At 72.2% G+C, this 50248-nt stretch carries 45 protein-coding genes and 2 pseudogenes; 27 read left to right on the top strand and 20 right to left on the bottom strand.

Annotated elements, in window-relative coordinates; all coding sequences use genetic code 11:
• The first annotated feature begins 133 nt into the window (after nt 1-133).
• Entirely contained in the window at nt 134-1387 is a 1254-nt protein-coding gene (locus tag ACIF9R_RS16260; protein WP_399979884.1) for an extracellular solute-binding protein, read from the top strand.
• A gap of 67 nt (nt 1388-1454) precedes the next feature.
• On the opposite strand, the gene egtD is transcribed toward ACIF9R_RS16260, so the two are convergent.
• Genes egtD through egtA form a run of 4 tightly spaced genes read right to left on the bottom strand, consistent with a single transcriptional unit; the run spans nt 1455 to nt 5855 of the window.
• Nucleotides 1455-2417: an L-histidine N(alpha)-methyltransferase gene (egtD, locus tag ACIF9R_RS16265; protein ID WP_399979887.1), complete on the bottom strand. Its 963-nt coding sequence runs from the start codon at nt 2415-2417 to the stop codon at nt 1455-1457.
• Nucleotides 2414-3217 carry an ergothioneine biosynthesis protein EgtC gene (egtC, locus tag ACIF9R_RS16270; RefSeq protein ID WP_399979889.1) on the bottom strand — a complete coding sequence of 268 codons (804 nt, stop codon included), beginning with the start codon at nt 3215-3217 and terminating at the stop codon, nt 2414-2416. The genes egtD and egtC overlap by 4 nt, the downstream gene beginning before the upstream one ends.
• Nucleotides 3217-4533, bottom strand: a complete 1317-nt coding sequence (gene egtB / locus ACIF9R_RS16275) for an ergothioneine biosynthesis protein EgtB (protein WP_399979892.1) — start codon at nt 4531-4533, stop codon at nt 3217-3219. The genes egtC and egtB overlap by 1 nt, the downstream gene beginning before the upstream one ends.
• A complete protein-coding gene (gene egtA / locus ACIF9R_RS16280) occupies nt 4530-5855 on the bottom strand; it encodes an ergothioneine biosynthesis glutamate--cysteine ligase EgtA (RefSeq protein ID WP_399979894.1) in 1326 nt (441 codons plus the stop codon). The genes egtB and egtA overlap by 4 nt, the downstream gene beginning before the upstream one ends.
• 299 nt (nt 5856-6154) lie before the next feature.
• Here egtA and ACIF9R_RS16285 point away from each other — a divergent pair, with 299 nt between their 5' ends.
• A complete protein-coding gene (locus ACIF9R_RS16285) occupies nt 6155-7084 on the top strand; it encodes a TIGR02452 family protein (protein ID WP_399979897.1) in 930 nt (309 codons plus the stop codon).
• Here ACIF9R_RS16285 and ACIF9R_RS16290 read toward each other — a convergent pair.
• Both ACIF9R_RS16290 and ACIF9R_RS16295 read right to left on the bottom strand, forming a co-directional pair.
• Complete coding sequence (locus ACIF9R_RS16290) at nt 7038-7493, bottom strand: type II toxin-antitoxin system PemK/MazF family toxin (protein WP_399979899.1); 456 nt, start codon at nt 7491-7493, stop codon at nt 7038-7040. The genes ACIF9R_RS16285 and ACIF9R_RS16290 overlap by 47 nt on opposite strands.
• Nucleotides 7494-7993: 500 nt before the next feature.
• A complete protein-coding gene (locus ACIF9R_RS16295) occupies nt 7994-8410 on the bottom strand; it encodes a pyridoxamine 5'-phosphate oxidase family protein (RefSeq protein ID WP_399979901.1) in 417 nt (138 codons plus the stop codon).
• 210 nt (nt 8411-8620) lie between these two features.
• Between ACIF9R_RS16295 and ACIF9R_RS16300 the strand changes: the two genes are divergently transcribed.
• The 3 genes from ACIF9R_RS16300 (at nt 8621) to ACIF9R_RS16310 (ending at nt 10584) form a co-directional block, all read left to right on the top strand.
• A complete protein-coding gene (locus ACIF9R_RS16300) occupies nt 8621-9157 on the top strand; it encodes an isochorismatase family cysteine hydrolase (protein WP_399980000.1) in 537 nt (178 codons plus the stop codon).
• A 46-nt stretch (nt 9158-9203) separates the two neighbouring features.
• On the top strand, nt 9204-10001 hold the full coding sequence (locus tag ACIF9R_RS16305; protein WP_399979904.1) for an aminoglycoside adenylyltransferase domain-containing protein: 798 nt from the start codon (nt 9204-9206) through the stop codon (nt 9999-10001).
• Between the two features lie 154 nt (nt 10002-10155).
• Nucleotides 10156-10584, top strand: a complete 429-nt coding sequence (locus ACIF9R_RS16310) for a VOC family protein (protein ID WP_399979907.1) — start codon at nt 10156-10158, stop codon at nt 10582-10584.
• A gap of 210 nt (nt 10585-10794) precedes the next feature.
• On the opposite strand, the gene ACIF9R_RS16315 is transcribed toward ACIF9R_RS16310, so the two are convergent.
• Nucleotides 10795-11250, bottom strand: coding sequence for an archease (locus ACIF9R_RS16315; protein ID WP_399979910.1), 456 nt, complete (start codon nt 11248-11250; stop codon nt 10795-10797).
• A 79-nt stretch (nt 11251-11329) separates the two neighbouring features.
• On the opposite strand from ACIF9R_RS16315, the gene ACIF9R_RS16320 reads away from it, so the two are divergent.
• Nucleotides 11330-11977, top strand: coding sequence for a phosphoribosyltransferase (locus ACIF9R_RS16320; RefSeq protein ID WP_399979913.1), 648 nt, complete (start codon nt 11330-11332; stop codon nt 11975-11977).
• A 16-nt stretch (nt 11978-11993) separates the two neighbouring features.
• On the opposite strand, the gene ACIF9R_RS16325 is transcribed toward ACIF9R_RS16320, so the two are convergent.
• Together ACIF9R_RS16325 and ACIF9R_RS16330 are read right to left on the bottom strand one after the other, a co-directional pair.
• On the bottom strand, nt 11994-13184 hold the full coding sequence (locus ACIF9R_RS16325; protein WP_399979915.1) for a CaiB/BaiF CoA transferase family protein: 1191 nt from the start codon (nt 13182-13184) through the stop codon (nt 11994-11996).
• 208 nt (nt 13185-13392) lie between these two features.
• Entirely contained in the window at nt 13393-13989 is a 597-nt protein-coding gene (locus ACIF9R_RS16330; protein ID WP_399979917.1) for a TetR/AcrR family transcriptional regulator, read from the bottom strand.
• Nucleotides 13990-14254: 265 nt separating this feature from the next.
• On the opposite strand from ACIF9R_RS16330, the gene ACIF9R_RS16335 reads away from it, so the two are divergent.
• From ACIF9R_RS16335 to ACIF9R_RS16350, 4 genes are read left to right on the top strand one after another with little or no spacing between them, the layout of a single operon-like run.
• Entirely contained in the window at nt 14255-14812 is a 558-nt protein-coding gene (locus ACIF9R_RS16335; RefSeq protein ID WP_399979919.1) for a (2Fe-2S)-binding protein, read from the top strand.
• Entirely contained in the window at nt 14809-15804 is a 996-nt protein-coding gene (locus ACIF9R_RS16340; protein ID WP_399979921.1) for an FAD binding domain-containing protein, read from the top strand. Before ACIF9R_RS16335 ends, ACIF9R_RS16340 begins: the two co-directional genes overlap by 4 nt.
• Nucleotides 15801-17930, top strand: coding sequence for a xanthine dehydrogenase family protein molybdopterin-binding subunit (locus tag ACIF9R_RS16345; RefSeq protein WP_399979924.1), 2130 nt, complete (start codon nt 15801-15803; stop codon nt 17928-17930). Before ACIF9R_RS16340 ends, ACIF9R_RS16345 begins: the two co-directional genes overlap by 4 nt.
• Nucleotides 17923-19098 carry an XdhC family protein gene (locus ACIF9R_RS16350; RefSeq protein WP_399979927.1) on the top strand — a complete coding sequence of 392 codons (1176 nt, stop codon included), beginning with the start codon at nt 17923-17925 and terminating at the stop codon, nt 19096-19098. Before ACIF9R_RS16345 ends, ACIF9R_RS16350 begins: the two co-directional genes overlap by 8 nt.
• Before the next feature lie 604 nt (nt 19099-19702).
• Here ACIF9R_RS16350 and ACIF9R_RS16355 read toward each other — a convergent pair.
• Nucleotides 19703-20266 carry an NAD(P)H-dependent oxidoreductase gene (locus tag ACIF9R_RS16355; protein ID WP_399979930.1) on the bottom strand — a complete coding sequence of 188 codons (564 nt, stop codon included), beginning with the start codon at nt 20264-20266 and terminating at the stop codon, nt 19703-19705.
• A gap of 122 nt (nt 20267-20388) precedes the next feature.
• Between ACIF9R_RS16355 and ACIF9R_RS16360 the strand changes: the two genes are divergently transcribed.
• From ACIF9R_RS16360 to ACIF9R_RS16370, 3 genes are all read left to right on the top strand, one after another.
• Nucleotides 20389-21051, top strand: a complete 663-nt coding sequence (locus ACIF9R_RS16360; protein WP_399979932.1) for a TetR/AcrR family transcriptional regulator — start codon at nt 20389-20391, stop codon at nt 21049-21051.
• Nucleotides 21052-21168: 117 nt separating this feature from the next.
• The gene (locus tag ACIF9R_RS16365; protein ID WP_399979935.1) at nt 21169-22206 is read left to right on the top strand and encodes a LacI family DNA-binding transcriptional regulator; all 1038 of its coding nucleotides are present in this window, start codon (nt 21169-21171) and stop codon (nt 22204-22206) included.
• Nucleotides 22207-22332: 126 nt separating this feature from the next.
• Nucleotides 22333-23766, top strand: coding sequence for an aldehyde dehydrogenase family protein (locus ACIF9R_RS16370; protein WP_399979937.1), 1434 nt, complete (start codon nt 22333-22335; stop codon nt 23764-23766).
• Nucleotides 23767-23796: 30 nt separating this feature from the next.
• On the opposite strand, the gene trxA is transcribed toward ACIF9R_RS16370, so the two are convergent.
• Nucleotides 23797-24192 carry a thioredoxin gene (gene trxA / locus ACIF9R_RS16375; protein WP_399979940.1) on the bottom strand — a complete coding sequence of 132 codons (396 nt, stop codon included), beginning with the start codon at nt 24190-24192 and terminating at the stop codon, nt 23797-23799.
• A 117-nt stretch (nt 24193-24309) separates the two neighbouring features.
• Here trxA and ACIF9R_RS16380 point away from each other — a divergent pair, with 117 nt between their 5' ends.
• The gene (locus ACIF9R_RS16380; protein ID WP_399979942.1) at nt 24310-25755 is read left to right on the top strand and encodes a dihydrolipoyl dehydrogenase family protein; all 1446 of its coding nucleotides are present in this window, start codon (nt 24310-24312) and stop codon (nt 25753-25755) included.
• 432 nt (nt 25756-26187) lie between these two features.
• Here ACIF9R_RS16380 and ACIF9R_RS16385 read toward each other — a convergent pair whose 3' ends face one another.
• Nucleotides 26188-26841, bottom strand: a complete 654-nt coding sequence (locus ACIF9R_RS16385) for a peptide deformylase (protein WP_399979945.1) — start codon at nt 26839-26841, stop codon at nt 26188-26190.
• 124 nt (nt 26842-26965) lie between these two features.
• Here ACIF9R_RS16385 and ACIF9R_RS16390 point away from each other — a divergent pair, with 124 nt between their 5' ends.
• Nucleotides 26966-28375: a PepSY-associated TM helix domain-containing protein gene (locus tag ACIF9R_RS16390; RefSeq protein ID WP_399979947.1), complete on the top strand. Its 1410-nt coding sequence runs from the start codon at nt 26966-26968 to the stop codon at nt 28373-28375.
• A gap of 60 nt (nt 28376-28435) precedes the next feature.
• Here ACIF9R_RS16390 and ACIF9R_RS16395 read toward each other — a convergent pair whose 3' ends face one another.
• Nucleotides 28436-28786 carry a tetratricopeptide repeat protein gene (locus ACIF9R_RS16395; protein WP_399980002.1) on the bottom strand — a complete coding sequence of 117 codons (351 nt, stop codon included), beginning with the start codon at nt 28784-28786 and terminating at the stop codon, nt 28436-28438.
• 424 nt (nt 28787-29210) lie between these two features.
• Between ACIF9R_RS16395 and ACIF9R_RS16400 the strand changes: the two genes are divergently transcribed.
• On the top strand, nt 29211-29570 hold the full coding sequence (locus tag ACIF9R_RS16400; RefSeq protein ID WP_399979950.1) for a cupin domain-containing protein: 360 nt from the start codon (nt 29211-29213) through the stop codon (nt 29568-29570).
• A gap of 48 nt (nt 29571-29618) precedes the next feature.
• On the opposite strand, the gene ACIF9R_RS16405 is transcribed toward ACIF9R_RS16400, so the two are convergent.
• The 6 genes and pseudogenes from ACIF9R_RS16405 to rhaI form a co-directional block, all read right to left on the bottom strand.
• Nucleotides 29619-30260: a lactate utilization protein C gene (locus tag ACIF9R_RS16405; RefSeq protein WP_399979952.1), complete on the bottom strand. Its 642-nt coding sequence runs from the start codon at nt 30258-30260 to the stop codon at nt 29619-29621.
• Complete coding sequence (locus ACIF9R_RS16410; RefSeq protein ID WP_399979954.1) at nt 30257-31768, bottom strand: LutB/LldF family L-lactate oxidation iron-sulfur protein; 1512 nt, start codon at nt 31766-31768, stop codon at nt 30257-30259. The genes ACIF9R_RS16405 and ACIF9R_RS16410 overlap by 4 nt, the downstream gene beginning before the upstream one ends.
• Nucleotides 31765-32520, bottom strand: a pseudogene (locus tag ACIF9R_RS16415) ((Fe-S)-binding protein). The gene ACIF9R_RS16410 and the pseudogene ACIF9R_RS16415 overlap by 4 nt, the downstream one beginning before the upstream one ends.
• 73 nt (nt 32521-32593) lie before the next feature.
• Nucleotides 32594-34042, bottom strand: coding sequence for a rhamnulokinase family protein (locus ACIF9R_RS16420; protein WP_399979956.1), 1449 nt, complete (start codon nt 34040-34042; stop codon nt 32594-32596).
• A complete protein-coding gene (locus tag ACIF9R_RS16425) occupies nt 34039-36078 on the bottom strand; it encodes a bifunctional aldolase/short-chain dehydrogenase (RefSeq protein WP_399979958.1) in 2040 nt (679 codons plus the stop codon). The genes ACIF9R_RS16420 and ACIF9R_RS16425 overlap by 4 nt, the downstream gene beginning before the upstream one ends.
• Before the next feature lie 143 nt (nt 36079-36221).
• Nucleotides 36222-37382: an L-rhamnose isomerase gene (gene rhaI / locus ACIF9R_RS16430; RefSeq protein ID WP_399979960.1), complete on the bottom strand. Its 1161-nt coding sequence runs from the start codon at nt 37380-37382 to the stop codon at nt 36222-36224.
• A 406-nt stretch (nt 37383-37788) separates the two neighbouring features.
• Between rhaI and ACIF9R_RS16435 the strand changes: the two genes are divergently transcribed.
• From ACIF9R_RS16435 to sigJ, 11 genes are all read left to right on the top strand, one after another.
• A complete protein-coding gene (locus tag ACIF9R_RS16435; protein WP_399979963.1) occupies nt 37789-39318 on the top strand; it encodes a sugar ABC transporter ATP-binding protein in 1530 nt (509 codons plus the stop codon).
• Nucleotides 39315-40370 (top strand): ABC transporter permease, encoded by a 1056-nt coding sequence (locus ACIF9R_RS16440; RefSeq protein ID WP_399979967.1) that lies wholly within the window; start codon nt 39315-39317, stop codon nt 40368-40370. Before ACIF9R_RS16435 ends, ACIF9R_RS16440 begins: the two co-directional genes overlap by 4 nt.
• Nucleotides 40363-41391 (top strand): ABC transporter permease, encoded by a 1029-nt coding sequence (locus tag ACIF9R_RS16445; RefSeq protein WP_399979970.1) that lies wholly within the window; start codon nt 40363-40365, stop codon nt 41389-41391. Before ACIF9R_RS16440 ends, ACIF9R_RS16445 begins: the two co-directional genes overlap by 8 nt.
• 74 nt (nt 41392-41465) lie before the next feature.
• Entirely contained in the window at nt 41466-42560 is a 1095-nt protein-coding gene (gene rhaS, locus ACIF9R_RS16450; RefSeq protein ID WP_399979972.1) for a rhamnose ABC transporter substrate-binding protein, read from the top strand.
• A 28-nt stretch (nt 42561-42588) separates the two neighbouring features.
• Nucleotides 42589-42909: an L-rhamnose mutarotase gene (locus ACIF9R_RS16455; RefSeq protein ID WP_399979975.1), complete on the top strand. Its 321-nt coding sequence runs from the start codon at nt 42589-42591 to the stop codon at nt 42907-42909.
• A gap of 395 nt (nt 42910-43304) precedes the next feature.
• A complete protein-coding gene (rhaS, locus tag ACIF9R_RS16460) occupies nt 43305-44393 on the top strand; it encodes a rhamnose ABC transporter substrate-binding protein (RefSeq protein WP_399979977.1) in 1089 nt (362 codons plus the stop codon).
• A gap of 85 nt (nt 44394-44478) precedes the next feature.
• Nucleotides 44479-45822 carry a BNR repeat-containing protein gene (locus ACIF9R_RS16465; protein ID WP_399979979.1) on the top strand — a complete coding sequence of 448 codons (1344 nt, stop codon included), beginning with the start codon at nt 44479-44481 and terminating at the stop codon, nt 45820-45822.
• Nucleotides 45823-45904: 82 nt separating this feature from the next.
• Entirely contained in the window at nt 45905-46930 is a 1026-nt protein-coding gene (locus ACIF9R_RS16470; protein ID WP_399979982.1) for a LacI family DNA-binding transcriptional regulator, read from the top strand.
• A 103-nt stretch (nt 46931-47033) separates the two neighbouring features.
• Nucleotides 47034-48335 carry an alpha/beta fold hydrolase gene (locus ACIF9R_RS16475; RefSeq protein ID WP_399979985.1) on the top strand — a complete coding sequence of 434 codons (1302 nt, stop codon included), beginning with the start codon at nt 47034-47036 and terminating at the stop codon, nt 48333-48335.
• A gap of 60 nt (nt 48336-48395) precedes the next feature.
• Entirely contained in the window at nt 48396-49139 is a 744-nt protein-coding gene (locus ACIF9R_RS16480) for a PIG-L deacetylase family protein (protein WP_399979987.1), read from the top strand.
• A complete protein-coding gene (gene sigJ / locus ACIF9R_RS16485) occupies nt 49136-50041 on the top strand; it encodes an RNA polymerase sigma factor SigJ (RefSeq protein WP_399979990.1) in 906 nt (301 codons plus the stop codon). The genes ACIF9R_RS16480 and sigJ overlap by 4 nt, the downstream gene beginning before the upstream one ends.
• Before the next feature lie 9 nt (nt 50042-50050).
• Here sigJ and ACIF9R_RS16490 read toward each other — a convergent pair.
• Nucleotides 50051-50248: pseudogene (locus tag ACIF9R_RS16490) on the bottom strand (hypothetical protein); the annotation flags it as partial.

The following is a 50248-nucleotide window of genomic DNA, read 5'->3' on the forward strand; positions in this document are numbered from 1 at the left end:
ACGGCGCCCGCGTTCGGCCGACGGCCTTGACCTACTCATTGGTCCATACCAAGATGCTGGACACCCGCCCGAGCTCACGCTCGCCCCCCACGTCGGGACCCGCCCTGTCCGTCAGACAGAAACAGGACCCCTCGTGAGACGCCGTCTGCTCGCCCTCGTCTGTGTGTCCGCAGCCCTGTTCAGCGGCTGCGGGCTGATGCCCGACAGCGAACCGGATCGGCGCACGGTCACCGTGTGGTTGATGCAGCACAGTGCCTCGCAGGAGTACCTGGACCGCTTCACGGCGGAGTTCGAACGCGAGCACGCGGGGCTCGAACTCGACATCCGCGTCCAGGAATGGACCGGCATCGGCGAGAAGGTGCAGGAGGCGCTGCGCTCGGACCGGGCGGACGGACCCGACGTCATCGAGGTCGGCAACACCCAGGTCGCCACGTACGCGGAGGGCGACCGGCTGGTCGACCTCACCCTGGAGTCCATGCGGGACTGGGGTCGCGACGACTGGCTGCCCGGCCTCGCCGAACCCGGCCAGTGGGGCTCCCAGCAGTACGGCATTCCCTGGTACGCCGCCAACCGCGTCGTCATCTACCGCAAGGACCTCTTCCGGCAGGCCGGTATCACCGGCCTGCCGAAGAACCGCGAGGAGTGGCTCACCGTCACCGAAAAGCTCAACACCGGTGGCGACCAGGGCATTTACCTCGCCGGACAGGACTGGTACACCCTCGCCGGCTTCATCTGGGAGGAGGGCGGCGAACTCGCCACGGAGCGGGACGGCGTCTGGCACGGCACGCTCGACAGCCCGGCGGCGCTGCGCGGCATGGACTTCTACCGCCGGCTCCAGGCGCTCGGCGAAGGACCGGTCGACTCCGACGAGGAACACCCGCCGCAGGCAGGAGTGTTCGCCGACGGCCGAGTCGCACAGATCGTCGCCGTACCGGGACTGGCCGGCGCCATTCTGCAGCAGAATCCGGAACTGGAGGGCGAACTGGGATACTTCCCGGTCCCCGGCAAGGAGACCGGCACGCCCGGTGCCGTCTTCACCGGCGGCTCCGATCTCGTCGTCCCCGCGAAGACCGATGTCAGGGACGCCGCCGTCGAGGTCGTCGCCGCGCTCACCGGCGCCCGCTGGAACACCGAACTGGCCCGCACCATGAACTACGTCCCCAACAAGGCCGGCCTCGCCGGCTCGGTGGCGGACGAGGCGGGGGTCGCGGCCATGGCGGCCGGAGCCGCGCAGGGCCGGGCGACCCCCGGCACACCCCGGTGGAGCGCCGTGGAGGCGGACAACCCCATCAAGGAGTACATGACGAAGGTGCTCACCGGCGCCGACCCCGCCACGGAGGCCGAACGCGCCGCCAAGCGCATCACCGAGGCCCTGGCCTTCGACTAGGGCCTGTGGCGAAAGCGGTGACGCGCCCGGCGCCGCTCCGGTCAGCGGGCCGCGCTCACCACGTCACTCACCGGACCACACTCAGTGACAGCGCGAACCGCTGTTCCGCGTCGGTCCACCACCGGATCAACTCCAGGCCCGCCACCGACAGTTCCCCATGGACTCCCTCCTGCCGGAACTTCGCCGACACCTCGGTGCGCAGCTCCTCGCCCGCCGCGAAGTCCACGGCGAGTCCCAGGGCGGGGATCTTCACCGTCTGCGCCGTACGGGAGCGCAGCCGCATCTCGATCCACTCGTGCCGGGCGTCCCACACCGCCACATGGCCGAAGGCCCCCGGATCGAAGTCGGCGCCCAGCTCGCGGTTGATGACGGTCAGGACGTTCTTGTTGAACGCGGCCGTCACGCCCGCCGCGTCGTCGTACGCCCGGACCAGCACCCCCTCGTCCTTCACCAGGTCGGTGCCGAGCAGCAGGGCGTCGCCCGGGGCGAGCAGGGCGTGGAGGGAGGCGAGGAACGCGGCACGCTCGGCGGGCAGCAGATTGCCGATGGTGCCGCCGAGGAACGCCACCAGCCGGGGCCCCGGCGTGCCGGGCAGGGGCAGCCGCGCGGTGAAGTCGGCGATCAGCGCGTGCACGTCGAGCCCCGGCCGCTCGGCGGCCAGCGCCCGCCCCGCCCGGGTGAGGGCGCTCTCGCTGACGTCGACGGGGACGTACGTCCGCAGCCCGGTGAGCGCGTCGAGCAGGTACCGCGTCTTCTCCGAGGACCCGGAGCCCAGTTCGACCAGGGTGCGGGCCCCGGACGCCTCGGCGATCTCACCGGCGCGGGTGCGCAGGATCTCGCGCTCGGCACGGGTCGGGTAGTACTCGGGCAGCTGGGTGATCTCCTCGAAGAGCTCGCTGCCCCGGGCGTCGTAGAACCACTTCGGCGGCAGCGTCTTGGGGCTGCCCGTCAGGCCCTCGCGGACGTCGGCGCGCAGGGCGGCGCCGGTGGTGTCCTCGGGCAGCGTGCGGGTGAGATGGAACGGACTCACGTGAGGGGCTCCCTCGAAGGTGCGGGTGCGCCGGCGGACGACAGGGCGTCACCGGGCTCCTTGAGCGGGGTCAGCAGGACGTCCGTGGGGCTCGCGGCGAGCAGGGTGCGGTCGGGGACCTCGCGCCAGTGCGGGTCGTCGTCGTAGGGCTCGGAGGCCACGACGGTGCCGCCGCCGGTCCGCGTCAGGTACCACAGGGTGTCGCCCCAGGCGGTCGCGGTGACGGTGTCCCCGTTGGTGAGCAGCAGGTTGAGCCGGGCCCCGGGCGCCGACGCGGCGACCTCCAGGACGGTGTCGGCCAGTGCCTGCCCCTCCTCGTCGCCGGCCCGCAGCCGGGCCAGCACCAGTGCCCACACGAACGCGGAGTCGTTGCGGGCCTCCAGCGACAGCACGTCCTCGGCCGGCAGGGACCGGACCAGCGGCGCGAGCGAGCCCGGCCAGCCGGGCACCGCCCCGTTGTGGCTGAACAGCCAGGTCCCGGCCGTGAACGGGGCCGCCGCGGCTTCCCCGTCGGCGCCCGAGAGGGTGGCGTCCCGCACGGCGGCCAGCAGCGTCCGGCTGCGGACGACGCGGGCGAGATCCGCGAAGGACCCGTCCGCCCAGACGGGCCCGGAGCGGCGGTACCGGGCGGGCACCGGGTCGTCCTGCGCGTACCAGCCGACTCCGAAGCCGTCGGCGTTGACCGTGCCGTACCGCTGCCGTCTGGGCGCCCAGGACTGCCGGTACAGGCCGTGCGGGGGCGTCACCAGCAGTTCGCCCAGCGGCTCCTCGGGCCCCAGGTAAGCGAGGTGACGGCACATCAGACGCTCTCCGAGCGGGCCGTGCGGAACCCGGAGAAGATCTGCCGCCGGATCGGCAGGTCCCAGTTGCGGAACGTGCCCCGGCAGGCGACCGGGTCCACGGCGAACGAACCGCCCCGCAGCACCTTGTGGTCCGGACCGAAGAACACCTCCGAGTACTCCCGGTACGGGAACGCCCTGAAGCCCGGGTACGGCAGGAAGTCGCTCGCCGTCCACTCCCACACGTCACCGATCAGCTGCCGGACCCCGAGCGGCGACTCACCGGCCGGATAGCTCCCGGCGGGTGCCGGACGCAGGTGCCGCTGACCGAGGTTGGCGTGCTCGGGCCCAGGGTCGGCGTCCCCCCAGGGGTAGCGCAGCGAGCGATCGCCGGCCGGGTCGTGGCGGGCCGCCTTCTCCCACTCCGTCTCGGTGGGCAGCCGGCGCCCGGCCCACCGGGCGTAGGCATCGGCCTCGTACCAGCACACGTGCAGCACCGGCTCGTCCGCGGGCACCACCTCGGTGACACCGAACCGGCGGCGCAGCCACTGCCCGCCGTCCCGGCGCCAGAACAGCGGCGCGGTGATGGAGTTGCGGCGGATGTGGGCCCAGCCCTCGGCGGCCCACCAGCGGGGCTCGTGGTAGCCGCCGTCCTCGATGAACGCCTGGTACGCGGCGTTGGTCACCGGCGTGGTGTCGATCCGGAAGGGGGCCACCTCGCGCCGGTGCGCGGGGCGTTCGTTGTCCAGGGCCCACGGCTCGTCCGAGGTGCCCATGGTGAACGGCCCGCCCGGAACCAGGACATCGGGCGGACCCGTGAACAGGGGCACCGGCCGCGGGTCCGGGGCGGTCAGGACCCGTGGACCACGGCGCAGCTGATGGGTGATCAGCATCGTCTCGTCGTGCTGCTGTTCGTGCTGAGCGATCATCCCGAAGGCGAAGCCCGCCTCCGTCAGCCGCGTCCCGTGGAACGCGGCGCCCTCCAGCACGTCCAGCGCGCGGCCGCGTACCTCGGCGGCGTACCGGCGCGCTTCCTCCGGCGGCAGCAGCGGCAGGCTCGGGCGTTCGGCACGCGGGTGCTCGAAGGCGTCGTACAGGCCGTCGATCTCGGGCCGTATCGCCGCACGGCCGGCGACGGCCCGCAGCAGCCACTGCTCCTCCTGGTTGCCGATGTGTGCCAGGTCCCACACCAGCGGCGACATCAACGGCGAGTGCTGCGCGGTCAGATCGGGCTCCTCGACGCAGGAGGTGAGGAGCGTCGTACGGTCCCGTGCGGTGACGAGCGAGGCGACCGCGCGCTCGCGCAGGGCTTCGGCGTCGAGGGCGGGGTCGGTCATGAGGGGGTGTCCTTCCCGTGCGAGGGCGCGTCGTGCCGGTCGGGGCCGGCGCCGGCCGTCGTGCGCAGTCCGTCGAGCAGGTCGTCGGCCGGGCAGCGGCCCCGGGCGACATAGCGGTCCCGGAACGCCTCCACCGCGTCGACGACCTCGGTGTCCGAGCCGATCCGGGGCAGGGCACGCAGCGCGGCCGAGAAACAGGCGGCGGCCACCTCGCGCAGCTCCGGGTCGGCCAGGCCGACCCGGGCGGCGTCCCGCCAGAGCGGATTGTGCGGTGCGGGCATGCCGTGCGTCCGCTCGGCCAGCGGCTTCACCGTCCGGTAGGCGGTCTCGGCCGCCTCCGGGTCGTCGAACAGCGCCGCCGTCACGGCCAGCGGCACGATCCAGCCGTGGTCGCCGGGCTGCGCGTCGATCATGCGCAGCTCCAGATGCCCCCGTGGCCTGACCGGAGGGAACAGCGTCGTGGAGTGGTAGTCGAGGTCGTCCCGGGTGGGCGGTCGGGGCGCCCGGGACCTGGTCCAGTCGCGGAAGGTCATCCCCTCGGGCACCTGCCACGGTCCGCCGTCGTCCCGTACGCACATGACCGGCGCGTCCAGTACGTGCCGGGCCCAGGCGCCGCGCGGGGCCGCGTCCAGTACGGGGCCGCCCGCCCGGCCGGCGCCGATCTGCGTCCAGCGCAGCTGCCGCGTGGACAGCCAGCCGGTCGGCCGGCCGCCGGAGAGGGGGGAGTTGGCGAACACGGCGACCAGCACCGCGCCCAGCTGGTGCGCCAGCCACCAGCGCCGCACATGGCCGAGGGGGCCGGGCTCCTCGTGCCCGGCGTCCACGCACACCTGCACGGAGGCGGAGGCACACATCATGAACCGCCCGGCGGGTCCTTCGCGGTCGAGGGAGGCCTCCATGGCGTCGTAGCGAGGCTGCCGCAGAAAGCGGCGGGGCATGTGCCAGGGGTCGTGACCCAGGCCGACCAGGACGAGGCCGCCGGGGCGCAGTACCGCGCGGACGGCGTCGAGGTCGGCGGAGACGGTGGCGACGCACTCCGTCAGGGAGGCGGCGGGCGGCGAGCTGAGCTCCAGCTGCCCGCCGGGCTCGACGGTGAGCGCCGACCTCAGGGGCACGGTTCGCAGGGCGGCGTAGGCCGCTTCGAGTCGTTCGGGTGACACGGGGAGCCGCGGATCCCGCAGCTCGCGGACGAGCCATTCCACCTCGACGCCGAGGAGGCGCGGCGGTCCCGTCTTGAAGCAGATGCCCCGCACCAGGGCTTCCACCTCGGCTTCCGTGACAGTGGTGGGTGGCTGTGACCAGCCGTCTGCCGCATCGGACATGCAGGGATCCTCCTGAGATTCCACCATGTCGCCGACCGGATGTTCGATGGTCCCGGCCGGCCTCAACCCGTCCACCCAAAACCTTCGCGTCGCGGGGCACAAGAGCGCCTGGCGGGGCGTTCCGGATCGGTCATGCTCCCGTCCGGCCTGATCCCGGGCGGTTCTCCGCGCGGTCCCGGGCCTTCCGGGGAGGTGGTAACTCCGTTGCGCGGCATCACCAGCATCGCTCACGATGCCTGCATGAGCACGACGAGCGGGCCCGCGCGGCGCGCGGCCACGGCGGCTACGGGGGTGGCGCCGTGAGCGCGCGCCTGCGTGGTATCGCCCGGGAGACCGAGCGGAGCGTAGCCGGAGCGAATGGGGGCGCCCCCGTGCCCGGAGGGCTACGGGGGAAGATCGTGGCGGCGGGAACCTACCGGGCACCCGCGGGACGCCGGGTGTCCGTCGCCGAGGCGGTCGGGGCGGCGGCCCGCGGAACGCGGATGTACGGCCCCGAAGCCCTCCCTGCCCCGGCGTTCCGGCCGGCGGGAACCCGGTTCGAGGTCACCGGTGAGAGCAGCCTCGCGGCCGCCCGGCGGCTCGGGGACGGGGCAGCCGTACTGAACTTCGCGTCCGCCCGGAATCCCGGCGGGGGCTACCTCAACGGAGCCCAGGCCCAGGAGGAAGCCCTGTGCCGCGCCTCCGCGCTGTACACCTGCCTGCTGCGGGCCCCCGGTTTCTACGAGCACCACCGCACCCACCGCGACCCGTTCTACACGGACCGGGTGATCCACTCACCGGCCGTGCCCGTCTTCCGCGACGACCGCGGCAGCCTCCTGGACGAGCCCTTCACCGCCGGTTTCCTCACCTCGCCGGCGCCCAACGCCGGAGTGATCCTGCGGACGGCACCGGAGCGGGCGGGCGAGCTGCCGCGCGCCCTGCTGGTGCGGGCCGGGCGGGTGCTGGAGACCGCGGTGGTCCACGGCTACCGCCGGCTGGTGCTCGGGGCCTGGGGCTGCGGGGTGTTCCGCAACGATCCGGGACAGGTGGCGGGGGCGTTCCGGACCCATCTCGCGCCGGGCGGAGGGTTCGCAGGGGCCTTCGACCACGTGGTCTTCGGCATTCTGGACCGCGGCCGTGACAGCGCGGTCCGCGCCGCGTTCGAGCAGACGTTCGCGGACCTGCTGCCAGGTCCGGCGGCGGTCAGCTCCAGCCGTAACGCTCCCGCAGCCGCTGACGTACGAGGTTGAACCGCATCCGGTCCAGGGCGCAGGCCTCGCGGCGCATGCCGTCCTCGTGCAGCCGCAGCACCCGGTCCACGGCGACCCACGAATCGCGGCCCGACCGGTCCCACGGCCCGCTGCCGATCGGCACCCACTCCCGCTGCCCGTCGCGCCGCCGACTGGACAACTGCACGGCGAGGACCGTCCCGCCCGCCTCACGGGCGACGACGAGCACCGGACGGTCCTTGCCCCGTCCGTCGTTCTCCTCATAGGGCACCCAGGTCCAGACGATCTCCCCGGGATCGGGGTCACCGTCGTGCGCGGGGGAGTACTCGGTGCGCACGGGGCCCACCTCACGGGGCTCGGCCTCGACGGTGGCGGAGGGGCCGTAACGACCCGGGGTGCTCTCGGTGTTCTCAGGGCTGAAGGCGGTCACAACCGTACCGTACGGCACGGGGAATCCGGCGATCCCCACAGGGGAGACAGCCCACGAGGCTGCGCTCTGCCGAGGCGGTCCGAACAGGCCCCTCCGCCGGTCCGGCGGAACCACCCACCCCGGACTGCGGGGACGCACTGCCGTGATCGGCCGCACCACCCGGCGGTACGCCGTCCCGGCCCCGGGCAGGACCTCTCGCCGCTTGCCGGCCGGCGCGCCCGCCTCACCCGCACGGCGCCGGGGAGCCGGGCAGGCCGCAGGGACTGCCGCGTGGCTCGGGCGCGCCGTCGCCTGCCGCGGAGGTGGCGTCCGTGGGAGGCCGCGGTCACCGACCCTGCCGAGGACGAGCGCCGGCCGCGGGTGGCCCACCGCCTTCCGCCCTGGAGACCCTGCCCGTGCGGGATTCCCGGCACGGGCACAGGCACGGGCACGCTCGGCACCACCGCCTGCCGTAAGGGCCGTACGGTGGTGCCGGCGCGCCGGTGACGCGGTACGCGACGTCAGCCGGGGATGCCCGTGAGCTCCCGGCCCGTCACCATCTCGGCCTCGATCCGGACGTATACGCCGTCGTCCATCGGCATCCAGGTCCGGGGGCCGGCCCGCAGCAGGCGCTCGTGCTCGGCCGGGTCGGTGACCACGGCCGCCCGGCCCGTGACCACCACGCTCCAGCCGGCCCGGCGCTCGGGGTGGAAGTCGTCGGCCTCGAAGGCCACCACGACGCCGTCGATCGCCTTCACGAGATCGGAGGCGGCGGAGGTGCACAGCACCACCGAGGAGTCCGTGTCCAGCGAGAAGTTGACGGGCAGGACCGCGGGCAGCGCGTGCCGGGTGTAGACGACGCGACCGACCGGTGCCTTCGCCAGCAGGCGCAGGCACTCCTCCCGGTCGAGCAGTCGGAAGCCATCCTTGTGGATCATCCGTCCATCGTCTGCCACGGCATCCGGCGGGACTAGGGCCCAACGGCCCTGATGTGCGCCGCTGAGGCCCAGCGGGTGGGAGCTGGAGCGGCGGAGGAACGTCATCCGCACCCAGCGGCCCTCCACCGGTCGGGCCGGGACGCGAGATGCCCGCTGTCAAGGGTGGAATGCGACATGCCTGACCGTTCCCGCGGGTGGAACCCTGAGGGCATGGGCACCACCGCGCTGATCGTCATCGACATGATCAACACCTATGACCACCCGGACGCCGAGCAGCTGATCCCGTCCGCAGAATCGGTCGTACCGGCCGTGTCCGCCCTGCTGGAGCGGGCGCGACAGCGAGACGTACCGGTGATCTACGTCAACGACAACTTCGGCGAATGGCGCTCCCACCACGGCGAACTGCTCGACAAGGCGCTGTCGGGACCACACGAGCACCTGGTGGAACCCCTGCGGCCGGACGACTCCTCCCTCTTCGTCGTCAAGGCCCGGCACTCGGTCTTCTTCGAGACCCCGCTGGGCTATCTGCTCAACCAGCAGGGCATCGACCGGCTCGTGCTCTGCGGCCAGGTGACGGAGCAGTGCGTTCTGTACTCCGCGCTCGACGCGCACATCAGGCATCTGGACGTGATCGTCCCGCGTGACGCCGTCGCCCATATCCACGCCGACCTGGCGGACGCCGCCCTGCGGATGATGGAACGCAACATGGGAGCGCGGGTGTGCGACAGCGATGAGCTGTGGACCTGAGGGAACCGGCCTCCGGGGTGCCCGAGGCGCGGCGGGCACCGGTCCCATGAGCCGTTCGCCCGCCCCGCCGCGCGAGGTCCGTCCCTACCTGGACGAACTGGTCCACCGCACCCGCGCCGTCTGCGGCCCCCGCCTGGTGAGCGTCCTCGCCGTCGGGTCCCTCGCGCTCGGCGACTACCGGCACGGCCGCAGCGACATCGACGTGACGGTGGTGGTGGACGGCTCGCTGCCGCGGCAGGCCCTGCCCGAACTGGCCGCCGCGCTGGCCCACCCCGCCCTGGAGTGTCCCGCGGCCGGACTGGAACTGGTCGTGTACCCGGCCGGTTTCACCGCCCGCCCGTCCGGCGGAGCGGGGTACCTCATGGACCTCAACACCGGACCGTCCCTGCCCGAGCGGGTCAGCTACGACCCCGGCAAGGCGCCCGCGTTCTGGTACGTCCTCGACCGCTCCGTCGCCCACCAGTCCGGCCTCCGGCTGACCGGCAGGCCGGCACGGGAGGTGATCGCCGCGCCGGACCGGGCCGGCGTGCTCGACGCGCTCCGCGCCTCGGTGCGGGAGCACGCCGAGGGCGGGGGACACACGGCCGACAACCGGATCCTCAACGGCTGCCGCTCGGTGGTGTACTGCCGCTGTGGCCACTGGCTCGCCAAGCGCGGGGCGGCCCGGATCGTCGCCGCCTCCGAGGCGGAGTTCCGGCCACTGATCACGGACGCGCTGCGCAGCTTCGAACGCCCTCGGGGGTCGGCGCTCGCGCTGCCCGGGCCGGCGGTACGGGGCTTTCTGGAGTGGGTGGCGGGCCGGGTGGAGGCGGCGGCCGGGGCCGAAGGGAGGCAATACACGTAGGCGACGGCCCGGGACCGGCTGTGGAGTGGTGCCCGGATACCCGCTCGACAGCCGCCCGCCGGGCTGTCTAGGCTCTGCCGCGCGGCATCGCGTGTCGGTCACCGGCTGGGTGAGGCATGGAGGCGCCGCGGATGCCCGTGGAGGCATTGCCATCGTGTCCGTCGAGTTCAACCACACCATCGTTCTCACCCCTGACCGGGAGAAGTCCGCCCATTTCCTCGCCGGGATCCTCGGACTGGAGGTCGGGGAACCCGCCGGGATGTTCCTTCCGGTGACGACCGCCAACGGCGTCACCCTGGACTTCGCGACCGTCGACATCGACATCCCGATGCAGCACTACGCGTTCCTCGTCTCGGAGGACGAGTTCGACGCGATTCTCGCCCGGCTGGTAGGGGCGGCGGTTCCCCTCCAGGCGGACCCGCACGGCAAGCAGCCCCGCCGCATCAACCGTCACGACGGGGGGCGGGGGGTGTACTTCCGGGATCCGGCGGGTCATGGCATCGAGGCGATCACCCGTCCCTACGGCACCGACCCGGAGTCGCCGCTGAACGGTGTCACCGAGGAGGTCCCCGGGGCGGTCTAGCCGGCGTGCCGGCCGGGGCGGGGAGGGGAGGCGTTTCCGCCCCGGCCGGTGGGCTCGACGGGGGCGAGGGACCGGTGGTGGGCCCGCGGCATCGTCGGGTCCTCGCCCCGCCGAACCTTCCCGCTCCCGAGCGCCCTGCTCCCGGACCCTGCTCCCGAACCCTGCTCCCCAGGCGCCGAAAGGGCCGCGTGCCCGGGTCGTATCGACAGGTCAGCCGTCCACCGTGATCGCGCACGACCAGCCGTAGGGGCCCGGGCCGATGCGCAGCTCCTCCCAGGCCACGGCTGTCGGCGCCGCCCCGGTGAGGCGTACGTCGGACAGGGGCGCGAGGACCAGGCGTACGTCGAGGCCGTCCTCGGCCTCGACCGCCTCCACATCGACCGGTACCTGCCCGTACGCGTCCAGCCGGTAGAGGATCTCGTCGAGCAGCGCGGCCAGCAGATCGTCGTCACTGGCCTCGTCGAGCCGGACGCGGCCCACGCCGGTCGGTCTCACCCCGGAGACGTCCGCGAAGCACTCCACCATCGCCGCCACCGCCTCCGCCAGGCAGTTCTCCCGGCTCGTGGCCCACGCCTCGATCCGGACGTCGTCCTCCTGCGCCACCGCCCGGTGGCCGCTCGCGTCCGGCCGTCGCTCCTGCCCGTATGCGCCCGTGTCACCGGCCATGCACCACGACTGCCCGAGGCACGCCCGCCCATGCCGGGTGGCGGTGCTTCGTCATCCGGGGAGTGGGTACGCGGGTGTCATGCGGTTCCGTGATCGCCGGCAAGCCGGCCGTGAACTGGCCGCACGGCTGCGGGAGAGGCAGGTCGGGGGAGCCCTGCCCGACCCGGTCGTGCTGGCCCTGCCCCGGGGCGGCGCGACCGTGGCGGCGGAGGTCGCCACGGCGCTGGACGCGCCGCTCGACGTCCTGGTCGTACGGAAGGTCGGCGCCCCCTTCCACGAGGAGTTCGGCGTCGGCGCGATGGCCGGCGACGGGGTCGCGGTGTTCGACGACGACGCCCTGCGCCATCTGGGCCTGAGCGAGTCCGACCTCGCGCCCGTCGTCGAGCGTGAGCGTGCCGAAGTGCGCCGCCGCGAACGGCTCTACCGAGGGGGCCGGCCTCCTCCCGAGGTGCGCGGGCGGACCGTGATCGTCGTGGACGACGGACTGGCCACCGGCTCCACCGCCCGCGCCGCGCTGCGCGCCCTGCGCGCGCGGGAGCCCGGGTATCTCGTGCTGGCCGTCCCGGTCGGGGCGCCGCAGGGCGTGGCGCTGATGCGCGGCGAGGCCGACGAGGTGGTGTGTCTGTACGAGCCGGCCGCGTTCATGGCCGTCGGCCAGTGGTACGAGACGTTCGACCAGCTGACGGACGAGGACGTGCTGGGGGCGTTGCGGGAGCGGCAGACGTAGGCGCGGGGTCACCTGCTCAGATCACGGAGTCCGCGCGCAGGACCTCGATCTCCTCGGGACCGTGGCCCAGTTCCGTCAGGATCGCCTCCGTGTGCTCGCCCACGGCCGGCACCGGGTCCATACGGGCCGGCACGCCCGCCAGGTCGGCGGGCGGAAGCAGCGCCTCCACCGTCGCGCCCGGTACCGCCACCTCACGCCAGCGGTCGCGTGCCGCGAGCACCGGATGGCCGAGGAACGCGTCGACGTCGTTGACCCCGGCGCAGGCGATGCCGATCGCCTCCAGATCCTTCAGCAGCTGCCCGGCGTCGTCGCGGGCGAAACGCTCCGCGACGATCGCGTTCAGCTCGTCGCGGTGTGCCACGCGGTCGGAGCCGGTCGCGAACCGCGGATCGTCGGTGAGCTCCGGCCGGCCGAGGAACCGGGCGCACAGGGCCGCCCACTCCCGTTCGTTCTGGATGGAGAACAGCACTTCACGGCCGTCGGCGGCCCGGTAGGTCCCGTAGGGGGCGATCGTGGCGTGCTGGGTGCCCAGACGCGGCGGCTGGGCGCCGCCGTAGCGGGTGTAGTAGGCGGGCTGGCCCATCCACTCGGCCAGCGCCTCGAACAGGGACACCTCCACCGGATGGACCGTGCCGGTCGTGGCGCGGGTGTACAGCGCGGTGAGCACGCCGCTGTACGCGTACATCCCGGCGGCGATGTCGGCGACGGAGATCCCCGTACGGGCGGTCCCCTCCGGCGTCCCGGTCAGGGACACCAGGCCCGTCTGGCACTGCATCAGCAGGTCGTACGCCTTGCGGTCGGCCCACGGGCCGCTGGTGCCGTAGCCGGAGACGGTGCAGGGGATCAGCCGGGGGTGGCGGCGGGTGAGTTCCGCGGTCCCCAGACCGAGCCGGTCGGCGGCGCCCGGTGCGAGGTTCTGCACGAACACATCGGCGTCCTCCAGCAGCCGGCGCAGGATGGCCAGGCCCCGGGGATCCTTCAGGTCCAGGGTGAGGGATTCCTTGGAGCGGTTGAGCCACACGAAGTAGCTGGAGTGGCCGTGGACGGTCGTGTCGTACCGCCGGGCGAAGTCGCCCTCGCCCGGCCGCTCCACCTTGATCACGCGTGCGCCGAGATCGGCCAGCTGCCGGGTGGCGTAGGGCGCCGCCACCGCCTGCTCCACGCTGACCACCGTCACCCCGGACAAGGGGAGTCCGTGCACGTCCACGCCTCCTCGCCTGCTCCGGCTCCGATCACCGGCTTCGATTAGTACGGCCCGGGCGAGCCGCCTGTCAACGGCTGCCCCGTCCGGGTCACCCACTGCCCGTCCGGGTCACCCACCGGCCCGGCCGTGCGCGGGCGCCGGCCGGGTGTCCGCGCCCGCCCGCTCGCGCGGAAACTTGGCCCGGCCCCGTGCGCGCGGCGTCCGCCGGGCCCTACCGTCCGGGTGCCCCCACGCGCAGGCCGTCCATGATGAGGTCCAACAGCCGGGTGGCGCGCGGCTGCCAGTCGTCGGCGGGGTCGAGTTGCCAGAGGCCGCCCATGGCCAGGACGAGGTCGTCCGCGGTCATCCCCGGGCGGATGGCCCCGGCTTCCTCGCAGCGGCGCAGCAGGAGTCCGGTCGCCTCGACCAGCGAGTTGTGGGGCGGCTTCTCGGGGCTCCCCGGCCCGCTGGTGGCCTGGCGCAGGGCGTCGGCCAGTCCGGCCTTGGTCATCGCGAACCGGGTCAGCCGGTCCATCCACTCGCGCAGCGCGCGGTCCGGCTCCCGGCTGGTCAGCAACTCCTCCACGCTGTCGGCGACCTGTCGCATCTCGTGCCGGTAGATCTCCAGGACGAGTGCCTCGCGGCTGGGGAAGTTCCGGTAGAACGTGCCCTGCCCGACGCAGGCCTTCTTGGCGATCACGCTCAGTGGCGTGTCCGCCGAGCGCGTCAGTTCGGTCAGCGCCACTTCCAGGATGCGCTCCCGGTTGCGCTGGGCGTCCGCACGCTGAGGTGCCTCCGCGCGCCGGGATACGTCCTTCTGATGCCCCACTCGTCCTCCTCACGGGCCGTGGCCGAAACCCGTCCTTGTTAACCGGACGACTGTCCACTACGTTTTCGGTAACGGACAGCTGTCCGCTTCGAGTCCATCGTATCGGTGGACCCCGGGCGGCCGTGGCATGCGTCGACGACCGGCGTTCCCGGCCCCCCACATGCTCCCGAACGCCGCCTGCCGCGTACAGCTCACCCCCCGAGGCCCCACGTCATCGACCCGTCCGTCTTCCAGATCCCGCAGAGCCCCTGAAAGAAGGCTGCTCATGGCTCCCTCGACGTCCAGCACCGTCACCCTGAACATCAACGGCGAGAAGTACACGCTGTCCGTCGACCACCGCACCACCCTGCTCGACGCTCTGCGTGAGCGGCTCGACCTGACCGGCACCAAGAAGGGCTGTGACCAGGGGCAGTGCGGCGCCTGTACCGTCCTGGTCGACGGCCGCCGCAGCGTGTCCTGTCTGCAACTGGCCGTCGCCTCCGACCAGCGCGAGATCACCACCGTGGAGGGCCTGGCCGAGGGGGACCGGCTGCACCCCGTGCAGCAGGCGTTTCTCGAGCTGGACGGGTTCCAGTGCGGTTACTGCACACCCGGCCAGATCTGCTCGGCGATCGCCCTCATCGAGGAGCACGCCGCCGGCTGGCCCAGCGCCGTCACCGAGGACGTACGGCCACCGGCGGGGCCGCCACCCCTGACGCCCGAGGAGATCAGGGAGCGCATGAGCGGCAACCTGTGCCGCTGCGGCGCCTACGGGCAGATCGTCCAGGCCGTCGCCCGCGCCGCCGCCGGGACCCGTACCGAGGCCGTGGAGGCCGCCGCATGAGGGAGTTCGACTACCGGCGCGCCGACGACGTCTCCGGAGCGGTGGCGCTGCTCGGCGCCGGCCCCGAGGCCCGCTACCTCGGCGGCGGCACCAACCTCGTCGACCTGATGAAGACGGGCGTGGAACGCCCGGCCCGGCTCGTCGACGTCCGCTCTCTCCCGCTCGACCGGATCGAACCGGCCGACGACGGCGGACTGCGCATCGGTGCCACCGTCACCAACAGCGACCTCGCCGTACACCCTGGGATCCGCGAGTGCTACCCGGCCCTCACCCAGGCCGTACTGGCCGGCGCCTCCGGACAGTTGCGCAACATGGCCACCGTCGGCGGCAATCTGCTCCAGCGCACCCGCTGCGGCTACTTCACCGATGTGACCAGGCCCTGCAACAAGCGTGTGCCCGGCAGCGGTTGTCCCGCCGCCGAGGGCGGTGAGCACCACAACCACGCGGTCCTCGGCGCCTCCGACCACTGCGTGGCCGTCCACCCCTCCGACATGGGCGTGGCGCTCACCGCCTTCGACGCGGTCGTCTCGTACGAAGCCGCCGACGGGCCGGGGGAGTCGCCCCTGACCGACTTCTACCTGCCGGTCGGTGACACCCCGCACCGGGAGACCGTCCTGCCGCCCGGCGCGCTCATCACCCACGTCACCCTGCCGCCCGCCCGGGTCGCCGCCCGCTCCCGCTACCGCAAGGTCCGTGAACGGGCCTCGTACGCCTTCGCGATCGGCTCGGTCGCCGCCGCCCTCGACATCGCGGACGGCGTCGTGTGCGACGCGCGTCTCGCCCTCGGCGCGGTCGCCTCCCGGCCCTGGCGGGCCCGTACCGCCGAACGCGTCCTGACCGGTGCCCCGGCGACCGCCGAGTACTTCGCCGCGGCCGCGGACGCCGAACTCGCGGCCGCCAGGCCGCTGCCCGACAACGCCTACAAGGTGACCCTCATGCGCAACCTCGTGGTGACCGTACTGTCCGAACTCGCCGAGGAGGTGGCTCGATGACCACGCTGACGACCGGTGCGCCGACCACGGGCGCGGTCGGCACCGCGCACACCCGCGTCGAAGGCCGGGACAAGGTCACCGGCGCCGCCCGCTACGCCGGCGACATCCCCTTCACCGGTCTCGCCCACGGCTGGCTGGTGCTGTCCACCGTCGCCCGCGGACGGATCGTGTCCGTCGAAACCGGACCGGTCCTGGACATGGCGGGCGTGCTCACCGTCCTGCACCACGGGAACGCCCCGCGGCTGGAGACCGACTACGTCGGCATGCTGGGCGCGCTCCCGGACCCGACGGCCGCGGTCTTCCAGAACGACCGTGTCCCGCACGCCGGCTGGCCCGTCGCCCTGGTCGTCGCCGAGACGTCGGAGCAGGCCCGGGAGGCCGCCGAGGCCCTGGTCGTCACCTATGAACAGGAGCCGCACGACATCGCGTTCGCCGTCGGCCGCCCCGACGCCGAACCCGTCGACGGACATCTGCCCGCCCTGGCGGAGAAGGGCGACCTGGAGGCCGAACTCGCCGCCTGTGCCCATCTGGTGGACGTCGAGTACACCACGCCCGAAGAGCACCACGCCATGATGGAGCCGCACGCGGCGACCGCCCTGTGGGACGGTGGCCGGCTCGAGGTCGTCGACTCCAACCAGGGCACCACCTGGGTCGCCGACGAACTCGCGCGGATGTTCTCGCTGGACGCGTCCGCCGTGCGGGTGCGCTCCGAGCACATCGGCGGCGGCTTCGGCAGCAAGGGCGTACGCGCCCACCAGGTGTCCGCCGTGATGGCCGCCACCGCTCTGCGGCGCCCGGTCCGCGTCGTGCTGACCCGCCGTCAGATGTTCTCGCTCACCGGCCACCGCAGCCCCACCATCCAGCGGATCCGGCTCGGTGCGGAACCCGATGGCCGGCTGCGCGCCCTGGACCACCGCTCGCTCAGCCGGACATCGACGGTCTGGCAGTTCGTCGAACCGGGCGCGGCCGTGGCGCGGACCCTGTACGACGCCGACGCCCACCACACGGAGAACCGGGCCGTACGGCTGGACGTGCCCTCCCCGACCTGGATGCGCGCCCCGGGTGAGGCGCCGGGCTCGTTCGCCCTGGAGTGCGCGCTCGACGAGCTGGCCGAGCGGTGCGGGATCGACCCGATCGAGCTGCGGCTGCGCAACGAGCCGGAGCTGGGCCCGATATCCGGGCTGCCGTTCGCCGGCCGCGACCTCGCCGGCTGCTTCCGCGAAGGCGCCCGCCGCTTCGGCTGGGCCGGCCGCGACCCACGCCCCGGCGTGCGCCGCGAGGGACGCCTGCTGCTCGGCACGGGCACGGCCGCGGCCTCCTTCCCCGCGATGGCCATGCCCTCGACCGCGGCGGTGACGGCCGAGCCGGACGGCACCTTCACCGTGCGCATCTCGGCGGCCGACATCGGCACCGGGGCCCGCACGGCGCTCACCCTGGTCGCCGCCGACGCGCTGCGGGTGCCGGTGGAGCGGGTGCGGGTGCACATCGGTGACAGCGACTTCGGCCCGGCGATGATCGCCGGCGGCTCGGCGGGCACCCGCTCGTGGGCCTGGGCGGTCACGGCCGCCGCCGGGGAACTGCGGGAGCGGCTCGTTCCGGGCGGCACCGTGCCGCCGGAGGGCATCACGGCGCGTTCCGACACCACCGCCGCCGTCGGGGCCCTGCCCCAGAAGGAACGGCACTCCTACGGGGCACAGTTCGCCGAGGTCGCCGTGGACGTCACCACGGGCGAGGTACGGGTGCGCCGGATGCTCGGCATCTTCGCCGCGGGCCGGATCGTCAACCCGCTCACCGCCCGTAACCAGCTCGTCGGCGGCATGATCTGGGGCATCTCCATGGCCCTGCACGAGGAGGCGGTGCGCGACAGCGTCTCGGGCGGTCTCCACAGCGCCGACCTGGCCGGCTACCACGTGGCGAGCCACGCCGACGTACCGGCGGTCGAGGCGGACTGGCTGGACGACCCGGACCCCGACGACCCGGTCGGGATCAAGGGCATCGGCGAGGTCGGCATCGTGGGCGCGGCGGCGGCCGTCGCGAACGCGGTCCGGCACGCGACCGGCGTACGCCACCGGAGGCTGCCCATCCGTCCGGACCGGGTGCTGTCGGCGGGCGGTCCTCGTGTTTGACATCGCCGGTGAGCTGCGCAGCCGGCTGACCGAGGGCCGGGAGTTCGCCGTGGCCACGGTGGTGTCCGCGAGCGGCAGCGCACCGCGCGGCCCTGGTGCCGCGCTCGCCGTCGACAGAGACGGCACGGTGGTCGGATCGGTCTCCGGCGGTTGTGTGGAGGGTGCGGTGTACGAGCTGTGTGTCCGGGCGCTCCAGGACGGCGTGACCCGTGTCGAACGGTTCGGCTACAGCGACGAGGACGCCTTCGCGGTGGGTCTGACCTGCGGTGGGGTGATCGACATCATGGTCACCCCGGTTCTCGCGCGGGCCTCCGCCCGGCCCGTGCTGCGGGCGGCGCTGTCGGCCGCGGAACGGGGTGAGCCGGCGGCGCTGGTCCGGGTCGTCGAGGGCCCGGCGGAATTCCTCGGCGGGGCTCTCCTCATACGCCCGGACGGATCGTACGAAGGCGGCCTCGGCGGGAGCGCGGAGCTGGACCGGTCGGCGGCCGACGCGGCGGGTGCCCTGCTGGACGCGGGCCGTACCGGAACGGTGGTCGTCCCGGCGAGCGGCGCGAGAAGGGGGTCCCCCCGGACTCCGCAGGGGGGAGATTCCTCCCGGCTCACCGGGGTGACCCTCTTCGTCGAGGCCTCGCAGCCGCCGCCCCGCATGATCGTCTTCGGGGCGATCGACTTCGCGGCGGCACTGGTGCGGGCGGGCAAGTTCCTCGGCTACCACGTCACCGTCTGCGACGCCCGGCCGCTCTTCGCCACCCGTGCCCGGTTTCCGCAGGCCGACGAGATCGTGGTCGACTGGCCGCACCGCTACCTGTCGAACACTCCGACCGACGCGCGTACGGTGCTGTGCGTTCTCACCCACGACGCGAAGTTCGACATACCGCTGCTGAAGGTGGCCCTGGATCTGCCGGTGGCGTTCGTCGGGGCGCTCGGCTCCCGCCGCACCCACACCGACCGCGCACGCCGCCTGCGCGAGGAGGGCGTGGGGGAGCGGGAACTGTCCCGCCTCCGCTCGCCGATCGGTCTCGATCTCGGCGCCCGCACCCCGGAGGAAACGGCCCTGTCCATCGCGGCGGAGATCGTCGCGTCCCGCCGCGGGGGTACGGGGGCACCCTTGACGGAGTCGGGCACGCCCATCCACCGCGACGGGCGGAACGTGCTGGCGACCGTGTGAGCGAAGACCGGATGCGGATGCGGCCGCGCCGCGGGACCGGCTGGGCGGGGGCGCGGAGGCTTCCCGGCGGGCTCGGCGGCGGAGGCGGTGGCGGTTCGCGACCGGTTCGCGGGGTTTGGAGTGGATGGCGGTGCCGGGCGGGGGCGCGGGGTCTTTCCCGGTGGGCTCGGAGGCGGGGCCGGGCCGGGGCGATCGTGCCCCGATGGGGCCATGCCCCCGCCCCCGGCCCGCAGGCCGCCGGTCGGCGTGTGATGTCCGGTTTCACCGCAGGACCGGGAGCGGCTGTGGCCCTTATGCCGAGGCGTACCCGCCGAGGGGGTGGGAAGCCGCCGGGCTCACGCCCTCCGGCGGCTTCCGATTCCCGCTCTGCTCGGTCCGGGAGGCCGCCGGGCCACGCACCGGCGGCCTCCCGGACCAAGGCGATCGGGCCCTCGCGCTCCGGCGCGGGCCCGGTCCGGCGTGACGGAGCCGGGAGCGGCGTGCGGGACCGGAGGCCCGCGCCGGGGTGGGGGACCGCGGTCAGGGCGGCCCCCGGTGCGTGGTGTCCTCCGGGGTCCGGTTTCACCCGGGGCCGGTGTGAGTGCCCCGGCTGCCGCGGGACGCGTCAGGCGGCCGACGGCTGGTCGGCGAGACCGTGCAGGCGGGTGAGGACCTCGGTCAGTTGCTCGGTGACCTCGGTGTCGTCGGCCGGGTGGGTCGCGGCGAAGCGGGTCACCGAACCGGGGATGGACAGCTTGATGTCCTCGATCACCCGGCCGCCGGCGATCCCCACGGCCTTGCGCGCCTCGTCCTGGGCCCAGACGCCGCCGTACTGGCCGAAGGCGGTGCCGACGACGACGACCGGCTTGCCGCCGATGGCCCCGGCGCCGAACGGACGGGACAGCCAGTCGATGGCGTTCTTCAGGACGGCCGGGATCGTGCCGTTGTACTCGGGCGTGAAGAGCAGCAGCGCGTCGGCGTCGGCGGCGGCGGCACGCAGCTTGGCGGCGGCGTCCGGGACACCGCCCTCGACATCGATGTCCTCGTTGTAGAAGGGGATCTCCGCCAGTCCCTCGTAGAGCGCCACGTCGGCACCCGCAGGAGCGAGCTTGACCGCGGTCTCGGCGAGCTGGCGGTTGTGCGAACCGGCGCGGAGGCTGCCGACGAGGGCGAGGATGCGAACAGACATGGAGAACTCCTGAGGGGGGCTGGAACACGGGAATCAAGAATCCGGACCTGGGTCCGTTTTTCCTTTCTAGCAGCCCAACCGGACCAGGGTCCAGTTTCTTCCCGATGCTTTACGCTGGCTTCATGTCCGCCGCGACACCGCATGTCCCGACACCCCAGGAGCCCGGTCCGTCGCAGGAGTTGCTTCAGCTCGGCGCCGATGCCGACGAGCCCTGCCTGCGCGCCGACGCCGCACGCAACCGCGCCCGGCTTCTGGAGGCGGCCGCCCTGCTCGTCGCCGAGCGCGGCGCCGACTGCATCACCATGGAGGAGGTGGCGGCGGCCGCCCGCGTGGGCAAGGGGACGGTCTTCCGTCGCTTCGGCGACCGCACGGGACTGCTCACGGCGCTCCTCGACCACTCGGAGAAGAAGTTCCAGGCCGCCTTTCTCGGCGGTCCCCCGCCGCTCGGTCCTGGCGCGCCCCCGGTCGAGCGGCTGCGGGCGTTCGGCCTCGCCATGCTGCGCCGCACCGCCGACGAACTGGAACTGCAGCTGGCCGCCGAGGCGGACCCCGGACGCCGCTTCACCGTCGCCCCCCGTCGCGTCCTGCGTCATCACGTCACGCTGCTGCTGCGCGAGGCGGTCCCCGACACGGACTGCGAGGTCCTGGCCTACACGCTGATGGCCCAGCTCGACCCCGCTCTGTTCCACCATCTGATCCGCCAGTGCGGCATGCCCGTGGAGCGGCTGGAAACCGCGTGGACGGACCTGGTCGACCGGATCACCGGCGCCGCGAACACCGGCTGACGGGCTCGGCGCCGAACTCCGGCCGACGGTCCCGGCCGACCCTGCGGAACTCCGGAGGCATTCCCAACTCCCCCGGCGGCAAGGCCCGTTACCGCTTCTGCGAGGATGCCGTACGTCATGGTGCAGATAACGAACCCACCCGCGCCCGCGTCCCCCTCGTCCTCGCGCTCCGTTCCCACGAGCGCCGATGTGGCCCGCCTGGCCGGCGTCTCGCGCGCGACCGTCTCCTACGTCCTGAACAACGCCGGCGCCGTCCGGATCAGCGAACCCACCCGGCACCGGGTCCGCGAGGCCGCCAGGGAACTCGGGTACGTGCCGCACGCCGCGGCCCGCACCCTGCGGGCGGGCCACAGCCGTATGGTCCTGATGCCCGCGCCCGCCTTCCCCGTCGGCCCGCTCTACAGCCAGTTCATCACCGAGCTCCAGGGCGCCCTCGCCCGCCTGGACTACACGGTCGTGCAGTACGGCACCGTCGGCCTGCACGACGACGAGGCCGCCCGCGCCTGGGCGGAACTGCGGCCGGTGGCGGTGCTGGTCCCCGGCTCGGGACTCGGCCCGCGCGGTGTGGAGGTGCTCAAACGCTCCGGGGCCCGGGCCGTCGTCACCCTCGGCCCCGAGCGCGTCGAGGGCGCACACGCCCTGCTCATCGACCACGACGTGGTCGGCCACAGCGCGGGCGCCCACCTCGTCGGCCGCGGCCGACGCCGGATCGGCGTGGTCGTCCCGCGTGAGCCCGGCCTGGAGGCGTTCTCCGCGCCCCGGCTGGCCGGGGTGCGCGCCGCCCTGCTCGGCACCGACGCCACGGTCACCGAGCTGCCCCTCGCGTACGACGAGGGGGCCGCCGCCCGGCTCGCCGCCCGCTGGCGCGGTCTCGGCCTCGACGCCGTGTTCACGTACAACGACGAGTACGCGATGCTGCTGATGCGCGCGCTGCAGGACGAGGGCGTCCGCATTCCCGAGGAGGCCGCCGTGGTCGGCGCCGACAACCTCATGCTCGGCCGGCTCCTGCGGCCCCGGCTGAGCACCGTCCACCTCGAACTGCCGACCGGCCGGGAACTGGCCGGACTGATCGACCGCGCGGTGCGCGACCCGGCCGCGGCACCCGAGGCGCACAAGATGCTCGGCGCATCGGTGGTGCGGCGCGAGTCCAGCTGACACCGTGGGAGACGGCGGGCCGGCGAAGAGGTCGCGATCTCTTCGCCGGGGCCGGCACCAAGGATGCTGCGCTCCACCAACCTGGGTACGCGGACGGATGTCCGCGCCCGCGATCGGAGAGCCCTCATGACGCTGCTCGACCGTACGACCCGGCAGTCCCGACCGCTCACGGGACCCGAACACACCGTCACCGAACCCGCCACCGGTGACGCCCTCGGCACCGTCACCCTCGCCACCGCCGAGGACGTCGAGGCCGCCGCGGAGGCCGCCCGCGCCGCACAGACCGCGTGGGCGAAGGCCCCGCACTTCGTCCGCGCCGGAGTGCTCCGCAAGGCCGGTGACCTGTTCACCGCCCACGCCGAGCTGCGGGAGTGGCTCGTCCGTGAGGCCGGCAGCATCCCCGGCAAGGCCGACTTCGAACTCCATGTGGCCGCCCAGGAGTGCTACGAGGCCGCCGCCCTCGCCTCCCGCCCGCCCGGCCAGGTACTGCCGACCGAGGAGCCCCGGCTGTCGTACACCCGACGGGTGCCGGTGGGCGTGGTGGGAGTGATCGCCCCGTTCAACGCGCCCCTGATCCTGTCCATCCGCTCCGTCGCGCCCGCTCTGGCGCTCGGCAACGCGGTGGTTCTCAAGCCGGACCCCCGCACCGCGGTCTGCGGCGGGCTGGCGCTCGCCGCGGTGTTCGCCGAGGCGGGGCTGCCCGAGGACCTGCTGCACGTCCTGCCGGGGGGAGCGGACGTCGGTCAGGCCCTGGTCGCCGACCCGCACATCCCCGTCATCTCCTTCACCGGCTCCACCGGCGCCGGCCGCGCCGTCGGGGAGGCCGCCGGCCGCCATCTGAAGCGGGCACACCTGGAACTGGGCGGCAACTCCGCGCTCATCGTGCTGGAGGACGCCGATCTCGACGCGGTGATCTCGACGGCCGCCTGGGGCTCCTTCTTCCACCAGGGCCAGATCTGCATGACGGCCGGACGGCACCTGGTCCACGCCTCGCTGTACGACGAGTACGTCGACCGGCTGGCCGCCAAGGCGGACTCCCTCGCCGTCGGCGACCCGCACCGGGAGCAGGTCCATCTGGGCCCGCTCATCGACCGCGGCCAGCTGCGCAAGGTCCACGGCCTGGTGGAGGCCAGCACGGCCTCGGGCGCCAAGCTCGCCGCCGGCGGCAGCCACGACCGGCTCTTCTACCGGCCCACGGTCCTCGCCGACACGAACGACCTCACCCCCGCCTACACGGAGGAGGTCTTCGGTCCCGTGGCTCCGGTACGGTCCTTCGCCACCACCGACGAGGCCGTCGCGCTGGCCACCGCCAGCCCCTACGGACTCTCCCTCGGCATCGTCACGGGGGATCCGGCCCGCGGCCTGGACCTCGCCGACCGCATCCCGACGGGCATCGCCCACATCAACGACCAGACCGTGAACGACGAGGCCGTCGCCCCGTTCGGCGGGATCGCCGCATCCGGCACCGGCTCCCGCTTCGGCGGCGACGCCAACCTGGAGGCCTTCACCGACCTGCGGTGGATCACGGTGCGCTCGGACGTGGCACGGTACCCGTTCTAGGGCTGCTCCCGGCGGCCGCGGGCCGCGGGGTCAGGCGCCGGCGTCCGGCGCCCCGCCCTGCCGCGCCTGCTGCTCGGCGACCTGCTTGCGGACATCGTCCATGTCCAGCTTGCGGGCTTGTCCGATGACGTCCGTCAGCGCGGCCTCGGGCAGGGCCCCCGGCTGGGCGAACACGGCCACCTGGTCACGCACGATCATCAGCGTGGGGATCGACTGGATCCCGAAGGCCGCGGCCAGCTCCGGCTGCGCCTCCGTGTCCACCTTGCCGAACACCAGGTCCGGGTTCTCCTCCGCCGCCTTCTCGTACACGGGTGCGAACTGACGGCAGGGACCGCACCAGGCCGCCCAGAAGTCGATCAGCACGAACTCGTTGTCCGTGACCATCTGGTCGAAGTTCTCCTTGGTGAGCTCCACGGTGCTGCTCATGGCGTGTTTCCCTCTTCCTGGTGGGGGCGGGCCGTCGGCACAACGCGTCCTGCCGGGCACGTATTCCGCGCCCCTACCCATGTGGCCACCGAGCACACCACCCACCAGACTGACGCCATGACGGAATCGCGATCGACGCAACCGGAAGCACTCGCCTACGACGTCGTGGTGCTCGGAGCCGGGCCCGTGGGCGAGAACGTCGCGGACCGCACCCGCGCCGCGGGGCTCGCCACCGCGGTCGTGGAGAGCGAGCTGGTCGGCGGCGAGTGCTCGTACTGGGCGTGTTCACCCAGCAAGGCCCTGCTGCGCCCGGTCATCACCCGGGCCGACGCCCGCCGCACCCCGGGCCTGAAACAGGCGGTCCAGGGGCCCCTCGACACCGCCGCCGTACTCGCCCACCGCGACGAGTACGCCTCCCACTGGAAGGACGACGGCCAGGTCCAGTGGCTGGCGGGCACGGGGGCCGACCTGTACCGCGGACACGGACGGCTCGCCGGTCCGCGCGCCGTCACCGTCACCGGCTCCGACGGGGAGGAGCGCCTCCTCACCGCCCGGCACGCCATCGCCGTCTGCACCGGCAGCCGCACCCGGCTGCCCGACCTGCCCGGCCTCGCCGAGGTCCGACCGTGGACCAGCCGGGAGGCCACCAGCGCCCGGTCGGCGCCCGGCCGGCTGGTAGTGGTCGGCGGCGGAGTCGTCGCCACCGAGATGGCCTGCGCCTGGCAGGCGCTCGGCTCGCGGGTCACCCTCCTCGTCCGCGGCAGGAGCCTGCTCGCACGCATGGAGCCCTTCGCCGGGGAACTGGTCGCCGAAGCCCTCACCGAGGCCGGCGCGCAGATCCGCACCGGTACCTCGGTGCAGTCGGTGACCAGGGAGAACGGCACGGTCCACGTCGTCACCGACGGCGGTGACCGGATCGAGGCCGACGAGATCCTCTTCGCCACCGGACGCGCGCCGCGCACCGACGACATCGGCCTGGAGACGATCGGCCTGGAGCCCGGTTCCTGGCTCGCGGTCGACGACAGTCTGCGGGTCAGCGGGCACGACTGGCTGTACGCCGTCGGCGACGCCAACCACCGGGCCCTGCTGACCCACCAGGGCAAGTACCAGGCCCGGATCGCGGGCGCCGCCATCGCCGCCCGGGCGGCAGGAGGGCCCGTGCACACCGAGGACTGGGGTGCGCACGCCGCCACCGCCGACCACGCCGCAGTGCCCCAGGTCGTCTTCACCGACCCGGAGGCGGCTGCCGTCGGCCTCTCCCTGGCCGAGGCGGAACGGGCGGGCCACCGCGTCCGCGCCGTCGACGTCGACCTGTCCACCGTCGCCGGTGCCGGCCTCTACGTCGACGGTTACCGGGGCCGCGCCCGCATGGTCGTCGACCTCGACGACGAGACCCTTCGCGGCCTCACCCTCGTCGGCCCCGGCGTCGGGGAACTCATCCACTCGGCGACCATCGCGGTGGCCGCCCGGGTCCCGATCGGCCGGCTCTGGCACGCGGTCCCGTCGTACCCGACGATCAGCGAGGTGTGGCTGCGCCTGCTGGAGGCGTACCGGGACGCCTGAACCGGCCGGCTGTGGGGCGACCGGCGCCGAGCCGGTCCGGCGGATCAAGCCGGAGAAAACCAACGGCTCCTGCCGGCGCGGGGCGGGCGTGCCGGACCCGTGTCTTTGGCACGACCGAGCCGGACAGGCCCTGTTGGCGCGCGCCGGCCCGCGGCGAACCCCCCGCTCGCCGACGGCGGCCTGCCTGACGGTGTGCGCTGCCCGCGTGGGTGACGCGCGCTGCCTCACGCTGTGCGCCGCCCGCCCGACGCCGCCCGACGCCGACTGGATGATGTCCGCCGGGCGACGGCCGGTGCCCGCTGTCTGCTGCCCGCCTGACGCCTGCCGTCCGATGCCCGCCGGACATTGACGGCCCGCGGTACGGGGCAGGGGCGCCTCCTGGGCCGCCGTGCCGCCCGGGTCCGGGCCACCGTGCCGGGCGGAGCTCACGGGTCAATGCGCCCGGGGCAGTTCGAAGCCCAGCGCCCGCGCCGCCCGCTCCGGCGTCGGCTGCGCCCAGTACTCCGCCGCGGCCTGATGGGTGGACAGCGAGCGCGGCTCGGCCCGGTCGAGGTACAGCGTGCCGTCGAGGTGGTCCGTCTCGTGCTGGACGATCCGGGCGGGCCAGCCGGTGAACACCTCGTCCAGCGGGCGCCCGTGCTCGTCCTGCCCGGTCAGCCGCACCTGTGCGGCTCGCGCCACCACCGCCTGGTACCCCGGTACGCTCAGGCACCCCTCGAAGAAGGCGGCACGCCCGGAGCCGACCGGCTCGTACGCGGGATTCACCAGCACCCGGAACGGCTGCGGGACCCGCCCGCGCACGAGGCGCACCTCCTCGGGAACGGGCGCCGGATCCTCGATCACCGCGATCCGCAGTCCCACCCCGACCTGCGGCGCCGCCAGCCCGACCCCCGGCGCCTCGTGCATGGTGAGACGCAGCGCCTCGACGAACCGGGTCAGCACAGCGGGCTCCAGTTGACCGTCGTAGGGCTCACTGCCGCCGCGCAGCACCGGGTCACCGGCCGAGACGATGGGCAACGGCCCCTCCACGGCGAGCAGTTGCTCGACCCGCTCGGCCAAGGGTGCGCGATTGTCCGGAATTTCCATCCGGTCAGGATCGCACGCCTCGTGCGTGTGTCACAGGTCACACACCCTCCCGGGAACCCGACGGTCCGCCGCCCCGACTACTGCACCACATGCCCGCCCAGACGTCCCCGGGAGAACCCCACCGATGACCACCGCTCCCTCGACCATCAAGGACGAGGCACCCCAACCCCCCGCTCCCGCACATGCGAAGAGCGCATGGGCCGCCTTACGCCCCCTCGTCCTACGCCTGCACTTCTACGCGGGCGTGGTGGTGGCGCCCTTCCTCCTCGTCGCAGCCCTCACCGGCCTGCTGTACGCCGCCTCCTTCCAGGCGGAGAAGATCGTCTACGGCCATGAGCTGACCGTCCCCGTGGGCGAGCGCGAACTCCCCGTCTCCGACCAGGTCGCCGCCGCCCGCGAGGCCCATCCCGACGGCACGATCGCCGCCGTACGTCCCTCGCCCGAGGCGGGCGCCACCACCAGGGTGATGCTGTCCGGCATACCGGGCGTGGACCCCGCCCACACCCTCGCCGTGTTCGTCGACCCGTACACCGGGGAGGTGCGCGGCGAGCTCGAACAGTACGGCTCCACGGGCGCGTTGCCCCTGCGGACCTGGATCGACGAGTTCCACCGCGATCTCCACCTCGGTGAAACGGGCCGTCTCTACAGTGAGTTCGCGGCCAGCTGGCTGTGGGTGATCGCGGGAGGCGGACTGGTGCTCTGGTTCTCCCGGCGCCGCGCCCTGCGCCGGGTGCGCGGCACCAGTGGACGGCGCCGCACGCTGGGCCTGCACGGCGGTGTGGGTGCCTGGGCCGCGATCGGCTTCGTGTTCCTCTCGGCGACCGGCCTGACCTGGTCCACCTACGCGGGCGCGAACATCGGTGAACTGCGTACGTCGCTCGGCCAGGAAACCCCCTCGGTGTCGGCCGAGGCGGCCGGTGAACACACGGGTCACGGTGCGGCCGGCGGCGCCTCGGGCGACGCGGCACACGGAGTCGGCCTGGACCGGGTTCTCGCGGCGGCACGGGCCGAGGGCCTGGGCAACCCGGTGGAGATCGTGCCGCCCGCCGACGAGAAGTCCGCGTACGTGGTGCGGCAGGTGCAGCGCAGCTGGCCCGAGAAGCAGGACTCGGCCGCCATCGACCCCACCACCGGCGAGGTCACCGACGTCCTGCGCTTCGCCGACTACCCGGTCCTCGCGAAACTCACCCGCTGGGGTATCGACCTGCACACCGGCAGCCTGTTCGGACTGCCCAACCAGATCGTGCTGATGATTCTCGCCCTCTCGCTGATCCTGCTGATCCTCTGGGGCTACCGCATGTGGTGGCAACGGGGCCGCGGCTCAGCATTCGGCCGGCCGGTCCCACGAGGAGCCTGGCAGCACGTGCCGCCGTACGTCCTCGTCCCGTTGCTGGCGCCGGTCGCGGTACTGGGGTACTTCGTCCCGCTCTTCGGCATCCCGCTGGCGGCGTTCCTCGCCGTCGACATCGTCCTCGGGGAGATCGCCCACCGGCGGGGGCGGCGGACGTACGGAGGCGGCACGGCGGTGCGCTGACGCGGGCCCGTGGTGCGGGTGCCCGGCTCCCGGAGGGGGAGCCGGGCACCCGCGGACGGTCTACTCCTCGCCGAACTCGCCGCCCAGCGCGGCGGCGATGCGCAGATGCGGCCGGGCCTCGTCCTCACGTCCCTGCCGCTGGAGCGTGCGCCCGAGCATCAGCCGGGCGTAGTGCTCCACCGGGTCGCGCTCGATGATGACCTTCAACTCGGTCTCGGCGCGGCGAAGTTGGGCCGAGTGGTAGTAGGCGCGCGCCAGCAGCAGCCGCGGTCCGGTCTGCTCCGGCACCTCCTCGACCAGCGTGCCCAGGACGCGCGCGGCGGCGGTGTAGTCCCTGGCGTCGAAGAACATCCCGGCACGCTCCCAGCGCTCGGCCGGTGTTCCGTGGTCGTAGTAGTACGTGGTGTCCACTCGTGACCTCCTCCGAGGCGGACAACGGACTCGGACGGCGCGGTATTCCGCCACCCCGCGCCGCCACCCCGCGCCGCCGGCCGCGGCCGCCGGTTCCGCGCCGGCCCGCTCGACGACCAGGTCGAGCACGCGCCCGGCCGCGGCGAGGTCCGCCGCGGGGACGTCCGCGTGGACCCTCGCGGACATCGCTCCCGTCGCGGCGGAGATCCTCTCCCGTGCCGTGCGCCCGACGTCCGTAACGGACCGTGCACGGACCGAGCACGGTGCGTGCGCGGTCGGCATCCCCGTCGAGCGCGTCTGACGCACGGCGGCCGGGCGTCTCGCCCGGATGGCGGCTCCGAGTGGACAGGCGGACGATGAAGTGGTGGGGCCCGGCCCTGCCGGGGCCGTGCGGGGCAGACGGAGACCGGAAGGGAGAAGGGGCATGCTCGAGGTCAAGATGCTGGAGAAGCCCGACGAACGACGCGATTTCCCCAGGGGGCATCTCGAAGCCGTCCACATGACAGGGCTGGACTTCGCCGTGGCCACCTTCGAACCGGGGTGGCGCTGGACGGAATCCGTCGGTCCGATCGCGGGGACGAAGAGCTGCCGGATCCACCACAACGGCTACGTGGTCCAGGGCCGGCTGCGCATCCGCATGGACGACGGCGCCGAGGGCGAGGTCGGCCCCGGCGACGTCTTCGTCTGCCCGCCGGGGCACGACGCGTGGGTCGTGGGGGACGAACAGGTCGTGGTGTACGACTTCGCGGGCGCGATGGCCCAGGAGTACGCGAAGGCGGACTGACCGGCCCGGTCACCCGGAGTCGTGTCCCCAGCGTGCGCGGCCGTCCCTTCACCCCACCAGTACGACCTCCAGCGTGCGCGGTCCGTGTACGCCTTCCACCCGGTCGAGTTCGATGTCGCTGGTCGCCGACGGGCCGGAGATCCACGTGAGCGGACGGGCCGGGTCGAGACGGGCGAGAGCCCGGGGGACGGAGGAGACCACCTGCTCCGGGACGCGGACCACACAGATGTGGTGGTCGGGGACCAGGGTGATCCGGCGCCGTCCCTGGTCGGGGGAGCCGTCCAGGACGATGGTGCCCGTCTCGGCGACGGCCACCGCGCAGGCGGTCACCACGCTGTCCACCCGATCCAGCTCCCGCGGGGTGCTCTCCGCCCGGTCCGCCACCCGCGTCACCTCCGTCGCGGCGAGCCAGCCCTCGTCGAGGCCGGGCGGCACGAGCACCGATGACGCGCCGCGCGCCGTGAGCAGCCCGGCGACGACGCCGGCCAGCCCGGCCGCGTCGCAGCGGTGCACGATCGCCCGGTAGTCGGCCAGGTTCTCGGCGAGAAGGTCCACCGTCTCCTCGACCGTGCGCCCACCGTGCTCGTTCAGATAGTCCCGGGCGACCGCCCGCCCGTACGGGGTGTCGTCGCGCGGTACGTCGGCGAGGGCGCGCCGTACCCGGCCCAGGATCCGTTCCCTGCTGCTCACTCGGCCGCTCCCTTTCCGCCGTCGCCGCCCCGCGTACGCTGCCACCAGTCCCGGAACGGCTCCGCCGGCACCGGCGGCAGATCCCGGGTCGCGCCCCAGGCCCGGCCGGGGCCCGGCAGGGTGCGCGGATGGAGACGACGGGTGCGCGAGGCGATGCGCTGGCCGGCGCGCAGCGCGCCGGGACGGGAGAACGCCCAGCGCGCCGCGCGCATCGCCGCCCGCTCCGCGGCGTGCCCCTTCGCGGGGCGCAGCACCACCGTGTTGCCCTCCCGCGTCACCCGGCCGCCCTCCACCACCCGCTCCCGCAGGTGCACCAGCACCTCGGGGATGTCGATGGCGACCGGGCACACCTCGTAGCAGGCCCCGCACAGCGACGACGCGAACGGCAGGGACGCGTCGATCGCGCTCTGGGTGCCCCGGAGTTGGGGACTGAGGATGGCACCGATCGGCCCCGGGTAGACCGAGCCGTACGCGTGACCGCCGGCCCGCTCGTACACGGGGCACACGTTCAGACAGGCCGAACAGCGGATGCAGCGCAGTGCCTGCCGGCCCACCTCGTCGGCGAGGGTGTCGCTGCGGCCGTTGTCCAGCAGCACCAGATGGAAGGCCCGCGGACCGTCCCCGTCGGTGGTGCCGGTCCAGGTGCTCGTGTACGGGTTCATCCGCTCGGCGGTCGAGGAACGGGGGAGGGTCTGCAGGAACACCTCCAGGTCCTGCCAGGTCGGCACGATCTTCTCGATGCCGACGACCGAGATCAGCGTCTCGGGCAGGGTCAGGCACATCCGCCCGTTGCCCTCGGACTCCACCACCACCAGGGTGCCGGTCTCGGCGACCACGAAGTTGGCGCCGGAGACACCGACCCTGGCGCGCAGGAACTTCTCCCGCAGGTGCAGCCGCGCCGCCTCGGCGAGTTCGGCGGGCGTGTCCGTCAGTCCCTCGGGAGCGGGGCGCCCCCACTCGCTCATCTCGCGGGTGAAGATCTCCCGGATCTCCCCGCGGTTGCGGTGGATGGCCGGCACCAGGATGTGCGACGGGCGGTCCTTGCCCAACTGCACGATCAGCTCGGCCAGATCGGTCTCGTAGGCGCGGATGCCCTCCGCTTCGAGTGCCTCGTTGAGGCCGATCTCCTGCGTGGCCATCGACTTGACCTTGACGACCTCCGACTCACCGGTCTCCTTGACCAGTTGGGTCACGATCCGGTTGGCCTCGGCGGCGTCGGCGGCCCAGTGCACGGTGCCGCCCGCCGCCGTCACCGACTCCTCCACCTGCTCCAGGTAGCGGTCCAGATGACGGAGTGTGTGATCCTTGATCCGTTTGCCCGCCTCCCGGAGTTCCGCCCAGTCGGACAGCTCCGCGACGGCCTTGGCGCGCTTGGCCCGGATGGTGTGCGTGGCGTGCCGCAGATTGCCGCGCAGGGTGGTGTCGCGCACGGCGTTCCGGGCCGCCTCCGGAAACGCAAGGTGGGTGGGTGGGGGAAACTCGGGCATCCCGACGAATGTCCCGCTCATACGGCCGGCTCCTCCTCCGTGCTCGCCAGGATCTCCGCGATGTGCACCGGCCGCATGCCGGTGCGCAGCCTGGTCATCGTTCCGCCGATGTGCATCAGACACGAGTTGTCCGCCGCGCACAGCACCTCGGCGCCGGTCGACTCGGCGTTGCGCACCTTGTCGGCGCCCATCGCCGCCGAGACGTCGGAGTTCTTCAGCGCGAAGGTGCCACCGAAACCGCAGCACTCCTCCGCCCCCGGCAACTCGGCGAGCTCCAGCCCCTTCACCGCCCTGAGCAGCCGCAGCGGCCGCTCGCCCAGGCCAAGTCCGCGCAACCCGTGACAGGTCGGGTGGTAGGTCACCTTGTGCGGGTAGTAGGCCCCGACGTCCGTCACTCCCAGCACGTCCACCAGGAACTCGGTGAGCTCTTACGTCTTCGGCACCACCGGCGCCAGCGTCGCCGCGAGGGTGTCCCCGCGCCCTTCCGCCCGGGCCCGCTCACCCATCCGTGGATACAGCTCCCGCACCATCGCCCCGCACGACCCGGACGGCGTCACGATCGCCTCGTACCCCCCGAAGACGTCGGAGAAGTGCCGGGCCAACGGCTCCGCCTCGTGCCGGTACCCGGTGTTGTAATGCGCCTGACCGCAACAGGTCTGCGCCATCGGGAAGTCGACATCGACACCCAGCCGGGTCAGGAGTCTCACCACGGCGCGCCCGGTGTCCGGATAGAGCGTGTCGTTGACACAGGTCAGGAACAGGGCGACACGCATCGCGGCTCCTTGTGCATTCGATCCTCGGGTGAGGGCAGGGTAGTGCGCGAGCGAGGGTGTGGTGGAGACCCCGTCAGTCCCGGGCGAGCCGGGCCTTCGCCGCCCGCCACCGGTGTGTGCCGCCGCGCGGTGCGTACCGTGTCGGTGACTGGGTACGGGCGAGCAGGCGCCGCATCCCGGTGAGGTCGCCGACCAGCCCGTGCGCACGGGCCTGCACCAGCACATTGCCCAGGGCCGCCGCCTCCGCCGGACCGGCCACCACCGGCAGCCCGCAGGCGTCGGCGGTCAGCTGGCACAGCAGCGCGTTGCGGGTGCCGCCGCCGACGATGTGCACGACGTCCACCGGCTGCCCGGCGAGCCGGGACGCGTCCTCGACCGCCGTGCGGTGTGCCAGGGCCAGCGAGTCGAGGATGCAGCGCGTCACCTCGGCGGGGGACACCGGTACCGGCTGTCCCGCCTCCCGGCAGGCCGCGGCGATCCGCTCCGGCATCCGTCCCGGCGCGAGGAACGCGGCGTCCCCGGCGTCCACCACCGACTGCAGCGCCGGCACGTCCGCCGCCTCGCGCAGCAGCGCGTCCAGATCGGGCTCGCCCCAGGCCCGCAGGCACTCCTGGAGCAGCCAGAGACCCATGATGTTGCGCAGGTAACGGACGGTGCCGTCCAGTCCCAGCTCATTGGTGAAGTTGGCGGCCCGGCTCTCCTCGGTCAGCACCGGGGCATCCAGTTCCAGCCCGGCCAGCGACCAGGTTCCGGTGCAGATGTACGCGAACCGCTCGCCCTCCGCGGGCACCGCGGCGACCGCGGACGCGGTGTCGTGCGAACCGACCGCCGTCACCGGAACCGGCCCGCTCAGCCCGGTCTCCTCCAGCACCTCCGGGCGGAGCAGCCCGGCCGGGTCCCCCGGCCGGCGCAGCGGCGCGAACAGGGTCAGGTCGATGCCGAGCCGCTCCGCGATCCCGTGTGCCCAGTCCCGGGTGCGCGGGTCGATCAGCTGGGTGGTCGAGGCGTTGGTCAGCTCCGTGCCCTGCTCCCCGGTGAGCCAGTACGTCAGCAGATCCGGAAGCATCAACAGCCTTCTGGCCTGCGCCAGTTGCGCCGAACCGCGAGCCGCCGTCAACTGGTACAGGGTGTTGAACGGGGCGTACTGCAGTCCGGTCGCCGCATACAGCTCCCCGGCGGGCACGGTCGCCCACACCTTCTCCGCGATCCTGTCGGTGCGGCTGTCGCGGTAGTGCACCGGGTTGCCGAGCAGCGCCCCGTCCGCGTCCAGCAGCCCGTAGTCCACGGCCCAGCTGTCGACGCCGACGGAGTCGACCTGTCCGGCGCCCTTCAGCCCGTCCAGCACCCCCGCGTACAGCCCCAGGACGTCCCAGCGCAGCCCCTCGGGCACCCGCACCGGCCGATTGGGGAAGCGGTGGGTCTCGGTGAGCTCCAGGGTGTCGGGGCCGACGCGGCCGACCATGACACGTCCACTGGACGCGCCGAGGTCGACCGCGGCGTACGACCGCACGGAGGTGCTCATCGCAGGAACGCGGCGGCGACGCCGGCGTCGACCGGGACGTGCAGTCCGGTGGTGTGGGTGAGATCGCCACCGGTCAGTGCGAACACGGCGTTGGCCACGTGCTCGGGCAGCACCTCACGCTTCAGCAGCGTCCGCTGGGCGTAGAACTCGCCCAGCTTCTCCTCCGGCACTCCGTACACGGCGGCGCGCTCGGCGCCCCAGCCGCCCGCGAAGATCCCGGAACCGCGCACCACGCCGTCCGGGTTGACCCCGTTGACCCGGATCCCGTGCGCGCCCAGCTCGGCGGCGAGCAGTCGCACCTGATGGGCCTGGTCGGCCTTGGCGGCGGAGTAGGCGATGTTGTTCGGGCCGGCGAACACCGCGTTCTTCGACGCGATGTAGACGATGTCCCCGCCCAGCCGCTGCGCGGCCATCACCCGGGCCGCCTCGCGCGAGACGAGGAAGGAACCGCGGGCCATGATGTCGTGCTGGAGGTCCCAGTCCTCCCCGGACGTCTCCAGCAGCGGCTTGGAGATCGAGACACCGGCGTTGTTCACCACCAGGTCGACACCGCCGAAGGCGAGAACGGCGGCCCTGAAGGCAGCGGCGATCTGCTCCTCGGACGTGACGTCGACGGTCACGGCGACGGCCCTGTCGGACCCGCCCAGCTCCTCGGCGACCCGTGCGGCGCTCTCCCCGTTCAGATCGGCGACGACGACACACGCGCCCTCGGCCGCCAGCCGCCGGGCGATCGCCTTGCCGATCCCGCTGCCCGCACCGGTCACCAGCGCCACCCGGGTGGCCAGCGGCCGGGGCTTCGGCATCCGCCGGAGCTTGGCCTCCTCCAGCGCCCAGTACTCGATACGGAACTTCTCCGACTCCTCGATCGGCGCGTACGTCGACACCGCCTCGGCCCCGCGCATCACGTTGATCGCGTTGAGATAGAACTCGCTCGCCACCCGCGCGGTCTGCTTGTCCTTGCCGAAGCCGAACATGCCCACGCCCGGCACCAGCACGATCGCCGGGTCGGCGCCGCGCATCGCGGGGGAGTCGGGCTCCGCGTGCCGCGCGTAGTAGGCGGCGTACTCCTCGCGGTAGGCGGTGTGCAGTTCCTTCAGCCGGGCGACCGTCTCGTCGAGCGGCGCGGTCGGTGGCAGGTCGAGGACGAGCGGCCGGACCTTGGTGCGCAGGAAGTGGTCCGGGCAGGAGGTGCCGAGCGCCGCCAGCCGCGGGTGTTCGGCGCGGGCCAGGAAGTCCAGTACGGCATCGGAGTCGTCGAAATGCCCGACCTGCGGCCGGTCCTGTGAGGCGACGGCCCGCACATACGGTGCCAGGGCGGCCGCCCGCTCGCGCCGCTCGTCCTCGGGCAGCGCCTCGTACCCCTCGATCACCGGACCGAACGGCTCCGGCCGGCCACGCTCGGCGAGGAACGTCTCGGCGGTGCGGATGATGTGCAGCGAGTTCCGCTCGCACTCCTCGGAGGTGTCCCCCCAGGCGGTGATCCCGTGCCCACCGAGCACACACCCGATGGCCTCGGGATGGGCCTGCTTCACGGCGGCGATGTCCAGTCCGAGCTGGAAACCGGGCCGCCGCCACGGCACCCACACGACGGTGTCGCCGAAGCACTCGGCGGTCAGTTTCTCCCCGTCGGCGGCGCAGGCGAGCGCGATCCCGGAGTCGGGGTGCAGATGATCCACATGGGCGGCGTCCACCAGCCCGTGCATCGCGGTGTCGATCGAGGGCGCGGCACCCCCCTTGCCGTGCAGGCAGTAGTCGAACGCGGCGACCATCTCGTCCTCGCGCCCGACACCCGGGTAGACGTCGGTGAGCGCCCGCAGCCGGTCCAGCCGCAGCGCGGCCAGCCCCGCCTCGGTCAGCGTCCCGAGGTCGCCCCCGGATCCCTTGACCCACATCAGCTCGACGTCACCCCCGGTGACGGGGTCGGTCCCGGTGCCCTTGGCGGAGGTGTTGCCGCCGGCGTAGTTGGTGTTGCGGGGGTCGGCACCGAGCCGGTGCGACCGAGCGAGCAGAGCGGAGGCTTCGGGGTGGGTTGCCATGAACGTCCAGTCCTTACGTGAAAGAGGGTGAGTGCATGTGCCTGAGGGCGCGGGGCCGTGTGGCGTGTGCGGCTACCGCCGCGTGGGCGCGATCGGCCACACGACCGACCCGCGGCCCGCGACGAACGGAACCGGGCGGACGCCTACGCCCCCCACCCCGCCTGCTCCCCACCGACCCGCTCGGCGACGATCCTCTCGGCCCACCCGGACCGCCGGTACGCGGCCATCGGCTCGGGGTCCAGTCCCGACTCCTCCCGCACCTCCCGCAGCAGCGGACGCACGTCCGTGTTGTACGCGTCCATCAGCACGGCGTTGGCGCCCAGCACATCCCCCGAGGCCTGCGCCTCACCCAGCGCCGCCCGGTCCACCAGCAGTGCCTTGGCCGTGGCCTCCTGCACGTTCATCACGGAACGGATGATCGCGGGGATCTTCGCCTCGATGTTGTGGCACTGGTCCAGCATGAACGCCACCTCGGTGGTGAACCCGCCGCCACGGACCACCTCGTACATGATCCGGAACAACTGGAACGGATCCGCCGCCCCCACCATCAGGTCGTCGTCCGCGTAGAACCGCGAGTTGAAGTCGAATCCGCCGAGCTTTCCCTCCCGCAACAGCGTCGCGACGATGAACTCGATGTTGGTCCCGGGCGCGTGGTGACCGGTGTCGACCACGACCTGCGCCTTCTCGCCGAGCTTCAGGCAGTGCGCGTACGCCGTACCCCAGTCCGGTACGTCCGTCGTGTAGAAAGCCGGCTCGAAGAGCTTGTACTCCAGCAGCATCCGCTGCCCCTCGCCGAGCCGCTCGTACACCTCGGAAAGCCCCTCGGCGAGCCGGTCCTGCCGGGACCGCACATCGTCCTGACCGGGATAGTTCGTCCCGTCGGCGAACCACAGCTTCAGGTCCTTGGAACCGGTCGCGTCCATGATGTCGACGCACTCCAGCAGATGGTCCACGGCCTTCCTGCGCACCGCCGCATGCGGGTGGCAGATGCTGCCCAGCCGGTAGTCGTCGTCCTGGAAGGTGTTGGAGTTGATCGTGCCGAGCCTCACCCCGCGGTCCTCGGCGTGCTTGGCCAGAGCCGTGTAGTCCTCGACCTTGTCCCACGGGATGTGCAGCGCCACGGTCGGCGCGACTCCGGTGAACTCGTGCACCTTGGCCGCGTCGTCCAGCTTCTCCTGCGGAGTGCGGGGGACACCCCGCTGCGCGAACACCTTGAACCGGGTCCCCGAGTTCCCGTACGCCCAGGAGGGTGTCTCGATCCGCTGCCGGGTGAGCGCGGACTTTACCGAAGCGATGTCAGGCATATCGACCTCACGTGTCGGGTGCGGCCCCGACGGCGGAGCCCGCAGGGGTGGGGGAGTCTGAAATGAATCGATTCAGTGCCCTGGGCAAGCTAATCCCGCACTACCGGAAGGTCAAGAGTGGGGGCAATACCTGACGCCCCGTTACCCAATCGTGCCGTACGCGGGTGCCGGGGGCGGAGTGCCCGCTCTTTGCGCACGTCAGAAGGGTGAGTGAGGAGAGAGGGCGGGGATCGTGAGCGGATTGTGTGGCCGGATCCCGCCGAACGGCTTGACCTGACCGCCCGGCACGGCTAGCTTCCCGGCCATTCATTGAATCAATTCACCAGCGGAGGGGTGGCGTCCATCGTCGTCATGGCGCCCCCGACTCCCGCTTCGAACCACCTTGGGCACACCATGGAGCCATGCAATGACGCACCCTGAACCGGAGACCACTCCGGTGCTCGCACTGGCGGGGGTGAGCAAGTCCTTCGGCGCGGTCCGTGCCCTTCGCGGAGTCAGTCTGCGGCTGTACGCGGGAGAAGCGCACGCCCTGGCCGGCGAGAACGGCGCGGGCAAGTCGACCCTGATCAAGGCACTCGCCGGTGTCCACCGGCCCGACACGGGCACGGTGCTGCTGGACGGCGAGCCGGTCGAGTTCCACGGCCCCGCCGATGCCCGGGACGCGGGTGTCGCCGTCATCTATCAGGAGCCCACGCTCTTCCCGGACCTGTCCGTCGCCGAGAACATCTTCGTGGGCCGCCAGCCTTCCCGCTCGCTCGGACGGGTCGACCACCGGGCCGTCAAGCGGGCGACGGCCGACCTGTTCGGCCGCCTGGGGGTGGACCTCGACCCCGACCAGCCGGCCCGCGGTCTGTCCATCGCCGACCAGCAGCTCGTCGAGATCGCCAAGGCGCTGTCCTTCGACGCCCGCGTCCTGATCATGGACGAGCCGACCGCGGCCCTCACCGGCAGCGAGGTCGCCCGCCTCTTCGGTGTGGTCGAGACGCTGCGCGAACAGGGTGCCGCGGTGCTCTTCATCTCCCACCGGCTGGAGGAGATCTTCGAGCTGTGCCAGCGGGTGACCACACTGCGCGACGGAGCCCTGATCAGCAGTGAGCCACTGGCCGGCCTGTCCGAGGACGACCTGGTGCGCCGGATGGTCGGCAGGGACCTCGACGAGCTCTACCCGAAACAGGCCACCGAGGTGGGAGAGGTCGCGCTCACCGTGCGACGGCTGACCCGCGAGGGCGTCTTCACCGACGTGTCCTTCGACGTCCGGCGCGGTGAGATCGTGGGCCTGGCCGGACTGGTCGGGGCCGGCCGCAGCGAGATAGCCCGCGCCGTCTTCGGCGTCGACAGGTTCGACGGCGGGGAGGTCGAGGTGCTCGGCAGGAAGCTCAAGCCGGGGGCACCCAGTCTGGCCATGGCCGCGGGTCTGGCTCTGGTTCCGGAGGACCGCAGGGCGCAGGGACTGGTGATGGACATGTCCGTCGAACGTAACATCGGGCTCACCGGTTTCGCCGCCACCACGCGGGGCGGACTGATGAGCCGGCGCGCCGAGCGCAGCAGGGCGGTGGACTGGGCGGTCAGGCTCCAGGTCAAGTACGCGAGAGTCGCCGACGCCGTCGGGACCCTGTCCGGCGGCAATCAGCAGAAGGTCGTTCTCGCCAAGTGGCTCGCCACACAGCCCCGGGTACTGATCGTGGACGAGCCGACCCGAGGCATCGACGTCGGCACCAAGGCGGAAGTCCACCGCCTGCTGTCCTCGCTCGCCGCCCAGGGCGTCGCCGTACTGATGATCTCCTCCGACCTGCCCGAGATCCTCGGCATGGCCGACCGCGTGCTGGTGATGCACGAGGGCCGGATCACCGCGGCGATACCCCGGGCCGAGGCCACCGAGGAATCCGTGATGGCGGCCGCCACCGGGCGGGTCACGCGGGAAGGGAACGCGGCATGACCCTGACCGCTCCGCCGGTGCGTGAGACGACCGCACCGAGCCCCACCGCGGGAAAGCGCCTGATCGACCGGGTGTTCAAGATCCGCGAACTGGCCGTGGCCGCCGTGCTCGTGGGCATGCTCGCCGTCACGCAGCTGACCAACAGCGGGTTCCTGTCCGAGCAGGGCATCAAGGACCTGCTGCTCAACGCCACCATCCTGGTCCTGGTGGCGGTCGGACAGGCCGTCGTGGTGATCACCCGCAACGTCGATCTCTCCGTCGGTTCCGTGCTCGGCATCAGCGCCTTCGCCGCCGGTGACCATGTGCACAACGGGGGCAGCCCGCTGACGGCGGTTCTGCTCGCCGTCGCCATGGGCGCCCTGTTCGGCCTCCTCAACGGCGTTCTGGTCAGCTTCGGGAAGGTACCCGCACTGGTCGTCACCCTCGGCACGCTCTACATCGTCCGCGGGATCGCCTCCATCTGGGTCGGGTCCCGGCAGATCACCGCCGACGCCCTGCCCGACGGCTTCGTCGACTTCGGCCACGACGGAGTCCTGGCGGTCCCGTACCTCGCCCTGCTCGCGGCAGCCGTCCTCGTCGTCGCCGGCTACTACCTGCGCAGCTACCGCAGCGGCCGTGACATGTACGCCATAGGCTCCAGCCCCGAGGCCGCCACCCTGGCCGGTATCCCCGTCCGCAGGCGCGTCATGACCGCCTACGTCCTGTGCGGCGCGCTGGCCGGATTCGCCGGCGCCCTCTACCTCGCCCGATTCGGCAACGTCGACTCCGCCACCGGCACCGGCTACGAACTCACCGTCGTCAGCGCCGTCGTGGTCGGCGGCGTCGCCTTCACCGGGGGCTCCGGCAGCGTCTACGGGGCGGCCCTCGGCGCGCTGCTGCTGACCTCCATCAACAGCGTCCTTCCCGCGATCGGTGTCAGCTCCGTCTGGGTCACGGCCATCAACGGCGTCCTGCTGCTGCTCGCCATCGCCGTCGACCGGATCCTGGCCCTGCGGGTCGCCTCCGTGCTGCGCAAGCAGGCCGCACAGAAGAGGAGTGCCCGCCATGCCTGACACCAAGACGGCGAAGCCGGTCCGCCTGGCGGGACTCGCCGGTGCGGTGCGCTGGGACACCGCGGTCGGCGCGCTGCTGCTCACCCTGCTGATCTGCTCGTTCTCGTTCGTCGACAACTTCGGCAACGCGCTGAACATCTCCTTCCTGATCGGCAACACCCTTCCGATCGCGCTCATCGCCCTGCCGATGACCATGCTGGTCGTCTCCGGCGAGGTCGACCTGTCCGTCGGCTCCACGGCCGGTCTGTCCGGTGCGGTGCTCGGAGCACTCTGGAACCAGGGCATGGCCATCGAGACGGCCATCGTGCTGTGCGTCCTGCTCGGTGCGGTCTGCGGCCTGGTCAACGGTGTGCTGGTGACGCGTCTCGGACTGCCCTCCCTGGCCGTCACCATCGGCACCATGGCCGCCTACCGGGGCATCGCCCAGATCGTTCTCGGCTCCGACTCGGTCACCGACTTCCCCCTGCAGTACCTGGACTTCGGTGCCGGCCGGATCGGGGACACATTCATCCCGTACGCGGCCCTCCCCTTCACCGTCCTGCTCGCGATCGCCGTCGTGGTGCTGCACGCCACCCCGCTGGGGCGGTCCCTGTTCGCGATCGGGGCGAGCGAGGAGGCCGCGCGCTTCGCCGGCATCCGGGTCAAGCGCCTGAGACTGGCCATGTTCGTCACCACGGGCGTGCTCTCCTCGCTGACCGGCGTCTTCTGGGCGCTGCACTACGCCAGCGCCCGCTACGACAACGCCCTCGGGCTCGAACTGTCCGTCATCGCGGCCGTGCTCCTGGGCGGGGTCGACTTCGACGGTGGCAAGGGCACCCTCGGCGGCGCGATCGCGGGTGTGTTCCTGCTCGGCACCCTGCAGAACGTCATGAGCCTGGTCAACGTGTCCGCCCAGTCGCAGATCGTCGTCACCGGCGTCCTGCTCGTCGTATCCGTTCTCGCCCCGCGTGTCGGCCGTGACATCGCCCGGGCGAGGGCCCGCAAACGGGTGGAGACCGCTCCACCGCCCGCAACCACCTGAATCCGCTCCACCGTTCCATCCGATCACCACCCCGTGCCCGGACCCGTCGGTCCATGAACAAGCAAGGAACCTTCATGTCTCTCATCCCCGCCGGAACCCGCCGACTGACCATCGCGGTGTCCGTCGTCGCCTCGCTCGCCCTGACCGCCACCGCCTGCGGTGGTGGCACCACCAAGGACGACGTCAAGAACGAGGGCGCCGGCAAGGCGACCGCGGCCGGCAAGGCCGACCCCGGCGCGGCCACCAAGAAGGGCCTGACCGTCGGCTTCCTGCCGAAGCAGGTCAACAACCCCTACTTCACCAGCGCCGACAAGGGCGGGGAGACGGCCCTGAAGGAACTGGGCTCCTCCTACAAGGAGGTCGGCCCCTCCAGTGCCACGGACACCGCCGGCCAGGTCTCGTACGTCAACACGCTCACCCAGCAACAGGTGGACGCCATGGCCGTGTCCGCCCAGGACCCCGGCGCCCTGTGCACCGCGCTCAAGCAGGCCATGAAGAACGACATCAAGGTCGTCACGTACGACTCCGACACCAACGCCGAATGCCGCAACGCCTTCGTCTCCCAGGCGTCCGCCGAGGACCTGGGCCGCACCGAGGTGCAGCTGCTCGCCGAACAGATCGGCTACAAGGGCGAGATAGCGATCCTGTCCGCGGCGCAGACGGCGACCAACCAGAACACCTGGATCGAGTTCATGAAGGACGAACTCAAGGATCCCAAGTACAAGGACGTCAAGCTCGTCAAGGTCGCCTACGGTGACGACGACGCGCAGAAGTCGTTCCAGCAGACCCAGGGGCTGCTCCAGGAGTTCCCCGAGCTGAAGGGGATCATCTCCCCGACCACCGTCGGCATCAAGGCCGCCGCCCAGTACCTGTCCGGCTCCAAGTACAAGGGCAAGGTCAAGCTCACCGGCCTGGGCACCCCCAACGACATGCGCAAGTACGTCAAGAACGGCACCGTCGAGGCGTTCGAGCTCTGGGACCCGGCCAAGCTCGGTGAGCTGGCCGCCCGTACGGCGGTCGCGCTGGTCTCCGGTCAGATCACCGGCGCGGAGGGCGAGACCTTCAAGGCCGGCGCGATGGGCGAGTACACCATCGGCAAGGACGGTGTGATCAACCTGGGCAAGCCCACGGTGTTCAACGCCGAGAACATCGACCAGTTCGACTTCTGATCCCGACCACCCTGGGGGAGCGGTACTCATGCAACGCGTCTGTTTTCTGCTCAAGGTCCGCAGGGACCGGATCATCGAGTACCGCGAACGCCATGCCGCCGTGTGGCCCGAGATGCGCGAGGCGCTCTCGGCCACCGGCTGGCACAACTACTCCCTCTTCCTGCGTGACGACGGCCTTCTCGTCGGTTACCTGGAGACCGAGGACTTCGAGGCGGCCAAGGCCGGCATGGAGGACACGGAGGTCAACGCCCGCTGGCAGGCGGAGATGTCCCCGTTCTTCGAGTCCCTCGACGGCTCCCGCCCCGACGAGGCGATGAAACCGCTGACCGAGGTGTTCCATCTGGCCTGACACGCCGCCGGACCGGCTCGGCCCGTAGGGGGAGCGGGCCGAGCCTCTTTCGGGCGGGCAACGGGACGTGTCTAGTGGTTAATCGTTTCAGCCCGCTCCCTGTTCACGGTTTGGCCACAGGCATTGACCCACAGTTCACTGCGGCCCTAACCTCCGGTGGCATCTCGTTGAAACCTTTCATGAAGCGAACTGCCCCGTGCTCGACAGCTGTTGCGGCCGAGGCTCGTCCGGTCCGACGATGCCGCGGGAAAACAGGGGTGATTCCGTGCTGCTGCTCCGGGGCGTGTCGCTTCGAGGCGGGTTCGGCGAGCACATATATCAGCCTTCTGGCACGCCTGCGCCCGACGGGTGCGCCTTCGTCCCTCATGCCAGAGGCATCCTCAAGGGAATGGTAAATGTCCAGATCATCTTTACTCCGTTCTGTCATGGGTGCGGCCACCGTCCTCTCGCTCACCTGTGGGCTCACCGCCTGCGGTGACGACGCGTCCGACGGCGCCGGAAGCGGCGACGGTGATACGTCGAACGTCACCGCAGGCAAAGCCAATCCGCACGCGGAGATAAAGAAGGGGATGACCATCGGGTTCGTCCCCAAGCAGGTGAGTGGCGCGTACTTCGGTCTGGCCAGCCAGGGCGGGGAAAGGGCCCTCGAGCAACTCGGTTCCTCCTTTGTGGAGAGGGGTCCGGACAACGCCACCGACACGGCCGGGCAGATTTCGAGCATCGAAGAGCTCAAGCAGCAACAGGTGGAGGCCATGGCCGTCTCCGCACAGAGCGCCGACGCGCTCTGTGACACCTTGAAGGACGCGCTCGGTGACGGAATCAAAGTCGTCACCTACGACTCCGACACCGACCCGAAGTGCCGCAATCTCTTCGTCTCGCAGGCCAAGGCTGATGCCATCGGCTGGATCCAGGTGGAGTTGATCGCCAAACAGATCGACTACAAGGGTGAGATCGCGATTCTCTCGGCCGGTCGCGACGCCACGAACCAGAACACCTGGATCAAGTTCATGAAGGAAGAGATCGAGAGCGCCAAATACGGGGACGTCAGGCTCGTTGAGATCGCCTACGGCGACGACGAGGAAGAGAAGTCCACGGCGGAGACCAAGCGCCTTCTCGAGGAGCACCCGAACCTCAAGGGGATCATCGCTCCGACCACCGTCGGCATCAAGGCGGCCGCCGCATACCTGTCCGACTCCGAGTACAAGGGCAAGGTCAAGGTGACCGGTCTCGGCACCCCCAACGACATGCGCACGTACGTGAAGGACGGCACGGTCGAGGAGTTCGCGCTCTGGGATCCCGAGAAGCTCGGTGAGCTCGCGGCGCGCGCCGCCGCCGCCCTCGCCTCCGGCCAGATCACGGGCAAGGAGGGCCAGTTGTTCCTGGCGGGTGACATGGGCTGGTTCGACATCGAGGAGAACGGCGTGGTGACCCTCGGCGAGCCGACGGTGTTCGACAAGAAGAACATCGACGACTACAACTTCTAGCGCCACGGCATTCCTTGCCCCGTCCGCACGGTCTCGTCCGACCGGGGGAGACCGTGCGGACGGGTGATGGCCGGGAGGAGGCGTCGTGTTCCCCGGTCCCTCGGTCACCCCTGTGGGCAGCAGCACGCCCGACCCCGGCGCCCTCTACTTCGTCTCCTACGAAGGCCTGGTCAACAACAACGCCTTCCAGAAGAACGGCCTGCTCACGTACCAGGCCCACCAGTACGCCGTGTGGTACACCGCGGACCGCGACGCGGTCGTCGGCCGCCGCGCGCTCGGCGTGAGCCGCTGGGACGCCGTGCGGGTCGGCCACAGCCTGCGCTACGACGACTCCCACAACGTCATCTGCATGGGCGTCTCGAGGACCGACGGACGCCTGCACCTCGTCATGGACTCCCACAGTGACGGCTTCACCTGTGTGAAGTCGGTCGCCGGGCTCCTGGACGATCCGACGGGGACGGGCTGGACCCCGAACCGCTTCGGGGTGCCCCGGTCCACGCTCGACGGACTCGCCCTCACCCCGCGGTTCACCTACCCGCAGTTCGTCGCCACCCCCGAGGGCGGGCTCCAGCTCAGCTACCGGGCCGGCGTCTCCGGCGACGGGCGCAACGCCCTCGCCGAGTACGACGGCATCCGCTGGACGGGGCTGGGGGAGTGGACGAGTTCCACCGGCACCTACACCAGCGCGTACGGCTCCTCCACCGCCCGCAACATGTACCTGCACGGCATCGACTACGACCGGCGCGGCCGGCTGCACGCCTTCTTCACCTGGCGCGAGCAGAACGATGCCGTGCTGCGCCGCGGTGGCGGCCTCACCAATCACGACACCGGCTATGTGTACTCCGACGACCTGGGACGCACCTGGCGCAACGACGCGGGTACCGTCGTCGGCCGGACCGGGACCTCCGACCGGGTCCGCGTCACCGACAGCGGACTGGTCGTCGATCCGCTCGCCCCGGACCACTCCCTGATGAACCAGGAGAGCCAGTTCACGGACTCGGACGGCCGGCCGCACGCGATCATCTCCTACGTCCCCGGCCACTTCGGAAGGGGAACCGGCGACCATGTCGCCGACCGCACCGCGAACGGCCGGGCCTTCCACGTCCGCCGGACCGCCGCCGGTGGCTGGCGGAAGACGGAGATCCCCTTCCCGCTGAACTCCAGCCAGCGCACCAAGCTGGTGCTGGACCGCTACGACAACGCCTACGCCGTCCTCCCTCACGGCCGTGTCGCCGGCGCCTCCGCCGTCTCCGGCCACACCGACTGGCGGCTGCTGTACGACGGCGACGGCCTGAACGCCTTCGGGGAGGTGGTGATCGACGAGACCCGCGTCGCCCAGGACGGTGTGCTGTCGTTCATGTACCAGGAGAAGTCAAGGGACTCGGTGCCCGCACCGTTGCGTGTCGTAGACTTCGCGCTTCCCGTCTGACCTGGGTAACTGCGGGACGTACGGGCCGGTAATGTGTGGTCCGCCGCCCCGTTGCCCGCCGTTTTCTGGAGGTCTGTGTCCGATGGCCCGGTCGGTGGGTATCAAGGATGTCGCCCGTGTCGCCGGTGTGTCGGTGGGGACGGTGTCGAATGTGATCAATCGTCCGGAGACGGTCGCGGCGGGGACACGGGCGCGGGTGTTGTCGGCGATCGAGCGGCTGGGTTATGTGCGCAGTGAGTCGGCGCGTCAGTTGCGTGCGGGTCGTAGTCGCATCATGGGGCTGCTGGTGCTGGACATGGGCAATCCGTTCTTCGTGGATGTGGCGCGGGGTGCGGAGCGTGCCGCGCGGGCGGCGGGGCTGGGGGTGATGGTGTGCAACAGCGCTCAGGACGCGGGTGAGGAGGCGGAGTACCTGTCGCTCTTCGCCGAGCAGCGGGTGCGGGGTGTGCTGTTGACTCCGGCGGATGCGACGGGCCGTAATATCGCGGCGTTCCGTCGGCACGATATTCCGTTCGTCCTGGTGGACCGGGTGGCGGAGGGCACGTCGGAGTGTTCGGTGTCGGTGGATGATGTGGCGGGTGGTGCGCTGGCGGTGCGGCATCTCGTGGATGCGGGGCATCGTTCGATCGCGTATGTGAGTGGTCCGCCGGAGTTGAATCAGGTCCGGGATCGTCGTACGGGTGCGTTGCGTGCTCTTGCGGAGGCGGGTCTGGGGCCGGAGTGTCTGCGTGAGGTGCCGACCGAGCGGCTGGATGTGGCGGCGGGGCGGGACGCGGGTGCTCGTCTGCTGGGGTTGTCGGATCGCCCCACGGCGGTGTTCTGCGCGAACGATCTGCTGGCGCTGGGTGTGTTGCAGGCGATGTACGCGGCGGGTGTGGGGGTTCCGGACGATCTGGCGATCGTGGGCTACGACGACATCGAGTTCGCGGCGGCGGCGGCGGTTCCGCTGACGTCGGTGCGGCAGCCCGCGGTGACCATGGGTGCCCTGGCGGCCGGGCTGCTGCTGGAGGAGACCGAGAGCGAGGGCACGGGGCATCCCCACGAGCACCGCCGGGTCGTCCTCCGCCCGGAACTCGTCGTCCGCCGCTCCAGCCTCTCCGCCCGCTGACCGTCTCGGCGCAGGACAACGTGTGATCCCGGGCTCGGTGACCGGACGCACCTGTGGTGAACTGGGTCGCGATCCGACCATCCGTTCGCCCCGGGAGCTCCCTTTGTCCGTCAGCTACCGCCAGCCCGGAGTGGTCCTCACCGACCGCCGGTTCACCGTACCCCTCGATCATGACGCCCCGGCCGGGGAGACGATCGAGCTGTACGCGCGTGAGGCCGTCGCCAGTGAGAAGGCCGGCCAGGACCTGCCCTGGCTGCTCTACCTCCAGGGCGGCCCGGGCTTCGGGGCGAACCGTTTCGTCGGGAGGCCGGCCTGGCTCGGCCGCGCCCTCCAGGACTACCGTGTGCTGCTCCTCGACCAGCGCGGCACCGGCCACTCCACCCCGGCCAACCGGCAGACGCTCCCGCTGCGCGGCGGCCCCGCCGCACAGGCCGACTACCTCACCCGCTTCCGCGCCGACTCGATCGTGCGGGACTGCGAGGCCATCCGGTCCCGGGTGACCGGCGGCGCCCCCTGGACGGTGCTCGGCCAGAGCTTCGGCGGCTTCTGCACTGTCGCCTACCTGTCCATGGCCCCCGAGGGCCTGGACACCGCGCTCCTCACCGGCGGCCTGCCCTCCCTCGGCGCCCACGCCGACGACGTCTACCGGGCCGCCTACCCGCGTGTCGAACGCAAGGTCGCCGCCCACTACGCCCGCTACCCGCAGGACGTCGAACGCGCCCGCCGCATCGCCGAGCACCTGCTCACCCACGACGTCGTCCTCCCGAACGGCTATCGCTTCACCGTGGAGGCGTTCCAGTCCCTGGGCATCATGCTCGGCAGCGGCGACGGCAGCCACCGGCTGCACCACCTCCTGGAGGACGCGTTCGTCCGCACCCCGGGAGGACCGGCGCTCTCCGACGCCTTCCAGGAGCAGGCGCAGGGGCTGCTGTCCTTCGCCGGCCACCCGCTGTACGCGCTCGTCCACGAGGCGATCTACGGCCAGGACGCCCGGCCCACCGCCTGGTCCGCCGAACGCGTACGGGCCGAGTTCCCGCGGTTCGACGCGGCCAAGGCGCTCGCCGGGGACGAGCCGCTGCTGTTCACCGGCGAAACCATTCACCCCTGGATGTTCGACTGCGACCCGGCGCTGCGCCCCCTGCGCGAGACCGCCGAACTGCTCGCCGCGCGTACCGACTGGACACCCCTGTACGACCCGGCGCGCCTCGCCGTCAACGAGGTCCCGGCGGCGGCGGCCGTCTACCACGACGACATGTACGTGCACACGCCCCACTCCCTGGAGAGCGCACGGGCGATCCGCGGCCTGCGTACCTGGGTCACGGACGAGTTCGAGCACGACGGCGTGCGGGCCGGCGGCCCTCGCGTCCTGGACCGGCTGCTCGCCCTGGCGCGCGACGAGGCGTGACGCGTGCCCCGGGGATCGTGCCCCCGGGGGGATGTCAGTGCGGAGAGCTAGTCTGCGGGCATGACCGAGCCGACGACCAGTCAACTCCAGCCCATGCCCGACGACTGGCAGCGCGCCCTGGCCGTCGTCGCACACCCGGACGATCTCGAGTACGGCTGCGCGGCGGCCATCGCGTCCTGGACCGACGCCGGCCGTGAGGTCTCCTACGTCCTGGCGACCCGCGGCGAGGCGGGCATCGACACCCTGGAGCCGGCGAAGTGCGCACCGCTCAGGGAGCGGGAGCAGCGGGCGAGCGCGGCCGTGGTCGGCGTGTCGGACGTGGAGTTCCTCGACCACCCGGACGGGATCATCGAGTACGGCCCCGCGCTGCGACGGGACATCGCCGCCGCGGTGCGCCGGCACCGGCCCGAGCTGGTGATCACCCTGAACCACCGGGACACCTGGGGCGGCACCTACTGGAACACCCCGGACCACGTGGCCGTCGGGCGCGCCACGCTGGACGCGGCCGGGGACGCCGGCAACCGGTGGATCTTCCCGGAGCTGATCGAGCGGGGCCTGGAACCCTGGAGCGGTGTCCGCTGGGTGGCGGTCGCCGGTTCCGGCAACCCCACACACGCGGTGGACGCGACCGGCGGGCTGGAGCGGGCGGTGCGCTCCCTGCTCGAACACCGTACCTACATCGAGGCGTTGACCGACGAGGACCCGGAGGCGTACGCACGCGGCCTGCTGACCGGATTCGCCGAGGAGACGGGACAGCGGTTCGGGAACCGTCCGGCGGTCGCCTTCGAAGTGTTCTCCCGGTGACCGCCGTGGACGGTGACAGGGAACTGCTGGCGCGGAGCTTCGAGGAACACCGCGGCCATCTCCAGGCGGTCGCCTACCGCATGCTCGGCTCGCTCACCGAGGCCGAGGACGCCGTGCAGGAGGCATGGCTGCGGCTGGGCCGGGTCGACCCGGGCGAGATCGGCAACCTCGGTGGCTGGCTGACCACCGTGACCGGCCGCATCTGCCTGGACCTGCTGCGGTCACGCACCGCGCGCCGGGAGCAGCCGATGGACGAGACCTTCGTTCCGGACCCGGTGATCAGACCCCTGTCGCAGGTGGACCCGGAACAGGAGGCGCTGCGAGCGGACTCGGTGGGCGTGGCCATGCTGGTGGTCCTGGAGAAGCTGCAGCCCGACGAACGGCTGGCGTTCGTGCTGCACGACATGTTCGCCGTGCCCTTCGACGACATCGCCCCGGTCGTGGAGCGCAGCCCGGCCGCGACGCGGCAGCTCGCCGGCCGGGCCCGCCGCCGGGTACGGGACACGGCCCCTCCGTCCGAGCCGGACCCCGCCCGGCAGAAGCAGGTGCTCGAGGCGTTCATGGCCGCCGCGCGGGGCGGTGACTTCGAGGCGCTGGTCGCCGTCCTGCACCCGGACGTGGTGCTGCGGGCCGACGCGGGCGCACTGGTCCGCGGCACGGCCGTGTCCAAGATCCTGCGGGGCGCGAAGCCGGTGGCCGAGTCGGCGATGATGTTCGCCCGTCACACCGCGGCGGCCCGCATGGTCCTGGTCAACGACGCGCTGGGCCTGCTCAGCGTGGTGGACGGGCACATCCGGTCGGTCATGTCCGTCACCATCGGCGAGCATCGCATCACCGGCCTGTACATCCTGGCCGACCCGGACCGCCTCGCACTGCTCCCCCTGCCGGACACGGAGAACTGACGGCGTCGGGCGCCCGGGGCCCCGTCCCCCGGCGGCCGCCCGCGGGGCCCGGCGCCGCGGCCGGCGCATCTGCCGGGCGGTGCTGCTCGGCTCGGACACCACGCCGTTGCGCTGGTTCCACACCTGCCGGGTCACCCAGACGTCCAGCACCGACCACGTGGCCACCACCGTGCTCGCCACACCACCCAGCACCATGGGAAAGGCCAG

Source organism: Streptomyces sp. NPDC086080 (assembly GCF_044540255.1).
In the GTDB taxonomy this organism is placed as follows: Bacteria; Actinomycetota; Actinomycetes; order Streptomycetales; family Streptomycetaceae; genus Streptomyces.

Coding starts and splice junctions, on each gene's coding strand:
- egtC (WP_399979889.1), bottom strand. CDS start 3,217: ATGTGCCGTCACCTCGCTTACCTGGGGCCCGAGGAGCCGCTGGGCGAA.
- egtB (WP_399979892.1), bottom strand. CDS start 4,533: ATGACCGACCCCGCCCTCGACGCCGAAGCCCTGCGCGAGCGCGCGGTC.
- egtA (WP_399979894.1), bottom strand. CDS start 5,855: ATGTCCGATGCGGCAGACGGCTGGTCACAGCCACCCACCACTGTCACG.
- ACIF9R_RS16295 (WP_399979901.1), bottom strand. CDS start 8,410: ATGATCCACAAGGATGGCTTCCGACTGCTCGACCGGGAGGAGTGCCTG.
- ACIF9R_RS16300 (WP_399980000.1), top strand. CDS start 8,621: ATGGGCACCACCGCGCTGATCGTCATCGACATGATCAACACCTATGAC.
- ACIF9R_RS16305 (WP_399979904.1), top strand. CDS start 9,204: ATGAGCCGTTCGCCCGCCCCGCCGCGCGAGGTCCGTCCCTACCTGGAC.
- ACIF9R_RS16315 (WP_399979910.1), bottom strand. CDS start 11,250: ATGGCCGGTGACACGGGCGCATACGGGCAGGAGCGACGGCCGGACGCG.
- ACIF9R_RS16320 (WP_399979913.1), top strand. CDS start 11,330: ATGCGGTTCCGTGATCGCCGGCAAGCCGGCCGTGAACTGGCCGCACGG.
- ACIF9R_RS16335 (WP_399979919.1), top strand. CDS start 14,255: ATGGCTCCCTCGACGTCCAGCACCGTCACCCTGAACATCAACGGCGAG.
- ACIF9R_RS16340 (WP_399979921.1), top strand. CDS start 14,809: ATGAGGGAGTTCGACTACCGGCGCGCCGACGACGTCTCCGGAGCGGTG.
- ACIF9R_RS16345 (WP_399979924.1), top strand. CDS start 15,801: ATGACCACGCTGACGACCGGTGCGCCGACCACGGGCGCGGTCGGCACC.
- ACIF9R_RS16355 (WP_399979930.1), bottom strand. CDS start 20,266: ATGTCTGTTCGCATCCTCGCCCTCGTCGGCAGCCTCCGCGCCGGTTCG.
- ACIF9R_RS16360 (WP_399979932.1), top strand. CDS start 20,389: ATGTCCGCCGCGACACCGCATGTCCCGACACCCCAGGAGCCCGGTCCG.
- ACIF9R_RS16365 (WP_399979935.1), top strand. CDS start 21,169: ATGGTGCAGATAACGAACCCACCCGCGCCCGCGTCCCCCTCGTCCTCG.
- ACIF9R_RS16370 (WP_399979937.1), top strand. CDS start 22,333: ATGACGCTGCTCGACCGTACGACCCGGCAGTCCCGACCGCTCACGGGA.
- trxA (WP_399979940.1), bottom strand. CDS start 24,192: ATGAGCAGCACCGTGGAGCTCACCAAGGAGAACTTCGACCAGATGGTC.
- ACIF9R_RS16380 (WP_399979942.1), top strand. CDS start 24,310: ATGACGGAATCGCGATCGACGCAACCGGAAGCACTCGCCTACGACGTC.
- ACIF9R_RS16385 (WP_399979945.1), bottom strand. CDS start 26,841: ATGGAAATTCCGGACAATCGCGCACCCTTGGCCGAGCGGGTCGAGCAA.
- ACIF9R_RS16390 (WP_399979947.1), top strand. CDS start 26,966: ATGACCACCGCTCCCTCGACCATCAAGGACGAGGCACCCCAACCCCCC.
- ACIF9R_RS16400 (WP_399979950.1), top strand. CDS start 29,211: ATGCTCGAGGTCAAGATGCTGGAGAAGCCCGACGAACGACGCGATTTC.
- ACIF9R_RS16410 (WP_399979954.1), bottom strand. CDS start 31,768: ATGAGCGGGACATTCGTCGGGATGCCCGAGTTTCCCCCACCCACCCAC.
- ACIF9R_RS16420 (WP_399979956.1), bottom strand. CDS start 34,042: ATGAGCACCTCCGTGCGGTCGTACGCCGCGGTCGACCTCGGCGCGTCC.
- ACIF9R_RS16425 (WP_399979958.1), bottom strand. CDS start 36,078: ATGGCAACCCACCCCGAAGCCTCCGCTCTGCTCGCTCGGTCGCACCGG.
- rhaI (WP_399979960.1), bottom strand. CDS start 37,382: ATGCCTGACATCGCTTCGGTAAAGTCCGCGCTCACCCGGCAGCGGATC.
- ACIF9R_RS16435 (WP_399979963.1), top strand. CDS start 37,789: ATGACGCACCCTGAACCGGAGACCACTCCGGTGCTCGCACTGGCGGGG.
- ACIF9R_RS16440 (WP_399979967.1), top strand. CDS start 39,315: ATGACCCTGACCGCTCCGCCGGTGCGTGAGACGACCGCACCGAGCCCC.
- ACIF9R_RS16445 (WP_399979970.1), top strand. CDS start 40,363: ATGCCTGACACCAAGACGGCGAAGCCGGTCCGCCTGGCGGGACTCGCC.
- rhaS (WP_399979972.1), top strand. CDS start 41,466: ATGTCTCTCATCCCCGCCGGAACCCGCCGACTGACCATCGCGGTGTCC.
- ACIF9R_RS16455 (WP_399979975.1), top strand. CDS start 42,589: ATGCAACGCGTCTGTTTTCTGCTCAAGGTCCGCAGGGACCGGATCATC.
- rhaS (WP_399979977.1), top strand. CDS start 43,305: ATGTCCAGATCATCTTTACTCCGTTCTGTCATGGGTGCGGCCACCGTC.
- ACIF9R_RS16470 (WP_399979982.1), top strand. CDS start 45,905: ATGGCCCGGTCGGTGGGTATCAAGGATGTCGCCCGTGTCGCCGGTGTG.
- ACIF9R_RS16480 (WP_399979987.1), top strand. CDS start 48,396: ATGACCGAGCCGACGACCAGTCAACTCCAGCCCATGCCCGACGACTGG.